This is a genomic window from Adlercreutzia shanghongiae, from assembly GCF_035830635.1.
GTDB classification, from domain to species: Bacteria; Actinomycetota; Coriobacteriia; order Coriobacteriales; family Eggerthellaceae; genus Adlercreutzia; species Adlercreutzia shanghongiae.
The window spans coordinates 1-57234 of sequence record NZ_JAYMFI010000028.1 but is presented as its reverse complement, the minus strand read 5'-3'; the positions used below and the strand labels follow the sequence as shown (position 1 = coordinate 57234).

Annotated in this window: 41 protein-coding genes, 3 tRNA genes, 2 pseudogenes and 1 CRISPR repeat array; of the genes and pseudogenes, 19 read left to right on the top strand and 27 right to left on the bottom strand. The window is 61.4% G+C overall.

All coding sequences use genetic code 11. The annotated features are described in order from the left end of the window. A pseudogene (locus tag VJ923_RS10900) lies at window positions 1–210 on the bottom strand (hypothetical protein); the annotation flags it as partial. Window positions 211–321: 111 nt separating this feature from the next. Next, on the bottom strand, window positions 322–1944 hold the full coding sequence (locus tag VJ923_RS10895) for an FAD-binding protein (RefSeq protein ID WP_326441389.1): 1623 nt from the start codon (window positions 1942–1944) through the stop codon (window positions 322–324). A gap of 221 nt (window positions 1945–2165) precedes the next feature. On the opposite strand from VJ923_RS10895, the gene VJ923_RS10890 reads away from it, so the two are divergent. From VJ923_RS10890 to VJ923_RS10865, 6 genes are all read left to right on the top strand, one after another. Next, entirely contained in the window at window positions 2166–3653 is a 1488-nt protein-coding gene (locus tag VJ923_RS10890; protein ID WP_326441387.1) for a response regulator transcription factor, read from the top strand. A gap of 433 nt (window positions 3654–4086) precedes the next feature. Beyond that, window positions 4087–4174 (top strand) — tRNA-Ser (locus VJ923_RS10885). Between the two features lie 569 nt (window positions 4175–4743). After that, entirely contained in the window at window positions 4744–4956 is a 213-nt protein-coding gene (locus VJ923_RS10880; RefSeq protein WP_326441385.1) for a type II toxin-antitoxin system Phd/YefM family antitoxin, read from the top strand. Between the two features lie 2 nt (window positions 4957–4958). Then, window positions 4959–5381, top strand: a complete 423-nt coding sequence (locus VJ923_RS10875) for a type II toxin-antitoxin system death-on-curing family toxin (RefSeq protein ID WP_326441382.1) — start codon at window positions 4959–4961, stop codon at window positions 5379–5381. 276 nt (window positions 5382–5657) lie between these two features. Then, a complete protein-coding gene (locus tag VJ923_RS10870; protein ID WP_326441380.1) occupies window positions 5658–5930 on the top strand; it encodes a hypothetical protein in 273 nt (90 codons plus the stop codon). Between the two features lie 11 nt (window positions 5931–5941). Further along, window positions 5942–6109, top strand: coding sequence for a hypothetical protein (locus tag VJ923_RS10865; RefSeq protein WP_326441378.1), 168 nt, complete (start codon window positions 5942–5944; stop codon window positions 6107–6109). A gap of 430 nt (window positions 6110–6539) precedes the next feature. Then, a CRISPR array of direct repeats spans window positions 6540–8552; the repeat unit is 36 nt; unit sequence GTTTGATTACCAGTCAGAATGTCACTGCTCCAAAAC. Window positions 8553–8625: 73 nt separating this feature from the next. Here the strand turns inward: VJ923_RS10865 and csn2 are convergent. The 5 genes and pseudogenes from csn2 to VJ923_RS10845 all read right to left on the bottom strand — a co-directional run. Further along, a pseudogene (gene csn2 / locus VJ923_RS12290) lies at window positions 8626–9288 on the bottom strand (type II-A CRISPR-associated protein Csn2); the annotation flags it as partial. Continuing rightward, complete coding sequence (gene cas2, locus VJ923_RS10860; protein WP_326441376.1) at window positions 9288–9596, bottom strand: CRISPR-associated endonuclease Cas2; 309 nt, start codon at window positions 9594–9596, stop codon at window positions 9288–9290. The gene cas2 and the pseudogene csn2, both read right to left, overlap by 1 nt. Before the next feature lie 32 nt (window positions 9597–9628). Further along, complete coding sequence (cas1, locus tag VJ923_RS10855) at window positions 9629–10507, bottom strand: type II CRISPR-associated endonuclease Cas1 (protein WP_326441374.1); 879 nt, start codon at window positions 10505–10507, stop codon at window positions 9629–9631. After that, window positions 10497–14666, bottom strand: coding sequence for a type II CRISPR RNA-guided endonuclease Cas9 (gene cas9 / locus VJ923_RS10850; RefSeq protein ID WP_326441372.1), 4170 nt, complete (start codon window positions 14664–14666; stop codon window positions 10497–10499). The genes cas1 and cas9 overlap by 11 nt, the downstream gene beginning before the upstream one ends. Before the next feature lie 478 nt (window positions 14667–15144). Continuing rightward, on the bottom strand, window positions 15145–16572 hold the full coding sequence (locus tag VJ923_RS10845) for a citrate/2-methylcitrate synthase (RefSeq protein ID WP_326441370.1): 1428 nt from the start codon (window positions 16570–16572) through the stop codon (window positions 15145–15147). A gap of 224 nt (window positions 16573–16796) precedes the next feature. Here VJ923_RS10845 and VJ923_RS10840 point away from each other — a divergent pair. The 4 genes from VJ923_RS10840 (at window position 16797) to VJ923_RS10825 (ending at window position 20621) form a co-directional block, all read left to right on the top strand. Then, window positions 16797–16873, top strand: a tRNA-Arg gene (locus VJ923_RS10840). Window positions 16874–17118: 245 nt separating this feature from the next. Beyond that, window positions 17119–18486, top strand: a complete 1368-nt coding sequence (locus VJ923_RS10835; protein ID WP_326441368.1) for a magnesium transporter — start codon at window positions 17119–17121, stop codon at window positions 18484–18486. A gap of 9 nt (window positions 18487–18495) precedes the next feature. Next, window positions 18496–19908, top strand: a complete 1413-nt coding sequence (locus VJ923_RS10830; protein ID WP_326441366.1) for an NRAMP family divalent metal transporter — start codon at window positions 18496–18498, stop codon at window positions 19906–19908. A 227-nt stretch (window positions 19909–20135) separates the two neighbouring features. After that, window positions 20136–20621: an Rrf2 family transcriptional regulator gene (locus VJ923_RS10825; protein WP_326441364.1), complete on the top strand. Its 486-nt coding sequence runs from the start codon at window positions 20136–20138 to the stop codon at window positions 20619–20621. Between the two features lie 166 nt (window positions 20622–20787). Here VJ923_RS10825 and VJ923_RS10820 read toward each other — a convergent pair whose 3' ends face one another. The 14 genes from VJ923_RS10820 to VJ923_RS10755 all read right to left on the bottom strand — a co-directional run bounded on the left by VJ923_RS10820 (window position 20788) and on the right by VJ923_RS10755 (window position 39885). Next, window positions 20788–22449 carry a Na+/H+ antiporter NhaC family protein gene (locus VJ923_RS10820; RefSeq protein WP_326441362.1) on the bottom strand — a complete coding sequence of 554 codons (1662 nt, stop codon included), beginning with the start codon at window positions 22447–22449 and terminating at the stop codon, window positions 20788–20790. Window positions 22450–22700: 251 nt separating this feature from the next. Then, the gene (locus VJ923_RS10815; RefSeq protein ID WP_326441360.1) at window positions 22701–24281 is read right to left on the bottom strand and encodes a sodium:solute symporter family protein; all 1581 of its coding nucleotides are present in this window, start codon (window positions 24279–24281) and stop codon (window positions 22701–22703) included. Between the two features lie 189 nt (window positions 24282–24470). Continuing rightward, a complete protein-coding gene (locus VJ923_RS10810) occupies window positions 24471–24749 on the bottom strand; it encodes a hypothetical protein (protein ID WP_326441358.1) in 279 nt (92 codons plus the stop codon). 575 nt (window positions 24750–25324) lie between these two features. Then, complete coding sequence (locus VJ923_RS10805) at window positions 25325–26188, bottom strand: alpha/beta fold hydrolase (RefSeq protein WP_326441357.1); 864 nt, start codon at window positions 26186–26188, stop codon at window positions 25325–25327. A gap of 127 nt (window positions 26189–26315) precedes the next feature. Beyond that, on the bottom strand, window positions 26316–28490 hold the full coding sequence (gene menD / locus VJ923_RS10800) for a 2-succinyl-5-enolpyruvyl-6-hydroxy-3-cyclohexene-1-carboxylate synthase (RefSeq protein ID WP_326441355.1): 2175 nt from the start codon (window positions 28488–28490) through the stop codon (window positions 26316–26318). 214 nt (window positions 28491–28704) lie between these two features. Beyond that, on the bottom strand, window positions 28705–30045 hold the full coding sequence (locus tag VJ923_RS10795; RefSeq protein WP_326441353.1) for an isochorismate synthase: 1341 nt from the start codon (window positions 30043–30045) through the stop codon (window positions 28705–28707). Between the two features lie 242 nt (window positions 30046–30287). Further along, on the bottom strand, window positions 30288–31382 hold the full coding sequence (locus tag VJ923_RS10790) for a 4Fe-4S binding protein (RefSeq protein WP_326441351.1): 1095 nt from the start codon (window positions 31380–31382) through the stop codon (window positions 30288–30290). Beyond that, window positions 31383–31721, bottom strand: a complete 339-nt coding sequence (locus tag VJ923_RS10785) for a hydrogenase maturation nickel metallochaperone HypA (RefSeq protein ID WP_326441393.1) — start codon at window positions 31719–31721, stop codon at window positions 31383–31385. Between the two features lie 160 nt (window positions 31722–31881). Further along, window positions 31882–33711: an FAD-binding protein gene (locus tag VJ923_RS10780; RefSeq protein ID WP_326441349.1), complete on the bottom strand. Its 1830-nt coding sequence runs from the start codon at window positions 33709–33711 to the stop codon at window positions 31882–31884. Window positions 33712–33875: 164 nt separating this feature from the next. Next, on the bottom strand, window positions 33876–35357 hold the full coding sequence (locus VJ923_RS10775) for a helix-turn-helix transcriptional regulator (RefSeq protein ID WP_326441347.1): 1482 nt from the start codon (window positions 35355–35357) through the stop codon (window positions 33876–33878). Window positions 35358–35446: 89 nt separating this feature from the next. Beyond that, window positions 35447–35926 carry a hypothetical protein gene (locus tag VJ923_RS10770; protein ID WP_326441345.1) on the bottom strand — a complete coding sequence of 160 codons (480 nt, stop codon included), beginning with the start codon at window positions 35924–35926 and terminating at the stop codon, window positions 35447–35449. Between the two features lie 13 nt (window positions 35927–35939). Then, entirely contained in the window at window positions 35940–37499 is a 1560-nt protein-coding gene (locus VJ923_RS10765; RefSeq protein WP_326441343.1) for a molybdopterin-dependent oxidoreductase, read from the bottom strand. 263 nt (window positions 37500–37762) lie between these two features. Then, a complete protein-coding gene (locus VJ923_RS10760) occupies window positions 37763–38251 on the bottom strand; it encodes a hypothetical protein (RefSeq protein ID WP_326441341.1) in 489 nt (162 codons plus the stop codon). Window positions 38252–38265: 14 nt separating this feature from the next. After that, a complete protein-coding gene (locus VJ923_RS10755) occupies window positions 38266–39885 on the bottom strand; it encodes a molybdopterin-dependent oxidoreductase (RefSeq protein ID WP_326441339.1) in 1620 nt (539 codons plus the stop codon). Between the two features lie 237 nt (window positions 39886–40122). Between VJ923_RS10755 and VJ923_RS10750 the strand changes: the two genes are divergently transcribed. Further along, a complete protein-coding gene (locus VJ923_RS10750) occupies window positions 40123–41577 on the top strand; it encodes a helix-turn-helix transcriptional regulator (protein ID WP_326441338.1) in 1455 nt (484 codons plus the stop codon). Window positions 41578–42068: 491 nt separating this feature from the next. Here VJ923_RS10750 and VJ923_RS10745 read toward each other — a convergent pair whose 3' ends face one another. Then, entirely contained in the window at window positions 42069–42629 is a 561-nt protein-coding gene (locus VJ923_RS10745; RefSeq protein ID WP_326441336.1) for a flavin reductase family protein, read from the bottom strand. Between the two features lie 116 nt (window positions 42630–42745). On the opposite strand from VJ923_RS10745, the gene VJ923_RS10740 reads away from it, so the two are divergent. Further along, window positions 42746–43081 carry a winged helix-turn-helix transcriptional regulator gene (locus VJ923_RS10740; RefSeq protein WP_326441334.1) on the top strand — a complete coding sequence of 112 codons (336 nt, stop codon included), beginning with the start codon at window positions 42746–42748 and terminating at the stop codon, window positions 43079–43081. A 132-nt stretch (window positions 43082–43213) separates the two neighbouring features. On the opposite strand, the gene VJ923_RS10735 is transcribed toward VJ923_RS10740, so the two are convergent. Both VJ923_RS10735 and folE read right to left on the bottom strand, forming a co-directional pair. Then, entirely contained in the window at window positions 43214–43489 is a 276-nt protein-coding gene (locus tag VJ923_RS10735; protein ID WP_326441333.1) for an ACT domain-containing protein, read from the bottom strand. Window positions 43490–43561: 72 nt separating this feature from the next. After that, window positions 43562–44125 (bottom strand): GTP cyclohydrolase I FolE, encoded by a 564-nt coding sequence (gene folE / locus VJ923_RS10730; RefSeq protein WP_326441331.1) that lies wholly within the window; start codon window positions 44123–44125, stop codon window positions 43562–43564. 114 nt (window positions 44126–44239) lie between these two features. Here folE and mscL point away from each other — a divergent pair, with 114 nt between their 5' ends. The 3 genes from mscL to rlmH all read left to right on the top strand — a co-directional run bounded on the left by mscL (window position 44240) and on the right by rlmH (window position 46254). Beyond that, window positions 44240–44713, top strand: coding sequence for a large conductance mechanosensitive channel protein MscL (mscL, locus tag VJ923_RS10725; RefSeq protein ID WP_326441329.1), 474 nt, complete (start codon window positions 44240–44242; stop codon window positions 44711–44713). A 286-nt stretch (window positions 44714–44999) separates the two neighbouring features. After that, complete coding sequence (locus VJ923_RS10720; RefSeq protein ID WP_326441326.1) at window positions 45000–45788, top strand: exodeoxyribonuclease III; 789 nt, start codon at window positions 45000–45002, stop codon at window positions 45786–45788. After that, window positions 45784–46254 (top strand): 23S rRNA (pseudouridine(1915)-N(3))-methyltransferase RlmH, encoded by a 471-nt coding sequence (gene rlmH / locus VJ923_RS10715; protein WP_326441391.1) that lies wholly within the window; start codon window positions 45784–45786, stop codon window positions 46252–46254. Before VJ923_RS10720 ends, rlmH begins: the two co-directional genes overlap by 5 nt. 117 nt (window positions 46255–46371) lie before the next feature. Here rlmH and VJ923_RS10710 read toward each other — a convergent pair whose 3' ends face one another. Together VJ923_RS10710 and VJ923_RS10705 are read right to left on the bottom strand one after the other, a co-directional pair. After that, window positions 46372–48090 carry an LCP family protein gene (locus VJ923_RS10710; protein WP_326441324.1) on the bottom strand — a complete coding sequence of 573 codons (1719 nt, stop codon included), beginning with the start codon at window positions 48088–48090 and terminating at the stop codon, window positions 46372–46374. A 193-nt stretch (window positions 48091–48283) separates the two neighbouring features. Continuing rightward, window positions 48284–50464: a MurT ligase domain-containing protein gene (locus VJ923_RS10705; protein ID WP_326441322.1), complete on the bottom strand. Its 2181-nt coding sequence runs from the start codon at window positions 50462–50464 to the stop codon at window positions 48284–48286. A 169-nt stretch (window positions 50465–50633) separates the two neighbouring features. Here VJ923_RS10705 and VJ923_RS10700 point away from each other — a divergent pair, with 169 nt between their 5' ends. From VJ923_RS10700 to VJ923_RS10690, 3 genes are all read left to right on the top strand, one after another. Beyond that, window positions 50634–51905 carry an ArsB/NhaD family transporter gene (locus tag VJ923_RS10700; protein WP_326441320.1) on the top strand — a complete coding sequence of 424 codons (1272 nt, stop codon included), beginning with the start codon at window positions 50634–50636 and terminating at the stop codon, window positions 51903–51905. Between the two features lie 89 nt (window positions 51906–51994). Next, window positions 51995–53167, top strand: coding sequence for a Fic family protein (locus tag VJ923_RS10695; protein WP_326441318.1), 1173 nt, complete (start codon window positions 51995–51997; stop codon window positions 53165–53167). Between the two features lie 97 nt (window positions 53168–53264). Next, a tRNA-Thr gene (locus VJ923_RS10690) sits at window positions 53265–53340 on the top strand. Between the two features lie 65 nt (window positions 53341–53405). On the opposite strand, the gene VJ923_RS10685 is transcribed toward VJ923_RS10690, so the two are convergent. Then, entirely contained in the window at window positions 53406–54344 is a 939-nt protein-coding gene (locus tag VJ923_RS10685; RefSeq protein WP_326441316.1) for a 3-hydroxyacyl-CoA dehydrogenase, read from the bottom strand. Window positions 54345–54554: 210 nt separating this feature from the next. Between VJ923_RS10685 and VJ923_RS10680 the strand changes: the two genes are divergently transcribed. Next, window positions 54555–57194 (top strand): excinuclease ABC subunit UvrA, encoded by a 2640-nt coding sequence (locus tag VJ923_RS10680; RefSeq protein WP_326441314.1) that lies wholly within the window; start codon window positions 54555–54557, stop codon window positions 57192–57194. Window positions 57195–57234 lie beyond the last annotated feature (40 nt).

The window sequence follows — 57234 nt, the reverse complement described above, 5'->3', positions numbered from 1 at the left end:
GCGGTCGGTCTCGCGCCGGTTGTGCGCCCGTGCAATGACGCGCGGCTCGGCGAGCGGACGCCGCGTGCCGCGGTCGATGGGCTCGTGCACCACCACCGCGCCGATGGGCACCTCGCCCATAGCGCCCGCGGCCCGGGCCTCTTCCAAGGCCAGGCCCATATACTGCTCGTCCAGCAGCCTCTGCTCTTCGGGTGCGCGGTGTTCGTTCATGAGGGGAATTATAGCGAACGCGAAGAGCGCGGCCGGGAGGGTCGGCCGCGCTCTTCCAAATCTCCGTCAGGCCGGGACCTGAGGACTATGAGCTGACAGGTCGCGCGAAGGTTACGCCCCCAAAATCTCGGCGGCCACGTAGGCGCCCGAGCCGATGGCCAGGCCCACCGAGGAGCCCTCGTTGGTGTAGTAGGGGACGCTGTAGACGGAGCCCTGGTCCACGCCGGCCACGTACAGGCCGGGGATAGCCTTGTTATCGGCATCCACGGCGCGCAGGTGGCTGTCCACCTTCACGCCGCCGTTGGTGGACCAGCAGCTGGGCACGTACTCGAACGCGTAGAACGGGGCGGTCTTCACGGCCTTCAGGAAGTGGGCCTCCTTGCCGTATTCCTCGTCGACGCCAGTCTCGCAGAAGCGGTTGTAGTTCTCCACCGTCTTCTCGAGCGCCGGCAGGTCGAAGGCCTCGGCGATTTCGGCGATGGAATCGGCCTTCACGGCCCAACCCTGCTCGATGGCCTCCTGCAAATGCGCCTCGGCGTTCTCGGGCGTTGTCTTGTAGTAGTCGGCAACGGGACCGGAAATCCACGCAGCCGGCTGGCCCAGATAGGCGAAGATGCCGTCGCCCTGCACCGCCTGGTAGTAATCGTCGTCCATGATGATGTAGGCCTTGCCCGCGCGCAGCAGTGCTTCGCCGCCTACGGCCAGCGGGAACTGGGCGATCTTCCCCTCGCTGATGAAGCGCTCGCCCACCGGATCGGTGTACAAGCCGCCGAACAGCCAGTAGCCCAAGTGCTCGTTGGTGTTGTGCCAGTCCTCCGTGAAGGGACTCACCGTGGCCTTCGACACGGCGCCGCACTCGTTGCCGAGCACCGCGAAGTTGCGGTCCCACGCGCCGCCCGCATCGAGCACCATGTTGATGCCGGTGCCGTCGGAAAGCGTGCTGCCCAGGGGGAACACCGTCGTGTTCAATTTCTCCAGCTGCATGTCCTCGTTGCCACCGAAGCCGCCGGTGCACACCACCACGGCCGGAGCCATGACATCGATGCCCGCGTCGGTCTGCACGCCGGCGACGGCGCCGTCTTCCATGATGATCTTCTCGGCCTTGGTGTTGAAGAGGAACTCACCGCCGTTGGCCTCGATATCGGCTACCAGCGGCCCCACGCGGTCTTCACCGCCGGCCTGGAACATGTGACGGCCGCGGAAGCCCACGCCGTAGGTATCGGGGATGAGGTCCATGCCAATGCCGAGATCAAGCATGGTGTCGATGGCCTCGCCGGTGTGCGCCAGGCAGTTGCGCAGAAGCGCGCTATTCACGCTGCCGCGCGAGAAGTCGTTCATGTAGGTGAAAATCTGGTCGAGGGTGACCGTAGCGTTCTCCTGCGCCTGCAGCTTCGTTTCGCAGGCAGTCGGGCCGCCGCACATGGCGAAGTTGGAGATAGCCGCCGACGGACCCACCTCGATAACGACGACTTTCTTGCCGCCGCGCGCCAGATTGAGTGCCGCCATGAGGCCGGCGGCGCCAGCGCCCACCACCGCGACGTCGCATTCCTTGGTCTCGTCGCCCTCCTTGCGCGGGATACCCGCCGGGGCCTCCTCGCCCGTTTCGCTCAGCGTATCGGTTGCGGCCGGCGCACCCGACGACTGCGGCGCACAGCCGGCGAGCCCAGCGCCCGCAGCGAGCGCGCCCAGCGCGCCGAGGCCGATAAACGAGCGACGATCCATTGCTTGAGTCATGAGTTTCCTCCTTTTGCTTCCTCCCCCGCAACCGATGCTCCTGAGACGAGCCGGTCGCGGCTTTACGAGACGCACCTTAGCGAAGACGTGCGCCCTTACGCATCGCCGCAAAGAGAGGTGAGTGCTCCGAACTGGCGTTTCTTTGCTAAAATCACCGCGTTGAGGTGATGGCCGCCCGCAGGCTTTCCCGTAAGGTAAGCGCCATCGGCGAAGGAGGGATCATGGGAGCGAGCGAAAAAAGGGCGCAGGCGACGTTTCTCGAGCGTCTCGATATCAACATGCCGGCGCGACTTTTGGGCTTCGGTCTCATCTACGCCTGGGGCATCTGCCTGTGGGATATTCCCCTTTCGGCGAGCGCCAGCGCCAGCGCCCTGCAAACCGACCCCGCGTGGCTGATATCGGCTATTCTCACCCCCGCAACCTGCATCGCCGTCGCACTGGCCGGCCGTAAACGCGAGCTGTCGGAGTTTCGCGGCCTTCCCCTGGCCGCCTCGCTGCTGTGCGCGTTCGGCACTGTGGCGCTCATCGCCTGCGGCCGAACGTCCGGCTGGGCCCACAGCCTCTGCACGGTTGTCGCCGGCGTGGGCACTGGCTGCGGACCGGCGCTTCTCGTTGTGCTCTGGGGCTGTCTTTTCGCCCGCATCGAGACGTCCGTCGTGGAGACCGTTGTTCCCGCCTCCTTTGTCGCGACCCTGCTGTGCGCCCTTATCATCCCCACTATGCCGCCGTTTCTGGCAGGACTGCTCGTCACCGTGCTCCCCCTGGCCTCCGGCCTGCTGCTGGCGCTCTCGCGCGCTGGCCTTGAGCGCGGAGCCATTCCCGCCGAAGATGCCGCGAACACCAAGCCTCTGACCGTCACCCCCTTCACCGTCATCCGCATGATGGCGACCGTGTTCGTGCTCTACACCCTGGGCTGCGCCGCGCCGGCCGAGTCGCCCGTGGCACTTCCTTCTTCCGCCGAGGCCTACGCGACCGTCGTTGGCATGTTCTTTGCCGTCGCACTTTCCGTCGGTATCGTGCTGTTTGCCCGCCGGGTGAACGTGGCCTCGCTGTACCGGTGGATCACCGTGCCCTTCGTGATCGGCATCGTGGTGACGCCCCTCGATAGCGTTGAGGCCGCCTTTATCACGCGCGTGCTCATGAACGCCGTGTTCACCGGCATCGAAATCATCACCATGCTCTACTTCCTCCGTCTGTCCCAACGCACGGCACTCTCGACCACCTTCTACGTGGGCCTCGGGGCCGGAGCCGCCTACGGAGGGGTGCTTGTCGGCTACGGCACGACCGATCTGCTGCAAAGCGCCGCGTCGGACGCCTTTGGCTCAGCGTTCGCCTGCCTCATTATGCTGGGCATCTTCTCGCTCACATCGCTTTTGGTGCCGCGTCGCGATGCCACGCTGGAGGCCGCAGACGGCGGAGCGGACAACGAAGACAGCCAAGCTGTTTCGGAGGACGCGAAGGCCGTTGCCACGTCTTACGCGGAAGAGGTGGACGCCGTACTCGAGCACCGCGCTTCCGTGGCGGCCGAGCACGGGCTCTCGGCGCGTGAGACGGAGATATTCCTGCTGCTCGCCCAAGGACGCAGCCGCCCTTACATTCGCGACTCGCTGTATCTGTCGAAGAACACCGTGGCCACGCACATTCGCCACATCTACGAGAAACTCGGCATCCATTCCCAGCAGGAGCTCATCGACATGGTGGAAGGGTAGCCGGTCGCTCATCGCGTTTGGCACGCGCTTTCATTCGCATCCATATCCGTTTGTCAGCGCCGTCGAAACCGAGTCGGACGATTCCGAGAGGGCGAGTCATGACGATGGGGGCATGCCGTCGGAAGGAAGCCAAATATTGGCGATATGGACACGCCGCCGAAAACAAGTCAAATAGCGGCGATGTGGACACTTCCGACGACAAATATTCGCGATATGGACAAGAAAATGTGCCCAAAGTGGCCCTCCGAGAGTCCATATCCCCGATATTTGGCATGTTTCATTTCGCGCCCGCCAAATAACTGCGGTATGGACAGCACAAGCGCAACCTTCGAACGCATCGCCGGATTGTGCACACGGTTGCACATGGGGTGTGGTATCCTTTTCAGCGCTCGAATGCAACAATGCGCAGGTCGCGTTGCATTTCATCTCATGCGGAGGCGTGTCCGAGTGGCTTAAGGAAGCAGTCTTGAAAACTGTCGTGCCGAAAGGTACCGTGGGTTCAAATCCTACCGCCTCCGCCAGCTAATTCAAGGCCCCGATTCGTCGGGGCCTTATTTGTCGCCACAGCCGAAGATGAGCAGCCACTTCGCACCCGAGGCGCAGCGATTATTCGAGGGCCGAAATGCAGCGGCCCCCGATTGCAGCTCGCATGCGCAAAAGCCTATTCAGTCATCCGTCAATCCACCGTCTAAAGCTTTTGCCGTCGGCCATATTGCAGAACTCGACGATTCGCTCGCCACCACCCTTCGACAGGTCGTAGAGCCTCGCGCGCGTGACGCGCTTGCGCTGGCCACCGCGAGCGAACAAGCTCCTTCAGATTCAACTGCCAGTCAGAATCCCACTGCTCGAAAGCTACAGAAGTCGAGCATCCGAACGACATTGCCAAGTTCTATGAGCGGCCGAAAAGATAAAAGAAGACAAAGATTGCCGAGGCCTATGGGAAATCAGGGGCGCAGGCGGAGCCTGACATTAAAACGTTTCCCGGGAAGAAGAGAAGCGATATCCATAAAGCCTCTTATTTACTTTTGAGATTAGCCCATAAATAGGCTATAATACAGGACAGTATAAAGGTCTGATCAAGGAGCTTGCTATGACGACGACAATGGGAATGGCCGAGGCGAAGAACAACTTCTCCAAGGTCATGGCGCAGGTGCAGACGACAGGCCGACCCGTCACTATTCTCAAGAACAACAAACCGTGCGCTGCCATCGTACCGATGGACATGCTCGTGGAGAAAGACCCCGTGTCTGCCGCGGTCGACTTCATGGACGAGTACGCCGACGTGTTCGAGAAGCTGTCCTAAGCGTGGGACCCCATGCATTGGGGCGTCCCGATGTCGAGACCATCCACAACACGACCGTGGAACGGTTCGGGGGTCTTCAGGGGATACGGGACGAGAACCTGCTGGAATCCGCCCTTGCGCAGCCCTTCCAGACGTTTGGCGGCGTGGAGTTCTACCCGGATATTGCGGCAAAGGCCGCTTGCTACGCTTGGGGCATCGCTCGGAATCATCCCTTCGCTGACGGCAACAAGCGCACTGCAGCGGCTTCGATGGCCGCTTTCCTGCGCATCAATGGGTGCCGGTTCAAGCCGCGGCACGATGAGCTCTACGACGCCATGACTGGAATCGCAGATGGAGCTTGGGATTTGGAGCGCCTAACCGCCTGGGTAGCCGAAAATACGGAAGCGACGGGCAGCGTCCTTAGCAAGAACAGCGAGAGTGATTGACCCGATTGCAAAGCGCTATTCGTGAGATTGCTGAAGCGGATCGTCGCCAGGGTTGCATTCAAGCAAATCGCCGGCTGGCACCTAAAGGCTTTGCGCATCTTTTCAATTGTCGAGAATCGAACTGCCTGCTTGATTACCAGTCAGAATGTCGCTGCTCCAAAACCGGTACGAGACATCGGTCGGACGCGTCAAGTTCGCCGACGTACCGAAGCTGCTCCGAATCGACGGGATGGAGTTCGACCGTGCTATAGTGGACGAGATACTGGAAGGAGCATGATGACGACGCTCGAAAAGGCCACGGCATTCGCGAAAGAGCACGGTTACCACCACGCCATAGAGAGCGGCGAGTGGGAGGGCTGCGAGGTGTACGAGCCCGTCATGTTCGCCGACGACGCCCCCGCCTACGTGGGGCCGCCCCTCGTCATCCTCGCCAAGGGGCGCAAGATCAGGATGTCCACGGTGCGCGAGGCGTTCGACTACATGCACTCCCAGCCCCCGTTCTGGAGCGAGGACGGCAGCGAGCTCTTGGACGAGCTGCCCGACGCATAGGAGAGGTAGCCATGGACGAAGAAGACCTGAAGGTCATGATGGACATAACGGGCATGAGCCGCGAGGAACTTCTCGAAGCGAGGAGATATTCCTCCATGAGCCCGGTCAACGACCTCGACGTGTCAGAGGACGAAGCAAGCCACATGAGGGAAGAGCTCTCTTCCGTAAGAGCGAAATAACGAACGACGCGAGCGTTCTCACCAGGCCCCGCCACACGGCGGGGCTTTTCTTTTGCCAGGAACCCCCTGGCGACACATCCCAGATACTCCCAACCATCGCGAGGGGCGGCGGCAACGGCCCCGTATCGCCCGCACGAGCGGCAATCGTGCGCCGAAGCGCGCAGGGAAGCGCGGCAAACAAACCCGGATAGAAAGGCACGCAGATGGAAGACGAGACCGAGCAGACGACCACCGAGGAGACGACCCCAGAGGCGGCCGACCAGAGCCCCGGCCCGAAAGAGGGCCAGGCGCCGAAGGGCGACACGGTGAACCGCCACAAGCACGAGCGAGAGGTCGCGAAGCTTGAGAAGGAGCGCGACGACGCCCGGGCCGAGGCCGAGGGCTACAAGGGGCTCAAGGCCGAGTTCGATGCTTACAAGGCCGAGCAGGCGTTTGATTACCAGCCAGAATGTCACTGCTCCAAAACAGTTGCCGGCACGGGGCATCGAATCACTTCGTTTGATTACCAGTCAGAATGTCACTGCTCCAAAACCTACAAGGTGCCCTACGTCACCTCCCAGGGGTTTGATTACCAGTCAGAATGTCACTGCTCCAAAACCGTATGTCCGCCCGACACGCGCGTTATGTGGTTTGATTACCAGTCAGAATGTCACTGCTCCAAAACCAACCCTTGGTTTCTTTATCCTCTGGGCCAGTTTGATTACCAGTCAGAATGTCACTGCTCCAAAACTGCGCCGCCCCTCGCGCCCGCTGAGGCCCGGTTTGATTACCAGTCAGAATGTCACTGCTCCAAAACACTCGCGCTACGCTCATACAGCTCGGGAAAGTTTGATTACCAGTCAGAATGTCACTGCTCCAAAACTTGAGTAAAGCGTTAACGAGGCCCTGGGCGGTTTGATTACCAGTCAGAATGTCACTGCTCCAAAACTCTGTGGCCAGCGTCGCCATTATAAATACGTTTGATTACCAGTCAGAATGTCACTGCTCCAAAACGCATGCTCGCCAACGTCAGCCTATCTGGCAGTTTGATTACCAGTCAGAATGTCACTGCTCCAAAACCCCTTGGCGCCCTTGCGCAGCGTGGGGCACGTTTGATTACCAGTCAGAATGTCACTGCTCCAAAACATGAGGCCGGTAAGCGCCGCGACGGCCCCGGTTTGATTACCAGTCAGAATGTCACTGCTCCAAAACGGGCGCCTTTTTTGTGCCGCCAACCAGTAGGTTTGATTACCAGTCAGAATGTCACTGCTCCAAAACGTTGTAGTGCGGGCCTTTGCCTGAACCGTGGTTTGATTACCAGTCAGAATGTCACTGCTCCAAAACCGTTTTGGAAGTCACCAGCTTGCAGGGCGCGTTTGATTACCAGTCAGAATGTCACTGCTCCAAAACGCGCCCCGTGCGGTTATCCGCACGGGGCATGTTTGATTACCAGTCAGAATGTCACTGCTCCAAAACGCCGAGGTGCCCGTGGGCAGCCTCGTGGCGGTTTGATTACCAGTCAGAATGTCACTGCTCCAAAACGGACGACGTCACCGAGCCGCTCAACCTCAAGTTTGATTACCAGTCAGAATGTCACTGCTCCAAAACGCGGTGCTACTACGAAAGCCAATAAGGGCAGTTTGATTACCAGTCAGAATGTCACTGCTCCAAAACACTCCCGGCATTGGTGCCCAAGGAATCGTTGTTTGATTACCAGTCAGAATGTCACTGCTCCAAAACGGGTCCGGCCACATGTTGGCCAGGGGGATCGTTTGATTACCAGTCAGAATGTCACTGCTCCAAAACGGTTCTCAAGGTTCCTTCCGCCATGCGGCGGTTTGATTACCAGTCAGAATGTCACTGCTCCAAAACTACCACATGACAAGGCGAGACAGAAGAGGCGTTTGATTACCAGTCAGAATGTCACTGCTCCAAAACTACCATACCGTCGATTAGCTTGCGGCGCTCGTTTGATTACCAGTCAGAATGTCACTGCTCCAAAACCCCTTTGTAGTCCCCCTTTGTAGTTATATGGTTTGATTACCAGTCAGAATGTCACTGCTCCAAAACCGATCTGGGCGAGGCCCACGGCGGTTGCTCGTTTGATTACCAGTCAGAATGTCACTGCTCCAAAACCCGTGTGCGGCCGGCACGAGCTTCGTGTTGGTTTGATTACCAGTCAGAATGTCACTGCTCCAAAACGGCAACCAGCGCGTCAGCAGCCTCATCGACGTTTGATTACCAGTCAGAATGTCACTGCTCCAAAACAGCCTGGTATCAAGTACATCAACTTTTACGTTTGATTACCAGTCAGAATGTCACTGCTCCAAAACGGGTCTACATGGAGCCACCCGTCAGAATCAGTTTGATTACCAGTCAGAATGTCACTGCTCCAAAACCCGACATAGACGCTTGATGGCGAGTTCTAGTTTGATTACCAGTCAGAATGTCACTGCTCCAAAACCGTTGAAGCAAATCCTCTTTTGCGGAAGAGGCGTACTTTCTGACCAATTTGTTGCTTCATACTCGATAAAGTGCTGGTCAACAATGACTTTTTTCTCGAAATCATTATAGAAGGGAGAATTCTGATTCTCGACCAGAATAGCCCTAATTCCGTGAAAAATCATTCGCTCGTAGAGCTCTAACAGGTCATTTTTTCCCAAAAAAGTTTTAAGATTTACGAACAGAAGCACCATATCGCAGGCAACATCAGCAGCCAAGTCAACAAACTGTATAAGGTTGTCAAGGAGCGAACTGGCCTCTCGGGAGCCAACTCCGTAGTCGAAAGCCTTCAGATAATGACGCAGCTCCCATTCTACGCCAAAGTCGTACTCTGCATTAAACTGAAAATCAATCTGATTGACGCAGGACATCATCCCCAGGTGCAACTCTTGCATCTTCAACCGTAAGTCTTCATCGATGAGCAGAGCTTCTTCAAAGCGAGAGTAAAGTGCCCCCAGTAAACGCTTGTGCTTCCAGGGAAGATCGAGCGGATTTACTATGGGAAGAAACACGTTGCTGGCTCGCAATTCTTTCCCATCGTCCCCCCAAAGGGTATACGGCTCAGGCGCTTGCTCGCCTCGGCCGGATAGCAACGCGGCGACTACGCGCGCGAAAAGCGTCTGATTCGCTATATGCAGCGCCAGCACACGTGAGTCGCGCATGTCGATAGAGCTCTCGAGGCCGGAGAACGATATCATCATAGGACGACGAACTCCTCCATCGTGTCAACCTCATCGTACGCGTCGCGATTTCCCACGATGTAATCCATAGTAGCGAATTGCCTCTCAGTTACTTTGAGAACCTGCACCAGCCCCTCCGGCGGTCGATGCTTTCTCAGTCGCATAACCGCTGCCCCTGCCGCGCCGTCGTTGACAACGAGCTTGGCATGCACCGACTCTTGCAACATAAGATACCCGTCCTTAATAAGAAACTTTCGAAACAGACGATATTCCTTTCTCTGCATTGCAGTCTCAACCGGAAGATCGAAGAAGACCATAAGCCTCATAAACCTATTCCTCGTATTTTGTCTCTCGCCATTCATAGAAGTCGGAATTCTTCGATCTCCTCTACGGCCGTTCGTTTGTTTAATGCATTCAAACATTGCTGCACGTATCGAGAGATCACCGACCCCAGACGGTAAGACCCCTCTTTGTAGGCCACATGAGTATTTGCCAAATCCCCCAGCACTCGCCTCGTATCGGCATCAAAGTCTGCTGCCAGATAGTCAACCACAAGCCGGTCAACAGCCGGGCGAAACGGTTCCATAAGATCGCAGGTCAAATTGAACTGGTTGTATTCATTCCGATGACATATACCCACTTGCGTTATGCACCCTCGCGCCGTTATCTCGCGATTAACGAGCGAGAGGAGAACCGCATACCCATAATTCAAAGCAGCGTTGGTAGGAATATCGTTCTCTCTGCTAAACTCCGGCCCAAAAAGTGCCGTAAAGTACAGCCGCGCAGCTTGAGCTTCGCGGTTGGTCGTGTCGCCAGAACGCACCTCGGGAACGATCTGACTCAACTGCTGGGCCTCCCTCTCGTAATCTCGTTCTTTCAAAAACCGTGCTTGCTCACGAATTTTGTCGCGAACCACCCGCTGCCAAACACGCTTCTTAATAGGCTCGCCCCATTCGAGCTGCTCCGCTATGCGCTTGCTGGTGTTATGGGCACCGTAAAGCGGCAGATACTGTCCCACAGGATTGCACTGAGAATCGCTTACGAGAAGCGATATCTTGTTCTTCGCAAGCTCCGCCATGAGGTAGGCGCTGATGTACACCTGCATGGTTTGCAGGACAATGGTCGATATCTCCGACAAATGCACTTTCGCCGTATCATCTTCCTTGCGTACGACGAGGTATCCACTCTTGTAGGAGAGCTTACTGGGACTTTCAATATAGACCGTCCTAAAGGCCAATGTGGGTCCGCCTCTCAAACATACCTGTCACTGATTGATCAATGAAGGTGATGCCGCCGCCCTTGGTCAAAATCGACCCATAAGATGGATGCATCTGCCCCGCAAACTTGCTTTTTCCGACAGCCCTCAAATCGGCGACATTCGCCTTGCCATTCCCTATTGCAACGAGCACTTTTATTACCGCCTTTTTCTCTTCGGGCAAGAGCTCTAAAAAAGTCTTCTCCCACTCGCTGACTCCCAAAGCACTCAATATTTTTGGAGAGTAGCAACGAAGCGATTTGAGCGTGCTCTCAAATAGTTCGTCCAGTTCTTTACTAGAAACCACACCAGCGTCGAAGACATCTTTCAAAAGCGCAGCTTCCTTTAGGCTAAAGGCGAATTGCACGGCATTACGAGCCTCTTGCCCCCCTGTAAGGTGCAATCTCGAACCATCGATTTCCATTAACTGATACTTGTAAACCTTCGGTCTAACCACTTCTACGAATACAAGCCCTTTGCCCTTCGCAAGCCCCCGCGCATGCTCGACTAAAGCTTCCGGTTTTTGTCCAACCGCCGATGCAACACTCACTGGCACAGGAGCGAATTCAAGAACCTCCTTTCCCTTCTTTTCCGCCTTGTAGATAAAGAAGTACGCAAACTGCTCGCGAGAATAACTGCCGTATTTCTCCGCGTCGAGTCCTTTCTTCAGGGGTAGCGTCATGTTTTTTCCAGTATCGCGAGGTGAATAGACCGTTGCATCCCAAAAAGCGCCGCTTGTTTCCTCCGGCATACGCGAAATGAAGCACTGCCGATAATTGAAATACCGCTTCAGTCGACCGATCTCACGCTCAGCAGACCAATCGTCTTGGAATAATTCCCCCGTCTCCTCGTCAAATCCCGATCTCATAAAGCTCGCCACCACAAATGAGGCCGACCCTGGCATCTTTCCGCGTTTCGCCTGGCTGCTCTCAGCCCTCACAAAATTGCGCACCACATGCGTATACCCAATGGGGTTCTCATACATGGCAGCATGGCGCTTCAAGATGAACCGACCCATTTCGGAGGCGAGCAACGCATCGTGCGCATGGTGAAAATCATTTGCCTCGCGGCACTTCACAAGCCCGATTTCATGACGCAATTCCGAAGATAGGGCAGCCTTTACCGGCATCACGCGAGTGTCGGGATACGCTTCCCTTAAAAGGTTCTGCACTACTTTCAGTATCTGAGAAGTCTCCACGAGCTGCCGCGCAATGAACCCCTTCATCTGCTGTTCCAAAATGCTATCTCGAAGCAAGTTACGATACTTCTTATCGCCGATGAGCTTCGCGTCATGCAGCGCACCCCAATAGGACCTCATTTTCCTGCGCACATCCTCGCTCAGCAAAAGCTGGTCGGACTTGCTTTGGTTCTCAGACGAAAGTACCAGCGCCTTGTTCTCAAAGCTATCGTCTTTGATATACGTCTGCGGAATAATATGATCCACTTGATATTCGGAAAGACGCTCAATTTCGAGGGGCTTTCCCGAGTAAAGAGATTTGCCGCCCTGCATAAAATACAACGTCAGCTTCTCGCTAAGATCCGCATTGGCTTTAGCGCAATCCGCCAGCTCTCGACTCACGTTTGAGCTCCACCATTCGGGCGCCTCCTGTTTAAGCGCTGCGAGTTTTTCTTTCAAATCATCGTAGCGTCGCTTCGTACGCGAACCTTTCTTTCGCGGGTCTTCGTCACGGGTAACCTCAATAAAAATGTTCGTCGGAGCATGTCCTGCAATACCCGCAATCTCATCCACGATGCTTAATGCTTGGTTCACGCTCCTGCGCAAAGCTGGCGAACCGGGAAGCTCCTCAAGCGACATTCCCACATCGGACATATGCTCCCTGTTTCGGGTATCGATGAGTTTTTCAAATCCCAAGTCATCATCATGGAGAATCTCCATGAGCACCATGGCGCGTGACGGCTTATCGCTGTTGGGGTTTCCCTCACGAAGCACATCCATTATCGAGCGCGGCCCGCAGTCCGTCTCTGCTTTCACTTCGCACAGCAATTTTTTCGAAAGCTTTCCCCATCCGGCAAAGCGCTTGCGCACGATCTTCTTAATCTGTTCATCGGTAAGACGGTCACCATAATTCCGCTTGAGTTTTTCGCGGAAAATGCTCCTATCCTCGAAGAGAGTGCTCCAGAGAATTATCTCCTCAATCATGGGGTAATCGGACACGGGAATCTCGTCAACGTTAAAAATGTCTTTCGCGAAAAAGATGTACGAGCTCATCTTCGACTCGAAGCCCGCCTCTCCCTGGCCGCCAAACACGTGGGGATTGCTTACGCCGCGCTTCCGGAGCCATTCTTCCATCTTTTTATAGGTCACACGGCCGCGCCTAAAGAGTTGTTCAACTGCTTCAGTGCGATCTTTGTAATCGAGCCGATGCTCTCGATCACCGTCCTGCGTTAACTTTGCCCCATTCAACTCGTTCAACACGCAGTACTCTTCATAGATTAACGAGCATTTGGGCAGCACCGGCTCGCCGTGCAGGTACGTGCAAGTGCTTGTCATTCGTTGGATGAAGGCCGTCGCACTACGATCTTTGTCGACAATCTCCTCCCAATTCCAGGGGTAGATTCGCTCGTCCTCCTTCCCTTCCTGCCGCTCAACCCAGGCGAAGCGAAGCTTACCATCTGCGGCCTTGCGCGCATTTTTCTTGGTAAGAGGACCCACGTAGTAAGGGATGCGGAACGAAACAAGCGACTCCAACTTCGCCCGCTCTTGCTTCAAGAACGGATAGAACTTCGCTTGGTTGTCGATTATGGCCCGCATTTCTTCCAGATGGAGTTGGAAGGGAATAGCGCCGTTATCGCTCGTTTTAAGCCTACGGAGAAACCTCTCCGAGCCAAACCGCTCCATCATGGCAAGATACCGAGGATCGTCTACTGCCGCAGTCCCCTTGAAAAGCGCCTCGACTTCCTTCTTGAAGTCCTCATACTTCGTCTTTCGAATCTCGTTGTAGCGTGTATAGCCCTTGATCTGGTCCTTCCCGTACTTGTCGTAAACATGCTTTTGGGGATGAAGGGACGTGGGAGCACAAAACGCTCCTCGGAAAAAGCCGTCATATTTCTCGGGGGCATATTGCTTGACGAGGGACTTCAGTAAGCGCAAATCCTCGCCATATCGATTGCAGTCTTCCACTTTGTTGGCCGAGATACCCTCACCGGGCTTACTGCTCAGGATTTCCTGCAGCACATACGAGGAATACACCGCCTGCATTGCCTCGAATAGCGCCCTTCCCTCGTCAGGCAGCACCATCTCAAAAGTTTCAACCTGCTCATCGTTCGATAGGTAAATGCCCGTTGCAACACCTTCAGGCGCCTCCTCGCCCACAAAGAAGATGTGAGCCATATCAGCCTTAAGGCCCACAAGCGCCGAGGCCAACGCCTTGGACAACCTCTTCGCCGCCGGTTTGTCGAGCAGGCCGCCCTCCTCAATACCTAGCTTGCCCGAAACCTTTTCTTGCAAGCCAGACTTCGATGATGCCGTGTCCCCCAAGATTGCGACTACATCATCAACTGCATTCTGCGCATCGCAAGGAACATCGAGGGCATCGCAGTAGCACTGTAACTCGTAGCAAAAACGATCGACCGAGTTTTTGACACTCGAATTTTGCGAGGTAAGCCCCTCGTTTTCTTGCTGCAAGAAATTGCCACGGTGCTTCACGATATTATGTAGGGCAAGATAGACGAGGCGAATATCTGCTCTCTCGTCAGTCTTCATCAGCCATTGGCGAAGATGGTAGACGGTCGGAAACTTCTTGTAATAATCCCTCTCGGACAATTCAGCCTGGGGAAAAATCATTCCAGCAAAATCAGCGAATTGTGGATCTCTGTCCTCCTTGAGTAAATGCGTTTGGCGCAACCGGGTAAAAAAATCGGGATCAACTGCGGAAACTTCTAGCTGGAACAGCGATTCAAGAAGATCCAGGCGCCAGCGGCGGCGAGCGTAGCGGCGACGTTGACCGCGATGCATGCGCGCCTCAGAAGCAGGCTCGGCACTGGGGAAAATGCGACTTCCCCACGTTGGCTTTCCCTTAAAATGAAGGAGGTTGCCGTCCTCGTCAGTTACCGACCATCCAACCGAACCGGTACCGATATCAAGCCCGATGTTGTATTCGCCCGCATTCCTCAAATTCATGGCTTTCCTTCCAAGCGCGTCTGTGCTAAAGTGCTTAGCGTCTTGATACCAGTCAAGATGTCACTGCGAGTCAAAATAAAGACTTAGTCTTAAATGCCTTCGGGCGCCGCGTAGGCGGCAATTTGACTCATCCAAGAGCCCTTCGGGGCTCTTTTTGTTTTCCTTGCACCTGGCGTTTCACAGTATAGGGGCTTTTATATGCAAGTCGATCAGTATTTCTCCAAGAACAGGTACGGCGCAATCGTATTACACTATGTGGGATAGTTTCGGTACACTTATCCATATTTTTTATTCCCGATTGCAGCCATCATCAACGCCAACCCGTGTTCGCTGGAATATCTATGCAGAGAAGCTGTAGCTGACGCAAAAAACGCCTGCCCGAAACGTTTGTCGCTTCAGGCGGGCGTCCTCCAGAAAAGAGCAGGTGAGCTAGCGCTCAGCTCGCAACCTCTTCACTTTCGCAGCGCAAACCCTTTCCCTACCGCCGCTCAATCGGCACATATGGTTTGGTACCGCGGACGGTGTTCTTGTAGGCGGGGCGGATGATGCGCTTGCCGGCGGCAATCTCCTCGAAGCGGTGCGCGGCCCAGCCGGCCATGCGGGCGCAGGCGAACAGCGGCGTGAACAAATCTTCCGGGATGCCCATCATGGAGTAGATGAAGCCCGAGTACATGTCCACGTTCGCGCACAGTTCCTTGGTGGAGCCCTTCTCGCGGGCGAACACCTCCGGCGTCAAACGCTCGATGGATTTCAGCAGGTTCAGCTCGGCCTCGTATTCGGTGCCAGCGGCCAGCTGCTCGGCGAAGCGCTTGCCGATAACCGCGCGCGGGTCGCTTAGCGTGTACACCGCGTGCCCCATGCCGTACACGAGCCCCGTGCCGTCGTAAGCCTGCTTGTTCACGATCTTCGCCAGATAGGCTGCCACCTCGTCGTCGTCTTCCCAGTTCTTCACGTTCTGCTTGATTTCCGCCTGCATGGCGCGCACCTGGTGGTTGGCGCCGCCGTGGCGATGGCCTTTCAGCGACCCGAAGGCCGCCGCATAGGTGGAATAGGGATCGGTGTCGGACGACGACAGCACGCGCGTGGTGAAGCTGGAGTTGTTGCCGCCGCCGTGCTCGGCGTGCAGGCACAGCATGATGTCCAGCATGCGCGCCTCCTCCGGCGTGAAAGCGCGGTCGGGGCGTAGCATGGAGAGGATGGTCTCGGCCGTGGACTGCCCCGGCACGAAGCGGTGCATGATCATGGAGTCGTGGTGGAACGCCGCGCGCTTGGCGTAGTAGGCCAGCACCATGATGCGCGGCAGGCGGCTGATGAGCGACAGCGCCGTGTGAATCTCGTGGCCGGGCGAGCGGTCCTCGGCGCACTCGTCGGCGGCGTACAGGCGCAGGATGGAGCGCGCCATCATGTTCATGAGGTCGGGCGAGGTGTCAACCATAAGGGTGCTGGCCGTGAATCCGTCGGGCAGCTCGCGCTGGGAATCGATCACTTCCACGAAGCGGTCGAGGCGCTCTCGGGTAGGCAGCTCGCCCATGAGCAGCAGGTAGGCCACCTCCTCGAAGGCGAAGCGGCGCGACGGGTCCAGGTCGCCCAGCAGGTCGTAGATGTCGTAACCGCGCAGGCGCAGCGAGCCCTCGGCCGGCATCTTCTCGCCGTCGGACACCACATAGCCGTGCACGTTAGACACGTTCGTCATGCCCGCCAGCACGCCCGTGCCGTCGGCATTGCGCAGGCCGCGCTTCACGTCGTGGGTGCGGTAATGCTCGGGGTCGATGGCGTTTACCTGGTAGAAGTTCTCATAGAGGCGCACGCGGAAGGCCTCGTCGTCGCTGATCTCAATGGGCTCGGTGCCGTCGATGTCGGCGTGGTTGTCCACGCGGATGACGGCCTCGTCAATTTCCATAGCCATAGGGGCTCCTCCCTCGAAAGCGGGCCTCTTGCGGTATTCGGCTATTGTACCGCGCCCCTGCCGCAGCCGCCGTGCCGCATCGGGGGCATCGCCACCCCCGCGGCGAACGGCGACGCTCGATTCGGGGCCATTCGCCCGCTCAGTCATGCACTTTCAAAAAAGTTGAAAATTGTCGTTGACAAGCCTTAGGGGTGATGGTTTAATAGTCGTTGCTGTTTTGAAGTGCGCCGTTACCTCAGCTGGATAGAGGGACTGACTACGAATCAGTACGTCGGGGGTTCGAATCCCTCACGGCGCACCACTTTTACCAGCAGAAACCGCTTCACGCGGTTATTTTTTTCTATAGGCCGGAATGAAAGGAACGCCGTGAAGGTTCGAAAATCGAAACCTCACAGTATGTAAGCTTCCGGCTTCTTCCTTCGTGGCAGTAGTCGGAAGAGACGACTGCTGTACGCGCATCTTCGCACGCTGACAAATCCGCTTCGCGCCCAAACCCGGCGCAGGCCCTGCCACCGCGATGCGCGCCCGCTGCACGGAGGAACAAGTATGCTCTATCTCTCTCAAATGATCGGCGAGCCGGTGGTTGATGCCACGGGCGAGCGCCTCGGCACCATATCTGACCTGGCTATTTCCACCGGCGAGGTCTTCCCGCGCATTACGAGCCTGGCCTTCCAAGGTCCCGGGCGCGTGCCCTTCATGATCTCGTGGCGCAAGTACGTGGACACCTTCGACGAGGACGGCATCACGCTGTCGGTGGACGCCCATGACATCCGCTTCAGCTACCTGCAGCCCGACGAGGTGCTGCTGGCCCGCGACCTCATGGATCGTCAGATCGTGGACACCCAGGGACTCAAGGTCGTGCGCGTGAACGACCTGAAGCTGTCGCAGTCGGGCACGCAGCTGCGCCTGCTCGGCGCCGAGGTGGGCGTGCGCGGCATTCTGCGCGGGCTGCACCCGCTGCTGGAGAAGGCCGTGGTGAACGTGGCGAAGCTCTTCCATAAGAAGGTGGACGAGCAGCTGATTGCCTGGAACTACATGGACCTTCTGGACCGCGACCTGTCCGAGGTGCAGCTATCGGTGACTCACCGCCGCCTGGACGAGCTGCATCCCGCCGACGTGGCCGACATCTTGGAGCAGCTGGACCCCCAGCAGCGCGCCAGCGTCTTCGCGCACCTGGACGACGCCCAGGCCACCGAGGCCATCTCCGAGATGGAGGACGAGTACCAGGCCGAGTTCATCGACGACTTGGATGATGCGCGGGCCGCCGAGCTCATCGGCAACATGGACCCAGACGACGCAGCCGACATCGTGCGTGACCTTCCCTACGAGAAGGCCGAGACGCTTCTGCGCCTCATGGGCGTGGAGGACGCCGCCGAGATTCGGCGCCTTCTGGGCTACAAGGACGGCACCGCCGGAGGCATGATGACAACCCAGTTCGTGGCCGTGCCGAGAACGGCCACCGTGGGCGATACCATCGAGGTACTGCGCGCGCTGCCCGAGGACCACCCCACCGTGCACTACGTGTACGTGACCGACGAGTACGGCAAGCTTTTAGGCGTGAACTCCCTGCGCACGCTGGTGCTCTTCAACGCCGACCGCCTCATGGGCGACATCATGTTCGACGACATCATCAGCTGCCTGCCCTCCGAGGAAGAGGAAGACGTGGCGGCCGACATCTTCAAGTACGATATTCCCGCCATGCCCGTGGTGGACGAGCACGGCACCCTGCTCGGCATCGTGACCACCGATGACGCCTGGGACGCCATCGAGGACGACGTGTCCAGCGACAAGACAAAGATGAGCGCGCTTTCCATCGCGGGCATCACCGTGGCGGTGCTCATAGGCCTGTTCCTGTACTCGATCATCTTGCTGCAGCTGGCCGGCACGCTGCATCTCGGCGGCCTGCACTACTAGGGGCTCGCCATGAACGCGAAGAAGACGAGCGGAAACCAGGGCATGCGCACCGTGCGCCCCAAGGCCTTCACCAAAGGCGAGGCCCACGACACCGTGCACCCCAGCGCCGAGCTGCGCGAGCGCAGCCTTGCCGCCGAGGAAATTGCCGAGACCGGCGTTCCCGAGGGCGAGCAGGTCGGCGTCAGCGCTGCGAAGAAGCCGTCGAAGCTGATGCTGCTTCTGGCCGCCATGGGCCCGGGCATTGTGACCGCCATGGCCGGCAACGACGCCGGCGGCATTTCCACCTACTCCACCGCCGGCGCCAACTTCGGCTTCGGCACCTTGTGGGTCATCCCCATCATGTGCGTGCTGCTGGCCGTGGTGGAGACTACGGCCGGGCGCATGGGCGCCGTTACGGGCAAGGGCTTCGCCGCGCTCATCCGCGAGCGCTTCGGCATCCGCATCGCTGCTTTCGCCATGTTGGCCCTGCTCGTGGGCAACGTGGCCACCACCTTCTCCGAGTTCGCCGGCATCGCCTCGGGCATGGAGATGTTTGGTGTGTCGAAGTACCTTTCCGTGCCTCTGGCGGCCCTGGGCGTGTGGCTTTTGGTGGTAGGCGGCTCCTACAAGCGGGTGCAGCGAGTGTTTCTCGGCCTGTCGCTCGTGTTTCTCACCTACGTGGTGGCGGCGTTTCTCGCCCAGCCGAACTGGGACGAGGCATTGCATGACACGGTGGTGCCCACGTTCGTCGGCGACGTGAGCTTCATCTCGCTGGTCATCGCCATGATCGGCACCACCATCGCCCCCTGGATGATGTTCTTTTCCCAGAGCAACGTCGTGGAGAAGGGCCTCACCCCCAAAGACTTGTTCTCCCAGAAGGCCGACGCCGTGTCTGGTACCATCGCCGCCTGCGTGGTGGCCTGGTTCATCATCGTCACCACCGGCGCGGTGCTCTTCCCCGCCGGCATCACCATTGACTCGGCCGCCGACGCCGCCGCGGCGCTCGCGCCCTTCGCGGGCCCCTATGCCGAGGCGCTCTTCGCCGTGGGCCTCATCGCCGCGTCGTTTCTGGCGGCCTGCGCTCTGCCGCTCACCACGGCCTTCGTCATCTGCGAGGCCTTCGGCTGGGAGGCGGGTGTCTCCTTCAAGTGGCGCGAGGCCCCCACGTTCAAGTCCATCTTCACCTTCGTTATCGCGTTTTCGGCGGTGGTCGTGCTCATCCCCGATGTCAACCTGCTCGGCATGATGCTCACGGCCCAGTTCGTCAACGGCGTGATCCTGCCCATTCTGCTGGCGCTTATGGCCATCATTTCCGCTGACAAGTACATCATGGGCGAATACCGTTCGGGACGCGTGTCGAAAGTGCTTTTGTGGGCCACCGTCGGCGTGGTGGCCGCCCTCACGGTGGCGCTGCTCGTAATGCAGGTAATGGGGCTGGCTTAAGCGCGCCGAATTCAACAGCGGGTTTACGTAAGCGAATCGGTGCGCTCATCGTTTGGTACATCCCTTGTATTTGGAGACCTAGGGGGACATACTGCAAGTGTCGGGAGGCAAAGAGAAGACCGCCCCCGGCACGCTTGCAGGTGACGCAACGTCGGCACGAGCCGTCCGTTCGCGTCGATGGAGCACCTGCTGCAGGCCTGCAGGCGTCGAAATGTAAGGAGGCTGCAGTGCAACTCAAAGCATCGACTGATTATGGACTGCGCGCCGTCTTGTACCTGGCCGCGCAGGGGCAAACCTGCTCGTCGAAAGATATCGCCCAGGACATGTCGATTCCCCGTGATTACCTCATTCAGCTCGCGCAGCTTTTGCGCAACGCCGGCATCATCGAGGCACGGCCCGGCAAGCATGGCGGATACCGTTTGGCCGACGAGCCCTCGAAGATCACGCTGTTGCAGGTTGTGAACGCCCTTGACGACGACGCCAAGGACACCACGCGCGCCCGCCGCAAGGACCGCGCCGGCGCTTCCATGGTTCAGGGCATCAAGCAAGCCTACGACCTGGTTCTTTCCGGCTACGACGCCTACTTCGACAGCATCACGCTGCAGATGCTGCTCGATGCCTCGCGCGATGGGAAGATGGGCAAGGAGTTTTTAGCCGGACGCCTTATCGCCGAGAGCCAGCGCTTGCTCGCCGAATCGGCGGCCGCGGCCTAAGAGGCGCATCCGCGCGCGGGCAGCTCAAGGCCGTCCCCGCGGCGGTTCACGCACGGGCGACGTCAGATCAGATCGCAAACGCAGAAGGGACCCCGAACAATCGGGGTCCCTTCGCTTGCTGATATCAGCAGGTTCGTTGTTGGCAGAACATGCCGAATCTGGCGCCTTATTCCGCAGCGGTCTTCGAAGCAGCCTTCTTCGCAGCCTCCATCTTCGCGAGCACCAGCACGGCCACCACGATGAGCACCACGCCGAGAGCCAAAGAGATCCAGGGGCTTTTCGTGAAGCCTGCGACGAGGTAGCCGATGAAGCACACGACCATGACCAGCGTGGCGTAGGGAATCTGCGTGGCCACGTGGCGCAGATGGTTGCACTTCGCACCCGCCGAGGACAGGATGGTGGTATCGGAGATGGGCGAGATGTGATCGCCGTACACTGCACCGGCCAGCGCCGAGCCCACGGCCACGAGGAACAGCGGGTCGGCCGCATCGAACACGCCGATGATGATGGGCAGGATGAGGGCGATGGTGCCCCAGCTGGTGCCCATGGAGAAGCCGATGAACGCCGCCACCAGGAAGATGACCGCCGGCAGGAAGTCGAGCCCTATGCCCAGGCCGTTCAGGAATCCGGACACGAACTCGCCGGTGCCGAGCAGGTAGCGGCAGCAGCCGCCGAGCGACCAGGCCAGCACCAGAATCATGATGGCGCCGATCATAGAGCGCACGCCCTCCGACATGGCCTCCACGAAACCGCCGAGGTTCATGAGCTTGCGCGGCAGGAACATAATGGCGGTGCATACCAGCGCCACGCACGCGCCGATGCACAGGCCCATGACCGGGTTCTCGCCCACAGCCGTGGCGAAGTCGACGCCGCTGAAGAAGCCGCCCATGTACATCATGCCCAGGATGGAGAACACGATGAGCACGAGAATGGGCACGACCAAATCCCAAATGGTGCCGCGCTCGGAGATGTTCAGGCCCTTATACTCCTCGATGGCGCCCGATGCGGCGTCGTCGATGTCGCCCTCCTCGGTGACCACCGTGGGGATGTTGGGCGCGCCTTCCAGATCGACCTGAGCCTTGTCGGCAATGCGCGCGAGAGACACGGCCTCAAGCGCCGAGCCCTCGGCGGGGATGCGGCCGTCGGCCTCGTCCTGGGCTGCCGCCATGGGGCCGAAGTCCTTGCCCAAGAACAGCATGAAGAAGACGAAGAAGATGGTGAGCAGGGCGTAGAAGTTATAGGGGATGGAGGCCACAAAGGTGTTGAAGCCGTCCTCGCCCATATAGCCGCCCACGGCCACGGCCCACGAGGACACCGGCGCGATGATGCAGACCGGGGCCGCCGTGGAGTCGATGATCCAGGCGAGCTTCTCGTGGCTGACGCGGAACTTGTCCGTCACGGGGCGCATGACCGCGCCCACGGTAAGGCAGTTGAAGTAGTCGTCCACGAAGATGATGATGCCGAGCATTGCCGTCAGGACGGACGCGGCGCGGGCGCTCTTCACGCGGGTGGTGACCCACTCGGCATAGGCACGGGAGCCACCGGCCGTGGCTATGACCACGGTGAGTGCCCCCAAGAGCGCAAGGAACAAGAGCAGCGCCCCGTTGCCGGCTATTTGCTCGGCCATCATTTGGGGCACCATGGTGAACGAGGCGATGAGCTGCTCGCCGCCGGCTCCATTCAGGGTGAACTGGTAAATAATCATGCCCGTGAACACGCCGATGGTCAGCGAGGAGTACACCTCCTTCGTGATGAGGGCGAGCGCCAGTGCCAGAATCGGCGGCACGATGGACCACAGCCCCGTGGCGATAAGTTCGAACCCTTCCATGACCTTCCTTCCTGAGGGGGCCGGGGGCATGACACGCGGAAAGCGCCTGTTCCCGCCTTCGGAGCGTAAAACTTGCAAGCGCTTCCAAGGTGCCCTGCTCCCGGCCTGCTGGTGTAAGACTCGTAAAGTATATCCGAGTTGGTCATGAAATCCCCTGCGAACGGGGATGTTTTGAGCGCATAAGCAAGAATGCCGAGCCCAAAGGCCCGGCATTCTTGCTTATGACAAGAGAAGTCCAGCGATGTGCCGCCCTACACGTCGGCAGCGGCTCCCGCGTTGGCGCTTTCCAGCATCTCCTGCTCCACCTCGCGATCGTACTCGCGGTCGATGGCGCTTTCGGGCGAAGGCGGCTTAATCTGGAAGGGCACCGCCGGGGTAAACAGGCTCACCGCCGGCACGATCACCAGCGAGATGATCATGCACAGCGCTCCGCAGTTGATGGGGCTCGCGATGAGCGGCACGCCGCCCGACAGCGCCAGGCCCATGTTCACAGCGGTGAGCCCCACGCCCACGGCGAACGAGCACCACACCGATGCCTTCGAGATGCGCCCGCTGTACAGACCCCACAGGAAGGGGCCGAGGAACGAGCCGGCCAGCGCGCCCCACGAGTAGCCCATGAGCTGGGCGATGAACACCACGCTGGAGTGGTACTGGAACAGCGCGATAACCGCCGAGATGGCGATGAACACCACGAGCAGGCCGCGCATCCACAACAGCTGCTTCTTCTCGGACATGTCCTTGATGAGGTTGCCCTTGATGAAGTCGATGGTCAGCGTGGACGACGAGGTCAGCACCAGCGACGACAGGGTGGACATGGAAGCGGACAGCACCAGCACGATAACCAGACCGATGAGCACATCGGGCAGGGTTGACAGCATGGTGGGGATGATGGAGTCGTATACCGGCGTGCCGTTGGCGGCGTACTCGATCTGGCCCTCGTAGAGGCGCCCGAAGCCGCCGAGGAAGTAGGAGCCGCCAGCCACCACGAAGGCGAAAATGGTGGAGATGATGGCGCCCTGCTTGATGGCCGGACCGGTCTTGATGGCGTAGAACTTCTGCACCATCTGCGGCAGGCCCCAGGTGCCCAGCGACGTAAGGATGACCACGCCGAGCAGGTTGAACAGGTCGGGGCCGAAGAAGCTGACGAAGGGCCCCTGCATAGCGCTTCCCTCGGCGGGAATCTGCGACAGCGACACGATGGCCTCGGAGAAGCCGCCGTTGTTCAGAATGACCGCCACGATGACGGCTATGATGCCCAAGAGCATAACGATGCCCTGGATGAAGTCGTTCATGACCGTGGCCATGTACCCGCCGAGCACCACGTAGATGCAGGTGACCACCGCCATACCGATGACGCACGCATCGTAGGGCAGCGCGAAGGCCATGCCGAACAGGCGCGACAGGCCGTTATACACGCTCGCGGTATACGGGATGAGGAACACGAAGATGATGGCCGCCGCCGCGATGCGCAGCGCGCGGGAATCGTAGCGCTTGCCGAAGAACTCGGGCATGGTGGAGGCCTTCAGGCGATGGGTCATCTCGCGGGTGCGCGGACCTAAGACCCACCAGGCGAGCAAGCTGCCCAGGATGGCGTTGCCGATACCAGCCCAGGTGGCCGAGATGCCGTACTTGAAGCCGAACTGGCCTGCGTAGCCAACGAACACCACGGCAGAGAAGTAGCTCGTGCCGTAGGCGAAGGCGCTCATCCACGGACCCACGCTGCGGCCACCCAGGATGAAGCCATCAACGGTGCCCGTGTGCCGGCGGCAGTAGATGCCCACGGCCACCGCCACGGCCACAAAGGCGATTACCAGGAGAATTTTCGCGATCATTTCCTTCTGCTTTCTCTCATCGTGCGGATACTTCCGACGGCTGCCCGGCCCTGCGGGTTCGCAGCCGTCTGGGAAGGGAAGCGCGCTCCCCTTCCGCCTTCGACCCTCGCCTCGAGAGCCGACACGCAAGGCGCACACGACTTTTCGCCTGCGGCTACAAAAAAATAGCCACGGGCGAAAACCCGTGTGCTATTGGTATCGAAACTCGAATTGGGGGAAGGTGACTCGCTGAGACTGCTGGGCCAAGTGCTGGCTGGCAACGGCACGGGCGGCCTCGGCGATACACTGCGCGGCCTTGTGGGCGCTCATGAGCGCGCAGGCCACGGCGTTGCAGAGAGACTGCTCGGCCCAGCGGGCGCTCATGACGGCACAAGCCGCCTCGCTGCGCGACTGCTGGGCGATATGCTGACTCGCCACGGCGAGCGCCGCGTCGTCCATCCCGCTTTTATGTCCCATAACGAACGTCATGGCGGACACTTTAGCACAATAAAGAGAGTTTGCGAGTCATATATTTGCCAAACTTGCGCCAGCCCGCCAGCCCAGCGGCAAGAAGGGGCGCGCTTTGCCGGGCCCACCATGCTTTCACGGTCGCACCCTCCGAGCCTGATCCGACGCGCTCTCTGCGCCACGGCCTCCGCCCTGCACTCCCCTCATTGCGCTCTCTGCGCTACGCTTTCCGCGCTGCGCTTCCCTCATTGCGCCCTCTGCGCTACGCTTTCTGCACTGCGCTTCCCAATCCTGAGATAGCTGCCATTGCGGGCCTCCAAGATTGGCGCGTTGCTATCGCAGCTTTGTCCAAATGCGAAATATTTGCCATCGCCTCCAGAATTCATGCCAAAAAGAAGGGGTATGGACACTGAGCGACTCTGAATCGTGTCCATACCCGCTTTATTTGGCAGAAACAAGGTTCCCGCATGTCCATATCCGCATTATTTGCCCAGTTTTCTCTGAGCTGCGGCAAATATGGCCGTTTTGGACTTCTCGCGACTCCAAGTCGCCGACTAGCGGTCCGCTCTGGCCTTCTCGCGACTCCATGCTACCGACTACCTGCTTGGGGCTTCGCGCGACTCCATGCATGATGCCAAAAGAGAAGCGAATGATTGCGGCTGTTCCATGTGCCCGTTATGTCCCGCGTTGGGGATGAGCGCCGTTTGGATAGCGTCAGAAATGAACGTTGTCCGAAGCCCGGCTTCCGATACCCTATGGGTGACGGCGGCATATTTCTCATCCAGGGAACCGGCGACATAGAGAACGGCGACGTCGCGCTCCTGAAGTCGGGCGAGAGCGGCGAGGGTCTCGGACTCAAGTGACTGGTGGTGTGCGCCCCAGGCCTCGAGGCTGTGGGCCAGTTCATCGGCGCTATAGGTCGTGCGTTCTGCGCGCAAAGCGGCACGAGCCTCCGGGGAAAGGGACTGCTGCGAGGCGAACAGCGGCAGGGTTTCCCACCAGTCCATGAAGGATTCCACGCCCTCATCGCGAAGGCGCTGCGCCCAGGCAGCATTGCGGTCGACCAGAGAGGCACGTTCCGCCTCGTCGCGGGGGCCAAGCCCGGCGCTTTCCAGAACGAGACCCGCCAGGGGCAGCGGGGCGGCGGGGCTTTGACGCTCGTCGCTCGTCGCCTCGCAGCCGTGGCGCACCAGCGTCTCAGCAGCAATGCGGCCGCCCATGGAGTAGCCGACGAGCACGGGCGCGCCCTCAACCTCGGCGACTTTTTCAACCGCCTCAGCTACATAGCTGCATAGCTCGGGAAGCGTTCGGTCCGCCTGGCGGTACAAGTCAATCGCATACGTGCGATGCCCGCGTTCCCGCAAAACACTCGCCACCGTGTCCCAGGTAGCGGGCGTCTGTGCGAAGCCATGCAGAAAGATGCAGGGGGCTAAGGCTTCGGCACGTCGTTTTGACTCCACAGCTCGCACCTCTTTCGAAACACTCCGTCCACTCTTAAGGCTCTCGCAGTCGGGCGAATCCCCGCTGTGGCGCAAAACGCCTCGCGGCACCCGCGGGACAATCCGCCACTTCCAAGCACGATCCCCATTAACGCTGGTAGGGCGCGTAGCGGTCGCGGACGCCGCGCAGGGGCAGGGCGATCTCGATGAGGCTGATGCCCGGCGTGCCGAGGAAGCGCTCGTAGGCGCTGCGGAAGGCGCCCACCGTGTGCACGCTGGCCGAGGGGATGCCGAAGGCGGCGGCGGCTTCCGTGAAGCGCACGTCCTGGGGCGCGAGGAACAGGCGATCGAAATAAGGGTCGTCGGACGCCTGAGGCAGCATGTCGAAGATGGCGCCGCCGTTGTTGTTCAGAAGCACAATGACGAGCGACGGAGCCTCGCCGTCGGCGTGCTGCAGCAGCATCTCGCGCTGCAGCGCCAGGCCATTCAGGTCGTGAAGCATGGTGAAGTCGCCCGTGAGGAACGTCGTTTGGGTGAAATGTTGGGAAACGCCGACCGCAGTAGAAACCACGCCGTCGATGCCGTTCTGGCCGCGGTTCGCCATAAGGGCCAGGGGTTTTCCGTCCTTCACGTAGAAAGTGTCCAGAGCGCGGATGCTCATGGAGTTCGCCGAGAACAGGCACGAGCCTTCCGGAGCGAGCTCGAGCAGCGAGCGCACGTAGGCGCCTTCGACGGCCTCGGAATCGTGAGCCGTGACGCCGTCCCATTCCACGGCGAGAATGCGCAGGCGCGCCTCGTCGTTGGCCGCCACCCAAGATTCGGCGAAACGGCGCTGGGCCTTGCGACCTTCAGCGTGCCAGCCGCTGCGGATGAACCCGAGAGGCGTGGTGCCCACGAACACGTCGGTAGCGGCATTGAAATCGCGGGTTTCGGCGGCATCCACGACAAGGGAAATCGGGCGCGTGCGCTCTAGCAGCGCGCAGGCGCTCTTCGAAATGGGATATCGGCCGAAGCGGATGACCACCTCGGGCACGGGGCAATCGAGCCGCGCGCAAAGGTTGTCGTAATTGTCGATGATGAGCGGGTCGTCGATGGAGCGCAGACCCGAAAGCGGGTCGGCGAGCACCGGCAGCGACAACTTGCGGGCCCAGGCGAGCACCTCTTCGGCCTCGGCCACCGTTTCGCAGGTGCCCTCGCCGGCCACCACCACGGTCGGACGCTTCCAAAGCAGGCGCTCGATGGCTTCCACATTGGCTGCGGAGATGGTGCCGTCGGGGCCGATCAGCGGACCGAGGTCCAGCGCAAGGCCGTCTTTGGCGGCGGCGCTCACGTTGCGCGCGCCCAAGGCGAAGCAATCGCGGGCGGCACGCTGCATAGCCTGCAGGTCGGCGCCCGCGAAATCGGGCTTGAGCGGGGCGTCGAAGGGGAAGTTCACGTGCACGGGGCCGGCCAGATGCATGCAGGCGCGAGACGCCACCTGCACGGTCGGGTCGTAGTTCACGATGTCGCCGGCCTCGTTGTAGAAGACGGGCTGGGAGGATGCGGCGCCCTTTCCTGCGGCGGCGTCCGCGAAATCGTCGGCACCATCGGAATCGTTCCGCGCAGAAGGCGCGGGCAACACCACCGTGGCTGAAGGGTCCATGGGCAGCGCAACGGTGGCATCGGGGTCGGCCGGAACGGCTGCGTGCTTGCCGATCGGGGCCGCGACGGCCGCGACTCCCGTCCCTTTCCGACCGCCGTTTCCGGCGCTTCCGCGGGCGCTTTCCTTCACGGAAGCTGGCTCCTCGTAGGGAGCCACCGAGGCTGTGGGGCCCATGGCAGCAAGCACCGCCTCGCGAGCAGCCTGGCGGACAAAGGCAATATCGCGATCGCGGCCGCGCGGCGTGGGCATGGCGCGGAAAGAACGCACATGATCGCCGTAGGCTTTCAGCTGGTCGGTGGTCTGCGGCGCGCCAAGGCCCTGCAGCTGCGGGGGACGGTCGCCGGACAGCACGATAAGCGGCACGCGTGAGGTTTCCGCTTCGATAACCGCCGGATAGTAATTCGCCAATGCCGTGCCCGAGGTGCATACAAGCGCCACCGGACGCCCGCTCGCCTTCGCCAGGCCCAGGCCGAGAAAGGCCGCGCCGCGCTCGTCGATATCCACATAAACGCGCAGATCTTGCGGGCGGCGTTGCTCAAGCTCGTAGGCCGCCATGGCCAGAGCCGTGGAACGAGAGCCGGGGCTCACCACCACCTCGCGCACGCCCCAGCGCACCAGTTCATCGAAAAAAGCCGCCACAAACAGCGCCGTATCCTGCTGATGAGTCGTCTTGAAGGGCATCGGAACTTCCTTTCACGAAGATATCGCATCCATGATAGCGCGACGGCATGGCGCAAACCGCACTTTTGCATACTCTGCTCCCCGAAAAACCGAAGTTGAGGGCACTTCTGCATGGTTTGGGAGCAGAAGACCATACTTTTGCATGGTTTTCGGAAAGCGGGCGAGGGCCGGCGACGCAAACCCTAGACCCGCGCCGGCAGGTCGAACGCGGGTATTACGCGCCGAAAGCAGAGAGAATGGTGCGCAGCTTCAGGTCGATCTCGTCGTATTCGGCTTGCACGTCGCTTTCGCCGACGATGCCGCAGCCGCCATAGACGTAGCCCATCTCGCCATCGAAGACGCCGGTGCGCAGGGCCACGGAGAATTCGCCATCGCCGGCACCGTCCACAAAGCCGCAGGCCCCCGCGTAAAAGCCCCGATTGTAGGTCTCGATGGAGCGCAGGAGCATCTTCGCCTCGCCCACGGGCGTTCCGGCCACGGCGGGCGTGGGATGCAGGTCCTCCATCAGCTCGGACAGCGTCACGCCGGCCAGCGCGCGGGCCCGGGCGGGCGTGTAGAGGTGCTGCACATGGGCAAGCGTCATGATGCCCGGCACCGCAGGCACATCCACGTCGTAGCAAACGCGGTCGAGCACGCCGCGGATGAGCTGCACCACGTAATCGTGCTCGGCGCGGTTCTTGCCGTCGGCCACGAGTTCCTCGGCCAACACCGTCGACGCTTCGGGCGTGGCGCCCGCCGGACACGTGCCAGCCAGGCACATGGATTCCACGACGTCGCCCCGCTTGCGTACTAGAAGCTCGGGCGTGCAGCCGCAGAAGAACACATCGGCGTAGCGATACAGGAGCACCGTGCCGCGCGCGTCGCCGTCGATGAGGTTCACGAGCAGGTCCTTCGAAGAGAAGGGGTGCTCCGCCACCAGGCGCTTGCGGCGCGACAGCACGACCTTGCTCACGCGCCCAGCCTCAATGGCGCCTAGAGCCGCCTCCATGGCCACGCCCCAAGCCTCGCGGGAATCGGGCTCGAGCGTAAACGGAATCGTCACCGCCTGGCGATGCGGGGCGGCGGCCACCATGCGCACGAAACGCTCCACGCGGCCGGGATACACCGGACCCAGCGAGTTCACCTGCAGAAAGCGTCCACGCTCGTTCTCGATGAGCACGATTTCCGGCAGCATGAAACGCAAGCGCGGAAACGACGCCATGAGTTCGTCAGCCGGGGCCGGGTTGGTGGCATCGAAACGATTGAACGAGAAAAACACCGGCGGCTGGTCGGCCTCGCCGGCAGCCGCCGTCGTCGCGCCGCAATCCACATCAGCGCTCGCGGCCGGCGCCTCTCCGCCCCCTGCCGCAACTTCATGCAGCGGGCTGCCTTCGCCGTACTCGTATTCCACATCGCGCAAGCTGGGCAGCGCAATGCAGCGGCCCAGGCCCAGATAGCGCGTCGGATGCTGCTTGTCGTAGTACACGAACTGGTCGGTGAACCCCTTCTGCAGCCAGCAGAACGCATCCACCACATCAGCCTCAATGGGCACATTGCACGTGTAAATTCGGGTCATGCTCCGCCTCGCTCGCCTCGCTTACTTTCGCGGAAGCATTTTACCATTCGGCCTAAGCGGGTTATCGGGAATGCCCGACGCGCGATCTGACGAGGGGGCAGACGTCAAAGCGCGTCGATGGCCCCGCCGGGGAGGCTGGCGGGGCCATCGACGCGCTTCGGCAGACAAGCGGTATCGCATCGGGGCGGATGGAAGGCGATGCCGGAGGCGAACTGCCCTCCGCCCCCACCGATAGGTTCGCCCTACTTGGCCGCGCGGCGCTCGACCTTCATCTCATGCCAGGCGTTGTGAGCGGCAATCAGGTCCTCTGGCGGCTCGTAGAGCTCCGACTCGGGCTTCTGGGCGAGCTTGATGGCGCCCGTCTTGCACTCGAACACGCATCGGCCGCAGCCCATGCACCCGAAAAGATCCTCGGGCACCGACACCTTTCCATCGGCCAGGCTGAGCACGTTGAACCCGCAGGCACCGACGCACTTCCCGCAGCCGACGCAAGCGTCCCCGTCCTTCACGACGACATGGTAGTTGCCCCAGTGCTTCCCCGCAGGCTGGGTGAAGCGACCGGCGATCTTCATCATGGCACAACCGCAGGCACAGCAGCTGCAGATGTTCTCCGCGTTCTTCGAATTGGTGATCTGGATAACGCGCCCGTCCTCCTCTCCCGACAAAAGAATCGACCGAGCCTCCTCCCGCGATATGGCACGCCCCATCTCGTTCTCAACGTAGAAATCAGCCATGTCGTCGGTAATGATGCAGGTCTCGCGGGGATGGTTGCATCCCTTGTCTCCGTGCATATCGCGGCAGACGCAAACGGCCACGGCGAAGCGGTCGTGGCGCGCCAGCACCTCCTCGATGTCGTCGTAGGGCAGCACCTTGTTGTCGATCACCATTTCCTTGCGGAAGGGGACGCTGCGGTACATGGGCATCGTGGCGCCGAGTCCCTCGCCGTACTTGGAAAGACCCGCGTAGGCACCCATGTAGGGCAGGTAGCTCTTGTCGGGATTACCCGCGCCCTGGAACTCGATGAGGCCGAACGCGAAGGGAAACTGGCAGTACTCGTAGCAGCCCTCGCCCGCCTCGGTGCGACGTCGGAATATGAGCCCCCGCTTGCTCATATCGTAGAGCTTTTCCGAAGCCCACTTCTCGTCGCTGCCGTTTTTGGCCGCGAACTGCGCCGGCGTCTGGTACTCGCGCGGGATCATGTCGGCGAACACCTTGGCATCTTCTTCGGTGAATATCTTCTTCAGCCCCATTCGCTCGATGCCGAGAAACGAGGGGAAGCCCGTGGACACGTTATCGAGCGCCTCGACGAGCCGTTTGTACTGGTTGACCCTTGCCATTCACATCACTCCTATCTTCTCGATGACCAGCTCGGTTCCTGAAACAACCGTCACACTCGCCCCGGGGTGCTCATCGCATGTGGGGGCGCCCTCGTCGAAGTCGTAGTCGTAGCGGCGGCCGCACACGTCGCACCGAAAGCGCAGGGGCACCATCTCCATCGTCACCTCGACTCCTTCGGCCAGGGTGCCGCGCGCGAAGAAGTCGAAGTACTTCTGCAGCAGGGACGCGTGGATGTCGCGCATCTCGCCGATGCGCAGGTCGATGGACACAACCCTGGCAGCCCCCTCTTCTCGCGCGCGCTCGCACACGGCGTCGAGGATGCTCGTCACAACCGCCATCTCATGCACAGGCTCTCCTTGCCTCGAACATCGGGTCGCCGCCTTCGGCAAGCGCAAGGCGGCATCTTGGGTCGCCGGCCCCGAGGGAGGGGAACCCGGGGCGGCGACCCGCTCTAGAAAGGCGGTGCGACCGCAGCCGCACCGCCACAGGGAATGGCGCTTAGCCGCAGATGGTCTTGGCGGCCTGGTAGGCCGTGCCGCAGCTCATGGCCACGCCGCCGCCCGGGTTGCGGCAATCGCCGTAGGTGGCGTCGCCACCGAGACCGCCGATGGTGCATCCGGCTGCGTACAGACCGGCAATGGGCTGGGCCCGCTCGTCGAGCACCTGCATGCCGGGGTTCACCGTCAGGCCGCACATGGTGCCCAGCACGGTGCCACCCACCTTCATGCCGTAGAACGGCGGGTCCTGCACCTTGTTCAGCCACTCCGGCGCATAGCTGTACAGCTCGTCCACGCCGGAGTCGCACATCGCGTTCCAGTTCTCCACCGCCTCGGCCAGCACGTCGGGCGCAAATCCCAGACCCTCGGCAAGCTCCTCGATGGTGTCGGCCTCGATGAGCCAGCCGCCGTCGATGGCCTCCTGCATGCCGATGGTATAGTCCTCGTCGGTCATGCCGCCGATGCGCTCCACGTTATCCCCGGCCTCGGCCCAACGCTCGCGCGTAATGGGGTTGCGGCAGATCAGCTGGTTGGTGCCTTCCTCGTTCCAGCGCTTGATGATCTCGTCGTAATGGGAGTCGGCCACCACGTAGCTGCACGCGCCGGGGTTCTGCATGTGAATGCCCGCCTGCTTCGTAAAGCCGAGGGTGGTCACCGGGTAGTAGGGCACGCGATCGCCCTTGATGTTCACCAGCATCCACGGCTGGCGGGCGAACTGCACGTCGCCCTTGTACAGGTACCGGCCCCAGCTGCCGCAATCCACGCCGCCATCGAAAATGAAGGCGGAGTCGTAACCCGAGATGACGCCGCCCGCGCCGAGGCCCATGCGGATGCCGTCGCCGGTATCCGAGGTGGCGGTGGTGGAATTCATGCAGCGATGCGCCACGTGCGGGCAGTACTCGCGCATAAGGTCCTCGTTGAAGGTCATGCCGCCCGTGGCGAGAATCACGCCATCGCCCGCGCGGACCGCTCCAACCTCGCCCTCGGCCTGAACGCCCACGATGGCGCCGTTATCGGCGATGAGCGCCGTGGCGGGGGTGTTGAAGTGGAAGATGACGCCCTTTTCGACGCAGTAGTCGTACACAGCCTCGAAGGCGTCGTAGTTGGCGCGGGCGACGATGCCGCCAGCCTCAGACCCCTCCGGGCACACGCCGGCCAGATAACCCGCCGGGCCCTCCTGGGTCACCGGACCCCACGGAACACCGATCTCGGCCATGAAGTCGACCGAATCGGGAATGCACTGCACGAGCGTGTCCAGCATGGGCTGCACGGCGGCGCAAGCGCGCGGGCCCTCCTCGCCGGTGGGCAGCTCCCCGGTATCGCCTCCGTTGGGCTTAGTGTAGAACGTGCTCTTCCACTGGGCGCGCAGCATCTGCGGGTCGAGGGACCCGAACTGGGCGAATTGAGCGGCGGCCTCAGTCTGGCCCGCAGCCTCCATCTGCTCGGCGAGGGCGTTGTAGATAGCCTGCTGGGTTTGGGTTCCCATAACCGAGAAGATGTCCGTTTCCTTGGAGCTGCCACCCCACGATGCCGACTTCTCCAGCACGACGACCTTCTTGCCGACGCTCGCCGCGTAGGCGGCGCCCACCAAGCCGCCGCCGGTGCCGACGACCACGACGTCCGCCTCCTCGTCCCACGCATCCGGAACTGCCGCCGGCTCGATGGGATCGGCCTCGCTCGTTGCCGTGGCGGCAAGCTCCGCATTCCCCGAAGCGGCCCCGTCGGCCGCCGGCGAGCACCCCGCCACGGTGACCAGGCCCGCTGCGCCCAGCGCGCCCGCGCCGGCGAGTCCCAAAAATCCGCGACGGCTCAATGATGTTGACTTTGACATGAGTTCTTTCCTCCTTTTTGCCTGTACCGAAGCTCCCTTCCCTCGGCAAGGAGCCGGAATGCCGGCGAGCGGCTCGCCGCCCGCCGGCACGGAGGATTGAACTGCACCGCCCGCTCTCGCGCCATACCTAGGAGGCGGGATTTGCCACGTTCGGGGCCCTCCCCCTAATGGGGGAGGCGCTGGTCGGCGGCCTCGTCCTCGGTGCGCTTTCCCGTTTCTATGAGTGTGGTCATCTCCCGCAGGCTGTGAACGCCCAGCTTCTCGTAGATGTGCTTGATGTGGGTCTTCACCGTCTCGCCGGACACCACCAGCTCCTCGGCAATGCGAGCCCGGCTCAGGCCCTGGGCCAAAAGGAGCATCACCTCGGCCTCGCGGTCGGTCAGGCCGCAGCGGCCGGCCACCTCTCGGCAGCGGCGCTGCAGGCGCTCCAAGGGAGTCTCGCGCTCCATGTACGAGTGGATGCCCAAGGCGCTCGCATCCATGGCCCGCGGCGGCATAAGCATGGCGGACAGAAGAAGCTGCAGGCACACGATGAGGGAGACTGCGGCAAGGGCGCGCGTCGTCGGCCCGAACGCCGCCACCACCGCTCCGCCCACGATAGACGCCACGACCACCCCGGCGCCAAGGGCCCGAGAGCCCGCGGCCATCAGGCTCATAGGCCCCACCGGCAGCTTCTCAATCATCTGAACGGGCATGAAGGCAAAGGCGAACACCTGCACGGCCCAAGCGCAGCCCATGACAAAGACAGCGGCATCGGGCCAGGAGGGCCACAGAACGGGAAGAGCGAGAAAAGCCGCCGCCGAGACAAACGTCGCGGTGCGCAAGAGCATACCGAAGGAGTACTCGCGACTTCGGGCCACCGTGCGCGTCACCACCATAAGCGCGGCGCTCGCCGCGAGAAAGCCCAGGCACGTGCAGAGTGCCGTCATGGAATTGGGAACGGCGAAGACGACCACCCACGTTCCGCCCAGGGACACGCCGAACGACCCGATGATAAGCAAGGTGGGAGCGGGCATGTTGACCCGCCCCTTGGGATACGAGCGCTCCTGCAGCTGAGCTGACAGCGGGGAGGCGCACCATCGCAGCAAGACCACATCGGCAACGGGGAGTACCGCCATCGCCGCTACAACCGCCCCACTCGATGCGACAGCGAGGGCGCCGAGGCAAAGCGCAAGCACGGCCGAGAAGCCCAACGCAGCTGTAAGAGAGGTGCCGAAATGGCGCACGTAAGGCGAGAGCAGGGCGAACAGCTCCATCCACGCGGCAAGGAGAATGCACACGCCCACCCCGCGCAGAGCCGCACCGAGCGTCAGAACGACATCCACTGCCAGCCGCTCGCCGCTGAAGAGCTCAGCTGCGCCGACAAGGACAATGCCACCCTCGATCAACAGGAGCGTCGCAATGGTGCCAGGACCGCTTTCAGCCGCCAAGCGAAGCCCCGACCGCCCGCGCGCTCCAAGGATCCCCATTGACGCGATGAAGAAGACCGCGAACACCGCCTGATCGACCCAGCCCCCAATACCCGTGGTCAGAAGCCCCAACGATACGAGCACCTCCACAGCGGAGGAAAGCGGCGAGCACGCCAGGACGATGCCGAAGCCCGCGCAGGCTGCGGCCATGATCTTCCGTACGTCGATATCCCCCACAAGCCCTCCTTTGCCCTGGAAATTATAGCAGGCAGGAAGCCGCCGCTTAAACGGTCGGCTTCCTGCCTGGACTTGAGGCGCGCCTGAAGCTAGGCCTGGGCCATAGCTGCCAACGCGGCCAGGGTCACACCGGACACGTCGGCGTTCATGACGGCGCCGCCGCCAGGGCCGTTCGACGCGCACGAGCAGCCGATGACGTAGTTGGAAGCGCCCTCTTCCCCAACCATATCCTCTACCGTGGCCGAGAAGGCCGCACCCGGCGACTTCACGCAAATGGCGCGGCCCTGGGCATCCACTTCGTACTGGGGCAAGCCCGCGCACAGAGCGGTGGCGGCCTTGTTGAACACCTCGGCTATAGCCTGGGTCGAAGTGGTGGCGTTCTGGTCGTAGCTGAAGGTGCCCTGCACGGGCACAGCAGCCGGGGCAGCGGTCTCCATGTCAGTCGCAGGCGCGACCACCGCAGACACATCGACGGCCTGGGCTTCCACGGGAAGAGCCGCGGCCACAGCCGGAGTCAGCAGGGCCATGGCGCCCACTGCCGAGCCGACTAACTTGATCTTCGAGTTCATGTGCCTTCCTCCTCTACTCTTCCACCACGATGAACAGACCCGCGGGGGTTTCCTGCTCGTAGCCGTCGGCATTGGTGGCCTTGAGCCACGCGACGTAGGTGCCCGGGGCCTGCGGCGTCCAGGTGGCGGCGAACGTGGACCACTGATACGGATCGGCATCGGCAGGGATGGACACGTCGGTCCAGGTGTCGCCATAGTCGAAGCTGATGCTCAGCGTGGCAAGAGGCGCGACGAAGTCGGTGCCGCTCCATGCGAAGCCATAGCCCGTCAGCTCCAGCGGCTGCCCCACCTTGGCCTGCACGCCGTCGTTCTGGAACCAGGCAGAGTTCACCTTATGGCTGGTGATGCCGTCAGAATTGGCCGCATAGGAGTTGATGAGCTTATCGGCCTCCCACTGCAAGCCCCCCAGAGACACAATGTGCTTCACCCACGGAGCGCCCGGCTCGCCGGGAATAACGAGGGTGGCAGGGTAGCCCTGGTCGGCCGTCAGCTCGTGGCCGAAGTACTCGAGGGCGATCATGGCGTTATTGTCGGTCATGAGGTTAATGGCATAGGCCGTGGCCCACCCGTCGGCACCGGCGAGCGCGAAGGCGTTCGTTCCGTCCGTCAAACCGCCACATGCCTCGATGATGTCGGAGAGCAGCACGCCCTTCACGGGGATGTTGCCGGCGAACGGCGAATTGATGGCCGACGTGAAGCAGACCTGGGTCACCGTCATCTCGGTCTGGGGCATGGCCTTCAGATCTTCCAGCGTGAAGCTGCGCTCATTCGCAACGCCCGTCACATTCAGGGCCCACTGGCTCGCGTCCACTTCGAAGGTGCCGTAGTTGTTCAGGACGAACAGATCCTCCTCGTCCTTCACCTCCTGGGAGAGCTCCACCTGCAGGTTCGGCTCGGAGTCGAGGGCGACGTTGCTCATGGTGCCCGTTGTGCTGGCACCGCGCTGCTTCAGCCAGTTCTGCACGCGCTCATCGTAGTAGTCGTCCGGGAAGCCACCCAGAGATGCAGTGTACTTGTACTCGTCCCACAGCTCCCACTGGTACTCGCCCACCTCTCCAGAGGAGTCCTGGGCATGGCAGCTCCAGCAGTTGCCGGTAAACGAATCGCTGGAGTAATGGCGCTCGTGGAGCATGTCGCCGTAGTAGGGGCCCGACCCGACCCAATGCTGACGATGGCACGGCAGGCAGTCGGCGATGGTGACGGGCTTTCCGTACTCGCCCTCGATCTTAATGTGATCGAGCCCGGAGTTTTCCATCAGGGCGCCCAAATCGCCATGGCACGTGTTGCAGCCGCGGCTCCCGGCGTTGATAAAGGCCTCGTTGTATTCGTTAGCCGGCAACAGTCCGGCACTGGTGCCCGTGGGGTTCATCGCCGCCACAGAGGACGCCGAGCCTTCCGTTTCGACCGCCGCGCTCTCAGGTGCGGAGCCGCCATCCGACGACGAGGTCGCAGACGGTTGGGGGCTGCATGCGCTCAGGGCCGCCAGTCCCAGGCAAGCTGCCAGGGCGACCGTCAGGGCGAGGGCGGCCTTCTTCGACAAGCGCCCTTTGCAAGATGAATAATGCTTCAACATTTCCACCCCTCTTTCTTCTCTCTCGATAGCATTTCAGACGCGCGGCCTCGCTTGCAAACCGAAAGCCACCTCCTCCCGTCTTCAGGGCCGCATATGGCCGCCATTGTGGGCAACGGGCCGAGAGAAAGGTATACCTAAAGAGGGGGATATAACGTTTACCCAGGTCATCTGCTTTTGACCAAGAAACAAAAAGGGACGGCCCCGCGGGGAGTGCGCGGGGCCGTCCAGGTTATCAGCCAGCGCCGAAGCGCTTGCCGACGGTGTTAGGCGACCATAGCCGCCAGCGAGGCCAAAGACACGCCCGACACCTCGGCGTTGGCGATGGCGCCGCCGCCGGGGACGTTCGAGGCGCACGAGCATCCGATGATGTACGAGTCGGTGCCCTCGTCTTCGGCCATCTCGGCCACGGTGGCCTCCATAGCCGGAACGCCGGCAACGGATACCTGAATAGCCTGGGCCGCGTAGACGCCGTAGCCGTCAGCCGTCGTCTGGCACAGGGTGGCCGCCGCCTTGGCGAACACCGACGCGATGGTCTCGTTGGAGGTCACCACGCCCTGGTCGTAGCTGAACTGGCCGACAACTTCCTGCACGCCAGCCGTTTCGGCCGCCTTGGCCTCCGCAGCCCGCTCAACGGCACCGGCCGGCGCCGCATCAGCCGTGATATCCATGACAGCCGGAGCTGCCGCCAGCGCCGCGGAGCTCAGAAGAAGCAAGCTGCTCGCCGCCGCACCGATAGTCTTCGTCTTAGTCACAATGCTCTCCTTTCCTACTCGCTCACCTGGATGATGATGCTGGCATCCACGCCCTGCTCGACACCGGTCTTGCTCACAGCCTTGGCCTTGGCAATGTAGGTGCCGGCCTTCTCGGGCGTCCACGTCATGGTGTAATGAGTCCACTGGTAGGGATCGAAATCGTCCGGAGAATCCACCTCCACCCAGTTCTGACCGTAGTCCAGGGAGAAGAGGATCTTGTCCACTTCGTAATTGCAATCATCTCCGAAGGTCCAGCCCCAGGCAGCGCCCTCCAGAGTCAGCGGCTGGCCCACCTTGCCCTGCACGCCGTCGTTGTCGAACCACGAGGTGTTCATATTGATAAGGGCACCGGCTTCGATGGAAGGCGTGGCGATGTCGCTGTAACGAGGCGGATTGTCAGTCTTGCTGAACTTAATGCCCACAAGGTTCTTGACCGTGGCCGTGCCACCGGTGCCGGGTACGAAGATCTCGACCGGACCGCCCTGGGCGATGTTGAGGTCGTGGCCGTAGCGCTCAAGCACGATCACGGCATCGTTGTCGATATAAGACTGCAGATCGGTGGCGCCCTCGGGGTAGATGGCCGTCCATCCGTCAACGGCAATCGGCGTGATGGTGTTCGCGCCCGCATCGACGCCGCCCACAGCCTCGATGAAGTCGGACAGCTTCACGCCCTTCATGGGCATGTTGTCGAACATCGCGGTGTTGTAGCCGGCCACATAGCAGTACTGAGCCGCCGTGAACTCCGTCTGGGGCATGGCCTTCAGATCGTCCAGCGTGTACTCGCCAGGCTTTCCGACGCCCTCAACGGTAAAGCGGTAACTGCCGTCGCTGACCGACTTCTCGATTTCCGCATACACGTCATTGCCGTCGATGCGCTCGAAGTTCAAAATGTTGAACTCGTCCTCCTCGGAGCTCGTCGCCTGATCGACCTGCACATCGAGCTTGGGCTCAGCCTCGCGGATCACGCCGGTGAAGGTGCCCTCATCCCAACCGTGACGCTCGAGCCAGTGGATGTCGGTCTCGTCCTCGTTGGGATAGCCGCCAAAGCGCATGTCGTACTTGATGTCCTCGAACAGCTTCATGACGATGTTGCCGTTCTCGTCGGTGTCGGTCACATGGCAGCTCCAGCAGTTGCCGTTGGCGTTCACGAACTCAGGGCTGCTGTAGTGGCGCACATGCAGGTTCTCGGACATGATGTTGCCCGCCGTACCCATTTTCTGGAAATGACAGACAGCGCAATCGCCGTTGTAGGTACCCTTCTTCATGCCCACCTGATTGGTGATGTGCACGAAGGTCCCGTTGTTCTTGTCCAGCGTGAACAGATCATCGTGGCAGGCCGCGCATCCGCGATTACCCGCATTCTGGAACTCGGCGTTCCGCTGAATGTCGGGGAACATGCCCGTGGACACGTCCGTGAAGTCTGCCGCCGTCGAGAACGACGTGCCCTCGTCGGCGTCATCGCCGGTGTCCGCCATGGGCGCGCTGCCCGCATCGGCGCCCTGTGGCGCCGGCGAAGGCGCACAGGCCACAAGACATACCGCAAGGGCAAGCAGGCATACGGCCATCGACAGCACAAATTTGCGACCGATGCGCTTCTCACCACCCTCGGTTTTCCCGCGTGTCGAAAATCTCATGATTTCCTCCTTCTCCAATGGGACGGAGGCCTTCCAAACCTCCGATCAGACGCGTTTCAGTATCGCGGGAAGCCGTGGGCGACGCGTCATCATTTGCGCATCAAAGCCCAGGTAGAGGCAGTGTCAGCGTACTCATTTGTTGAGTATTTTGCCTTCTAGGGTCTTTTGGACAGCTCCCGTGCAGCCCGCATGACGCGGCCCTTCGCTATAATGCGGAAATCGAGGGAGAGGATGCGCATGAGCAGAGAGACGGAAGAACGTTCGGCCCAAGGGGCAGCAGGCTCGCTCCTCGCCGCCCTGGGACGCACGCCGCTGATTGCCGCAGCTATCGGCACCTACTTCGCGTGGTGGAACCTCTACCACGATGAGGGATTCCTCTTCTTGCCTAATTACTTCAATCAGGTGGAGAGCTGCGTGGCCTGCTACCTCGGTGCCCTACTTGCCTGCGTGATTGTTGCGGTCCTGCGCGTTTCTTGGCGGCGAAACATACGGGGATGGATTACCGGACTCGCCATCGCCCAGGGCGTGCTGAGCCTTCTGTTTTATGGTGCGGTTTTCCTGCACGAGGCGGCGCTGGTCATCATCGCACAGCTGCTAATCAGTGCCTCCTTTTTCGTCATGCTCTTCTTCCTTGTGCGTGCCTTGGCTTCGCTGCCCCTGTCTCAAGCGGGCGTGCTTATCGCTCTTTCCGTCGGCCTCTACGGCCTGTTGGAAAGCCTTGTCTGGGCCATAACCATGGCTGCACCCTTCCTCAGCTTGCGTATGGCCCTGCACTTGCTGCTCCTCGGCGGAGGACTCCTTCTCGCCTGGAACGCCCCTGGTTGCGGTGACGCAGGACCTGTCGCCAAAACGCCCGACGACGCCGGCTGCTTCCGCATTCCCGCGCCGCTCGTGCTGCATGTGGGCGCCTACTGGTTCGTGTTTGGCATGACCCATGCGCTGGCTAGCGGGGTCATTCCCATTGGCCACGACAAGCTTCTACCCTGCTATCTGGGATCTGTCGCTGCGAGTTTGGTCTTCTACTTCGTATTCGCCCGGGGCGATCGGACGGAGAGGATTTGGCCCAGGGTGCGCGCCGCCATCTTTCCCCTCACTATGCTGAGTTTTTTGCTGCTGCCCTTCGCCAACAGTGGCTTCACTTTCATCTCCATCGGCTTCGCCCAATGCGCCATGGATACTTACCTGGCGTTTTACCTTCTGGCAACTTTGGCCGTAGCGCGCAAAATCGGCTGGGGCTTCATGCGAACAGCCATCGCCGCGGTGTTGCTGGCAGTGCCCTTTATTATGTGCGGTGTGGTAGCGGGCGATGTGCTGAAGGTGTCCCTGCCGTTGAATGCGCTGTTCTACAACGTGCTCACCGTTCTTGCCTTCGCCTTGCTTGTCGCGGGCACCTTCTGGGTCGGAGACGATCGCCGCGCCGGGCTTGTCTGGGGACTCGAGAAGAAACTCTCGCCCAAGCGCTTCGAAGACGAGGAAACCGCCAAACGCTGCGCTCAAGCCGCCGAGAAGTTCGACCTCACGAAGCGTGAGGGCGAGATTTTGCTCTTTCTCGCTCAGGGCATGAACGCTGCGGCCATTGCCGAAACCGAGGTCATCTCGCTCAACACGGCGCGCACCCATATCGCGCGCATTCATCGCAAGATGAACGTGCACAACCAGCAGGAGCTGCTGCGCCGCCTCAAGGAGCTGTAGCGCCGGATACAGGGATAGCGAGACCTCACGATGCACTGCCAGATGATGTAGCGGCATTTTTGCGGCCAACTTGCCGGAGCCTCAGTCCGACGCACCGAGACCCCAATCCAGCTTACCGGGACCTCAGTTATGGGCTCAATTTTGGAAATCGTGTAATAATGGTCAGAATGGGACGCTTCGAAAATCTGAGCGTGCGAAAAAGCACATTTTCCAAAAAACTACTTCCAAAAAAGCACATTTTCCATTCCAGCCAGCGAAGAGCGACTGAAATGAATTAGTGGGTACCTTACTGACCTGGTACTTTCTCAAGAACAAGCTATCAATCGTTCAATCCGCACGCACGATAGTTTGGAAAATGTGCTTTTTTGTTCGTACCCGCCCAAAAAAACGAGGAAGCCATCGCCGAAACGGGCACCTTCACGAGGCGATGCCGCACCACCGCATTGCCTCGCCGCCGCGCTACTGCGCTACCACATTGTCGCGGCAGTGCGCTACATTAGCGGCTTGCCGGCGTCCCAAGCGCCGCCCACTTCCTCGCCGACCACGCGGTAGATGCGGCGCGTGGAATCGTACACGATCGGGCGCATGCGGGCGAAGTCGACGCGGCCCTCCTCGTCGAGAATGGACTCGTCGACACGCGTGTTCACGATCTCGCCGATGAAGCGCTTCTCGCCGCCCCAGTCCTGCACGTCGCGCACGACGCACTCCATGGTCAGCGGGAACTCCTCGATCACCGGCGCATCCACATGAGCCGAGGGTACAAACGTCAGCCCCGACTTCTCGGCCTTGTTCACCGTGCGCCCGGTGGCCATGCCGAAGTAGTCGGCCTCCACCACATGGGCCACGTCGGCCGGAGCCACGGTGAAGGCGCCCTTGGCCAGGATGTTCTCGGTGGTCTTGTGGTCGCCGATGTTGATGGCGATCTCGTGGCGCGTGCACTCGCCGCCCCACGCCACGTTCATAGCATTGGGCACACCCGCCTCGTCATAGCTGGCCACGATGAACACCGACTGTGGGAAAAGCTCGCCGGCAGCACCCAAATCCTTCTTCATGTTCGCTTCCTTTCGACAGCACTTGCTTTTCTGCTCGCTTCGAGTATCGTATAGCGCCAAAGCGATTGCTAGTACTGGCTTATTTGCCAGGTACTATCTCTAAGGAAAGTGAAGCGATGGGGAATCTTCCAATTGCCGAGGCCGACTTCTCCCAAACGGGATACAGCTACACCCTCTCCCTCATCCAGGGAAAGCACAAGATGGTGATTCTCTACTGCCTGATGGAATACGAGCCCGTGCGCTTCAACGAAATGCGCCGCTACCTGGGACGTATCTCAGATAAAACGCTCTCGGTGAACCTGAAGGAGCTGGAACGCGACGGCCTTATCGCGCGCACCGAATACCCGCGGATTCCCCCGAAGGTGGAGTACTCGCTGACCGATCTGGGGGCGTCCCTCATGGAAGTGCTCGACCAGATGTGCACCTGGGGAGAGGCTCACCGCCCCCGCTAGAAACTACCGCGCAGCCGCACCGCAATCGCACGGTCCTCAGATGGAGAAAGGCGGGAAAGCCGACGCCTTCCCGCCTTTCCTGTCTTGGTTTTCAAGTTCCAGCCTGGGCTCACACGAGCACCAAAGCGTCGCCTAAATCTCGTACATGGCCTGGAAGACGTCCTCGCGCTGGATGATGACCTGCATGCCCAGGGTTTCGCCATCGGCGGCGAGGCGCTCCTGCACCGTGTTGAAATCGGCCACCTCAGGGGCGAGCGAGACCATCATGGTCATGGAGAACATGCGGCCCTCGCCGAGGATGGTCTGGGAGATGTCGTCGATGTTGGCGCCGCAATCGGCGAGCGTGGTGGCGATGGCAGCCACAACGCCGGAACGGTCCTTGCCGAGAACAGAGATGACGCACTTCATAGGATCCTTCTTTCTGGTCGTGAGCCGCTGCGGCGCGTTTCCGGCCGCCGTGCTCGCTTGAAATGGAACAGGTTACTTCCGGAAAATGAGGGACAGCGCCTCAGCGCGGGCAGCCGGGTCGGTCTCGAAGCAACCGCGCACCGCGCGGGTGGTCGTTTTCGAGCCAGGCTTTTTCACGCCCCGCATCGACATGCACATGTGCTCGGCTTCCAGCACGACGATGGCGCCGGCCGGCTGCAGTGCCTCCATAAGCGTGTCGGCGACCTGACCCGTCAGACGCTCCTGCACCTGGGGACGCTTGGCGAACCCGTCCACCAGACGTGCCAGCTTGGAAATGCCGCAGATGCGTCCATCGGCGCCGGGCACATAGGCCACGTGGGCCTTCCCGAAAAACGGCGCCAAGTGATGCTCGCACATACTGTAGAAGGGGATGTCGCCCACCAGCACGATTTCCTCGTGGCCCTCATCAAAAGTCACGTCGAAATGGCGCGCGGGGTCTTCTTCCAGACCGCCGAGCACTTCCTCGTACATGCGGGCCACGCGAGCCGGGGTTTCCAGCAGGCCCTCGCGGTTGGGGTCCTCGCCCACGCCCTCCAAAATCAGGCGTACGCCTTCTTCGATCTTGTTTCTATCCACAGTTTCGCAACTCCTTGCAAACGGTTTTCGCCATGTTATCACGACGCCTCTGGCACGTCGCCGCTTAGCGCGATAATAGCAAGACCAAAGGCAACCCACGGGAAGGGATCGACCATGAAGAACCTCGTCTCCGAATTCAAGGAGTTCATCAACCGCGGCAACGTGATCGATATGGCTGTCGGCATCATCATCGGCGGCGCGTTCACTGCCATCGTCACGTCGCTGACCGACAACATCATCAACCCCTTCATCAAGCTCATCACCGGCGGCAACGGCACCGATGTGGCGGGGCTCACCATTCCCGTGCCGGGCACCGAAAACGGCATCGACTTCGGGGCGTTCATCAGCGCCATCATCAACTTCCTTATTGTTGCGTGGGTCGTGTTCATGATGGTGAAGGCCTTCAACAAGATGAAGGACGGCGGCAAGAAGCACCTCAAGCGCAACAAGAACGGCGAAGAGCTCGTGGAGCAGCCGCCCATCTGCCCGTTCTGCCTGGAAGAAGTCAACGTGGGCGCCACCCGTTGCTCGCACTGCGCCGCCGAGCTGCCCGCCCCGGCCGAGGTCACCTACAAGCCCGCCGAATAGCGCGCCTTTCCGCACGCGCCTCCCTACAGGTTCGGCGCCCTCTTATGTCTGGCAGCCCATATAAAGCAGACGCGTGGTATTTCGAAGCGAAAAGCAAAAAGTGGCTTGGAATTGACGATTCTTTGACCTAGACGGAGCAATTAGACCGCAAACGTAATACACCACCTGGGAAAACGTCTATGTATGACGGGAAAATCGCAGAAATTCGTCTTCCGAGGTCAAAGAATCGCACTTTTTAAGCCAAACTATGCACATCAAGATGACCGAGGCAGCCCGAAGGAGACCCATGCGCTTTGTTTCGTGGAATGTGAACGGCATTCGCGCCGCGCTGAAGAAGAACTTCCTGGAAGTGTTCGACGCCTTCGGAGCGGACATTTTCGCCATACAGGAGACGAAATGCCAGGTGGGGCAAGTGGAGCTTGATCTGCCGGGCTATCACCAATACTGGAGCGCCGCCGAGAAGAAGGGCTATTCCGGCACGGCGGTGTTCACCCGCGAAGAGCCGCTGCACGTGCTGCACGGCCTGGGCAACGAGTATCTGGACGCCGAGGGACGCATCGTGGCCTGCGAGTTTCCCCAGTTCTGGTTCGTGAACGTGTATACGCCGAACTCTCAGATGGAGCTGGCGCGCATCGACCACCGCATGGAATGGGACGATGCCTTCCGCGAGTTTTGCAAGGGACTGGAAGAGGGCGTTTTGCCCAGCGGCGAGAAGACCGACCCGAAGCCGGTGGTCATGTGCGGCGACTTCAACGTGGCCCACGAGGATATCGACCTGAAGAACCCGGGCCCGAACCGAGGCGCCTCGGGCTTTTCCGACGAAGAGCGGGGCAAGCTGGACGAGCTGATTGACGCCGGGTTCGTGGACACCTTCCGTCTGCTGCATCCCGACGAGACGGGTCGCTACAGCTGGTGGAGCTATCGATACCGCGCCCGCTCAACCAACGCGGGGTGGCGCATCGACTACTTCTTCGTGAGCGAGGCGTTGGCCGACCACGTCGTGGCCGCCAGCATCTTCGACGACGTGGAGGGCTCCGACCACTGCCCCGTCGGACTGGAACTCGATCTTGATTAGGATAACGATCGTTGCGGTGGGGAAGCTGAAGGAGAAGTTCTGGACGGCCGCCTGCGACGAGTATCTGAAGCGACTGCGGCCCTATACAAAGGTAACCGTGGCCGAAATTCCCGATGTGGACCCTGCCCGCGCGGGCGGCATAGAAGCGGCGCGGGAACGCGAAGGCGAGGGGATTCTGGCCGCAGTGCCCGAAAGCGCCCGGGCCATCCTCATGGCCATCGAGGGCAAGCAGCGCTCCAGCGTGGACTTTTCCCAGCATCTGGACGACCTCGCCCTGTGCGGCGAGAGCGACCTTGCTTTCATCATCGGCGGCTCCGACGGCGTCAGCGATGCCGTGCGCGCCCGAGCCGACGAGACCTTCTCCTTCGGCCCCATCACCCTTCCCCATAACCTGGCCCGCGTCGTGCTGCTGGAGCAGATCTACCGTGCCTTCAAAATCTCTCGCGGGGAGCCCTACCATAAATGAACGGAGCCCCGTAGGGCTCCGCGTGAGGGTTGCGCGCTTGGGTACCGAGCGCTTGCGCTGGTCGGACGCGCTAGGCGCGTCGCATACAGGCTGAGCGCCCGCCTCCGCTCCGCTGGCCTAGCGCCAGTCGGAACCGATGAGGATGAGGAAGTCGCCGTCGTAGATGTACTCGCCGTCGGTGTTCTGCACGGCGCGACCGCAACCCAGAGCGTCGATGAGCTCCTCGGCATAGACGCGCTGGTCGGGCGTATCGAACACGACCACCGTTTCCTCGTAGCTGAAGCTGTTGGCGTTGGAGGCGTCGGCGGTGTAGCCCAGCGGCTTGATGCGCTCGAGAGCCTCGGCGCCCACGCCGTTGATGCCGTTGCCGTTCTTGATAGTGACGATGCCCGTGCGCGTCTCGCCGAAGGTCTGGCGCGGCGAAGTGCCGCTCTGGATACCCTCGCTGTCGCTGGCCGCACCGGCGCCGTCGCCCACGCTCGCGAGCACCGTGCCGTTCAGCTCGTCAATCTCGTCGGCCTCCGTAGGCGGCAAGCCCTCGCGCACGCGGCCCATCATGGCATTCCACGCAGTCACGTCCAGCTGCTCGTACCAGGTGTCGTTCTTGTACTCGCTGATGGTCGGCTCCATGGCGGAGTAAATGTCCTTGGCCGGGTCGATGCCCTGCATGGAGGTGGCCAGCGCCACAATGTCGCCCACCTTGAAGTCGGTGGTGATGTACTGGGAAAGCGTGCTGATGGTGTTGGCCATGGTGGCCGGGTCGGACGCGAGAATCTTCTTCGCGATGGCTCCCAGCACCAAACGCTGGTTGGCGGCGCGATAGCGGTCGCCGTCGCCGTACTCATCGTAGGAGTGGCGGGAACGGCACAAGATGAGCGCCTCTTTGCCCGTCAAGGTCTGCAGCCCCGCGTCCACATGGCCGCCGGCCTCCTTGTCGTTAATCTCCATGGGGACGTCCACTTCCACGCCACCGAGGGCATCCACGACGTCCTCGAAGCCGTCGAAGTTGATCTCCGCGTAATGGGAAATGGGCACGCCGGCCATTTGCGACACCGTCTTGATAGCCAAAGCCGGGCCGCCAATGGCGTAGGAGGCGTTCAGCTTCTGCAGGCCGTAGCCCTCAATTTCAATCTCGGTGTCGCGATGCATCGAGACCATAGTGACCTTTTTGTTCTGCGGGTCGACACGGGCGAGAATCATAGAGTCGGAACGGAACGTATCGCCCGCGTACTGGGCCGATTGCTCGCGCTTGGCCGACTTGTCGGTGCCCATGAGCAGCATGTAGAACGTGCCGCCGTCGTACTCGGCCGGGGCCTCCAGGGCCTCCACGACCTCGGGGGTGATATCTTCGTTCATCTCCCGATCGATGCCGGAGATATAAGCCCAAGCCGCACCGGTGGCGCCGAGAATGCCCACGAGCACGAAGGCCAGCACACCAAGCAGAATGTGCTTGCGCTTCTTGCGGCGGCGGTCCTTGGCGTAATCGTCGCCCGTAGCACCACGGGAGTAGGGATTGGGCTCGGCCAGAGGCGGCAGCATCGGCATCGCATCGGCCACCGTGCCCTCAAGGGCCGGCTGCTTGGGCAGCGGCTGGGAGTGGCGCGGGTTGTTGGTGCCCACCGGCTGCGAATGGCGCGGGTTGTTCGAGCCCACCGGCTGCGAATGGCGCGGGTTGTTGGACTTCTTCTCCACCGACTGGGAGTTGCGCGGATTGTTCGTGCCGACGGGCTGCGAATGCCTGGGATTGTTGGACTTCCCCACCGGCTGCGAAGCATGCTGGGCGCGGGGGTTGTTCTTGCCTGGGGTTTCGGCCATCCTGGACGGTCTCGCTTTCATGGTTCACCTTCCGCGACGCCTCGGCCACGGACTTCGATTCACAATTTGAAGTAACATTTTGTCAAACAACCGTTGAACGGCGCAACAAAAGAGCCCCTATTACCAGTGAAAAGCCACAGGGAAGCGGCAGATTGTCCACAACTTCGCCACGGATGCGCCAAGCGGGAATGTCAGGATTTGGAAACTCGTTTCTCTAGGACAGGCGCTTGACCATATGCGCGTTGGCGGCAAGCTCCTCGTCGTCGCGAAGCGGGGCGAGGGTTGCGGGCGCTTCCTGGCCCAGGCGGGCAGCGCGACGCTCGAGGGCGCGGGCCAGCAGCCAATCGGCCACCTCGGGATTCTTGGAAAGCAAAGGCCCGTGGGAATAGGTGCCCACGACATTTTTGTAGCGAGCGCCTTCCACGCGATCGTCGTCGTTGTTGCCGTGGCCGCAGGAAGACACGATGCGCCCGAAGCCTTCCACGCCCGCACCGAGATACGTGCGGCCGGCATGGTTCTCGTAGCCCACGACAGGATGGGTCGCCAGGGGCGACTGAAGCACCATGTTGTCGATGAGGCGATCGGCCGACGTGCCGGGACGACGGGTTTCCATGTCGATGATGCCGAGGCCCTCCACCAGCTCGTCGCCCCACAGCCACTGGTTGCCGAGAATTTGGTAGCCGCCGCAGATGGCGAGCAAGGGGCCGTCGGCCTCCACGTAGGCGGCCAGATCGTCGCGCATGGCAAGCAGCTGCTCGCTGGCGAGCTTCTGCTCGCGGTCGGGGCCTCCGCCCATGAAAACGAGGTCGGCCGCATTCAGGTCGGCCGCAGCGCCGTAGGGAATCGGGCGCACCTCCACGGGAATACCGCGCCAGCGCAGGCGCTGCTCGAGCACGCGCACGTTGCCGCCGTCGCCGTAGAGGTTCAGCAAGTCGGGCATGAGATGGGCGATGACCACCGGGGCTTCCCCATCCGCGCACAGCGGGTCGCCCGCACCCTGGGCACGGGGCGCGGCCGGCGCCTTGGGAGCCGCGTTGCTCACGCCTCCGGCCGCCTCCATGGCGTTCAGGGCCTCGTGAACCGGGGGCAGCGCCGTGTAGTTGGCGATGGCGTAGATGCCGCGGTCGCCCCACGCCGGGTCGTCGGCAGCCAGGCCCTGGGCCAAAGCGAAGGCGTCGGCTACATCGCCGATGGCCGCCTGGATGCCCGCGTACTTCAGGCGCACTTGCAAATCGTTTGCCCGCGAACCGCCGGCAATGACGTGCAGGTCGCGCTGGCCGGCGAGCTCTTCGAAATCGATATCCCAGATCCAGGAGATGTCGCGGCCATCGGCCACGTTGTCGTTGATGAAGAAAGCCACGACCTTCGGATCGGCGTCGGCCTCCACAATCTTGAGGTTCTGGTTGAAGCCCGTGGGATTCTTCGCCAGGTTCAGCAGCACCGGATGACCATCGATGGTGTAGCGCTGCAGACGTCCGTTGCGCGGGTTGAAGGCGCTCACGGCCCGCTGCAGGTCGGCCGCGGGAACCCCGGCCTGCTGGCAAAGCGCATAGGCGGCCAGCACGTTGTAGGCGGCATAGGGCGTGGCCTGGGGCGTGCTGAGCGCTTGGACGGCGCCATCGGGCCCTGTCACGTTCATGGCAACGCCAGCAGCGGAAAGACGCAGGTCGGCACCGGCGTAATCCAGCGTCGGGCGTGCGAAGTCGCACTGCTCGCAGTAGTAGTCGCCAAGCTGGCCGTACTGACGAAAGCGATAGCGAATCATGCCGTCGCACTTCTGGCACATCTGGGCATCGGCCACAGTGTTTTGGGGCAACCCCATGGATTCGGAGAGCCCGAAGGCGATCGCGCGGTTGGGCGCTTCGCCGGCAATGCGAGCGCACAGCGGATCGTCGGCGTTGTACACGAGCACCGTGTCCGGCGAGGAGGCCAAAGCGCCGATGATGGAGGTCTGAATGCGGTCGATTTCCCCGCAGCGGTCCAGCTGGTCACGGAACAAGTTCAGCAGCAACACGTAGTTCGAACGCAGATGGGGCAGCACGTGGGCGAGCCACAGCTCGTCGCATTCGAAAACACCCCACTGGGCCCGCGGCTGCTGCAGCAGTGCCGAGGCAATGCCCGCCGCCAAATTCGCACCGGTGCGGTTGCAGATAATGGTGCGCCCGGCCGCCTCGAAAGCGTCGGCCAGCAGGTTGTTCGTGGAGGTTTTCCCATTGGTGCCCACGGTGATGACCGAGCCGGCGGTGCACTTGCCGCGCAGCTCGTCCAGCAGCACGGGATCTATCGCGAGCGCGATCTTGCCCGGCAGATTGGCCGCAGGCCGATGGGCCACATGGCGCAGGCCCCACGTAGAAACGGCTCCGGCCGACTTCGCCAGCGTGTATCTCAGACCCATGATGCGCACCTCAACGTTTATCTGGAGAGTAACAGTTCCCTCTCCGCGGATTTTCCGATGACGACCAGTATACCGAAGGCCGCGCAGCCCCTCCTATAATCCATTCCAGATTCAAGTGCCACTTGCGTCCAACCGGTCGCAAGCGTTTCGTCAACAACGGAGGTGTTCGGTGACTGCTGCGCAGATCGTCGCCATCGTAGTGTTCCTGGGCGCCCTCGGACTCATTATTTCCGAGAAGGTGAACCGCGCCCTGGTGGCGCTGGCCGGCGCCGTGCTGCTGCTTGCCCTGCACATCGTGTCCTTCGACGTGGCCATGAGCCATGTGGACTACAACACCCTGGGCGTGCTTTTGGGCATGATGCTGTTCGTAGCCGTGGTGAAGCAGTCCGGCATCTTCGAGTACCTGGCCATCCGCTGCGCGCATCTCGCCAAAGGGCATCCCTGGCCCATTATGGTGCTGCTCATGGTGCTGACGGCCTGCCTGTCGGCGTTTCTGGACAACGTAACCACGGTGCTGCTTATGGGTCCGGTCACCCTTACCCTGTGCCGGCTGTTGAACCTCGATCCGGTGCCCTACTTCCTTGGCGAGATCATGGCATCGAACATCGGCGGCACCTCCACGCTCATCGGCGACCCACCCAACATCATGATCGGCTCGGCGGCGCACCTTTCGTTCTCGGACTTTCTTCTGAACGATGGCCCGGCGGCGGCTCTGGCCCTGATAGCCGTTCTCGTGATGTTCTACTTCCTGTACGGCCGGCGTCTGCGGAAAAACGACACCAACGCCGACGCCGTAATGGCGCTTGCCCCTGCGGACTACATAAAAGACCGCCGCCTTCTGCGCGTGAGCATCGTGCTGACGGGGCTCGTGGTAATCGGCTTCGTGCTCCACGACAACCTGGGTTTGGAATCGTGCGTCATCGCCCTGGGCGCAGCGGCGCTCATCCTGCTTATTTCGCGAACGAGCATTGAAGAGGCGCTCGGCCAGGTGGAATGGGTGACGCTCGCGTTCTTCGCCGGACTGTTCGTCATCGTAGGCGCGCTAACGGAAACGGGCGTTATCGCCCTTTTGGCCGAGGGACTCATCGGGCTGACCGGCGGCAGCGTGTTCGCCACCATGCTCGTGCTGCTGTTCGGCTCGGCGCTCGTGTCGGCGTTTCTGGACAACATCCCGTTTGTGGCCACGATGATTCCCATTCTGCTGGCTTTAGGCGCCTCGGGCATGGACACGACGCCTCTGTGGTGGGCCGTGTCGCTGGGCGCGTGCTTGGGTGGCAACGGATCGATCATCGGCGCAAGCGCGAACGTCGTGCTTTCCGACATCAGCGCCCAAAACGGCCACGAGATCACCTTCGCCCAGTTCTTCCGCGTCGGCTTCCCCTGCATGCTGCTGACCGTTGCGGTTGCCGCCGTCTACCTCATGGTGCGCTTCCCGATGTAGTGCCGCATACTCGCTTTTATTTCAATAACTATGGACTTTCTGAAATAGTGGCCTTAAGATTGAGTTCTTATTTCAGAAAGGAGGGCATCGTGGGTCGTTCTGGCACCTTGGTTGAAAACCTATCGGGCGAAGCTACGTACCGCTCTTTCCGTCCAGCGGCGCTGCCTCCTTCTCCTCCCTTGCAGATGGGCGACGAGATGGCGACGCTCCTCGTCTCGGCTAGTCGAGCCCTCCAGCGCTTAGATGACCTGTCCCAATATGTTCCCAACGCAGACCTCTTCATATCCATGTATGTGCGCAAGGAGGCATTGCTCTCATCTCAAATTGAGGGAACCCAGTGCACGTTGGAAGACATATTAGACCCAGAGGCGAACGCCAGCGCAGACGCGGACATCTCCGACGTCATCAACTATGTGAAGGCCACCCGGTTCGCCTTGACACGCCTCCAGGAGATACCGCTGTGCGGACGCCTTCTTAAAGAAGTTCACGAGGTACTTATGGGCGGCGTACGCGGACAAGAAAAGAATCCTGGCGAGTTCCGGCGCTCCCAGAACTGGATCGGACCCGGAGGAGGCTCGCTGCGCGATGCACGATACATCCCTCCCAACGTCGAGGACATGCATGAGGCCATCGCCAATTTGGAGCGCTTCATGAATGAGCCGTGCGAGCTCGACCCGCTGGTTTGCGCCGCGCTGGCTCACTATCAATTCGAGACCATACACCCCTTTTTGGACGGCAACGGGCGCGTGGGGCGCCTGCTCATCCTCCTCTATTTGATAGAGTGCGGACTCATCGGTGAGCCGACCATCTACATCTCGTACTTCCTCAAGAAGAACCAGGTGGAGTATTACGACCGGATGATGGAGGTACGGTGCAGCGGAAATTACGAGCAATGGGTGCGTTTCTTTCTTGAGGCTGTGAGAGTCGCTGCCTTAGACGCCTCCCAATCAATCGAGAGGCTGAGCAATCTCCACGAACACAACGAGGCGTTACTGCCGGCTTCCCGCAGAGCGAAAGATAACCTGCGCACCCTGTTCTCCTACATCGAGCAGCATCCCATTTTCACCATCAAAGGGGCAGCGCGGGCCCTGGGCTTGAGCTACAACGGAGCGGCAACCCTCACCAAGAAGCTCGAGGAGCTTGGAATAATCGAGGAAACCACCAACGCCTCCCGCAACCGCGTCTTCGCTTACACGGACTACTTGGAAATTCTGAAAGAAGGCACCGCCCCTTTGACGGGAGGCGAAGCCAAGGCACGCTGACCTACGCATTACGAGAACGTAGGTCAGTTGTGGTTTCTCCTTGCGTGCTGCGCGCGCATTCGCTATACTTAGCAGCCGCTTCTTAAAGAAGCGCTTCGCCAACGTGGCTCAGCTGGTAGAGCAACGCACTCGTAATGCGTAGGTCAGCGGTTCGAATCCGCTCGTTGGCTCCAGAACTTCAAAAGCCCCGCCTGAAAGCGGGGCTTTTTCGTTTCCGGGATTCGGACGAACGCGGATTCTAGCGGTACTTATAGAAGCCCTCGCCTGCGTTCACGCCGGTTTTGCCGGCGTCGATGTAGCTCTTCAGCTTCGCGGCGATCTTGCCGGCGGTGGTGTCGGGATTCGCCGCATCAGGGCTGGCGGCCACGATGTTGTAGGCGGTGCTCAGGCCCACGATGTCCAGGATGCGGAAGGGACCGAGCGGCGCGCCCGTGCCCAGCATCCAGGCCTTGTCGATGGTCTCCACGTCGGCCACATCGTTGGCAAGCAGTGCCTCGGCAGCATTGAGAAACGGCACGAGCATGGAGTTCAGCAAATAGCCCGGCTGCTCCTTTTTCAGCTCAAGCGGAATCATGCCGATGGCGCGGGCGAACGCGACCACCGCCTGGTAGGCGCTCGCGCTCGTCGCCGGCTGGCCCATCACCTCGGCCGTGTTGTTCTTCCAGATGTTGTTCGCGAAATGCAGCGCCAGAAACTTATCCGGGCGATCGGTGTAGCCCACGATGGCGCTCGGCAGCAACGTGGAGGAATTCGTGCACACGATGGCACGCTCGGCCATGTGCGGGCACGCCTCGGCGTAGAAGGCCTCCTTCTCGGAAAGCACTTCGGCGATGGCCTCAATCACCAAGTCGGCCTCGCCGAACGCCTCGTCGTAGCTGCAGGTCAGCTTGATAGAATCGGCGGCGGCATCCACCCGAGCGATGAGCTCGTCGATCTTTTCCGCAGGCACATCGGCCGAATCGGTCAGACCGCGGCACCACGCGCTCGGATCCGTTTTCAAGGCCTCAAGCGTGCTTTTGTAAATCCCGCGCAGCCGCTCGAGCTTCGGCTTCGCACGCTCAATGGAGCCCTCGCTGCGCAGCCAAATAGTTACGTCGAAGCCCTTGTAGGCGCTCTGCAGGGCAATCTGACTGCCGAGCACACCGCCGCCGGCCACGGTCACCTTCTGAATATCCATACCTGCTCCTTCCCAAAGAAGACGTGAAAACTGCCTGGTTCCCAGCTTAGGGGAACGCCATAGAGCCTCCGTGGCGGCCAGGTTACGTCTGGGAAAAGAAACCGAACGGGGCCTTCGGGAAACCGCAACGAACTTGGCGCCTCCTTTTGACGGCGAAGGGCTACACTGTAAGGAAACGCGTTCGCAAGCCGTACGTTCCCAGGAGCCATCATGACCAAGCACAGCAACACCGAGCCAGCGCATTTCACCGAGCCCGACGCCATCGAGGTGCGCGGGGCGCGGGTGCACAACTTGAAGAACCTCTCGCTTGACGTGCCGCTGCGCCAGCTGGTAGGCATCGCGGGCGTGTCGGGGTCGGGCAAGAGCTCGCTGGCGCTGGGCGTGCTGTACGCCGAGGGAAGCCGTCGCTACCTGGAGGCGCTCTCCACTTACACCCGTCGCCGCATCTCGCAGAGCGGTCGCGCCGCCGTGGACGAGGTGCTGCACGTGCCGGCGGCCCTGGCCCTGCGCCAACGGCCCGGCGTGCCCGGCGTGCATTCCACCTTCGGCACCTCCACCGAGCTTTTGAATCACCTGAGGCTCATGTTCTCGCGCCTGGCCTCGCACCGCTGCCCCCACGGGCACGCGAACCCGCCCACCCTGAACGTGGCCCTGGAGCAGCCCATCACCTGCTGCGTGTGCGGCGAGGAGTTCTACGGCCCCGGTGCCGAGGAGATGGCCTTCAACAGCGGCGGCGCCTGCCAGACATGCGGCGGCACCGGCGTGGTGCGCACCATCGACGAATCCACGCTCATCCCCGACCCCACGCTCACCCTGGACGAGGGCGCCGTGGCCCCGTGGCGCCAGCTCATGTGGTCGCTCATGGCCCAGGTGGCCGGCGAGATGGGCGTGCGCACCGATGTGCCCTACCAGGACCTCACCGACGAGGAGAAGGAGATCGTGCTGCACGGGCCCATGGAGAAGCGGCACATCCTGTACGTGCCGAAGAACAAGGACAGCGCCACTGAGCTGGACTTCACTTACTACAGCGCCGTGAACACCGTGAAGAACGCCCTTTCGAAGGTAAAGGATGAGAAGGGCATGGCCCGCGTGGCGAAGTTCCTCTGCGAGTCCCCATGCCCCGCCTGCCACGGCACGCGCCTGTCCGAGAAGGTGCGCGGCAGCGAGATAGACGGCCTGAACCTGGCCCAGGTCACCGCCTTCACCTTGGACGAGCTGCGCGACTGGCTGCCCACCGTGGCCCCGTGGCTGCCCGCCGACATGCGGCCAATGTGCGATTCCATCACCGCCGAGATGACCGAGCCCATCCAACGCTTGGAACAGCTGGGGCTGGGGTATCTGGCCCTCGACCGCGCAAGCGATACGCTCTCCAACGGCGAGCGCCAGCGCGTGGCCCTCACGCGCGCGGTGCGCAGCCGCACCACCGGCGTGCTCTACGTGCTGGACGAGCCCTCCATCGGACTGCACCCCGCCAACGTAGAGGGGCTTCTGGGCGTGATGGACGACCTGCTTTCCGACGGGAACTCTGTGGTGATGGTGGACCACGACGTGGCCGTGCTGCGCCACGCGAACCATCTTATCGAGATCGGCCCCGGGTCGGGCGCCAACGGCGGGCGCGTGATCGCCCAAGGATCGGTGGCCGACGTGGAGGCAAACCCCGCAAGCCGCATCGGGCCGTTTCTGGCGGGCGCGGCGAAGGTGCGCGTGCGCACGCCCGTGGCGGCGGAGCACCTGTTCGACGAGGGGGCCATCCGCATCGAGACCGGCGCTATCCACACCGTGCATCCGCTGGAGGTGGGCATTCCCAAGGGGCGCCTCACCGTGGTGACCGGCGTGTCCGGCTCGGGAAAGACGACCCTTGTGCTGGAAAGCCTGGTGGCGGGGCTGAAGGCCTCCACCGCGGGAACGCACCTGCCCGCCCATGTGCACGACCTGGATGCCCCGGGCATCGCGCGAGTCGACCTGGTGGACGCCACGCCCATCGGCGTGAACGTGCGCTCCACCGTGGGCACCTACTCCGGCGTGCTGGACGATCTGCGCCGCGAGTTCGCCAAGCTGCCCGAGGCGAAAGAGCGCGGCCTGAAAGCGGGCGCGTTCTCCTACAACACGGGAAGCCTGCGCTGCCCCACCTGCGACGGCACGGGCCAGATCTCGCTGGACGTGCAGTTCCTGCCCGACGTGGACATCCCCTGCCCCGACTGCCGCGGCTCCCGCTACAGCAAGGACGCCTACGCCATCCAAATGGCCATCGACGGCGAGGTGACCCTTTCCGCCGATGCCGAAAGGGAGCGCACCGCGTCCCACGAGACTTCGCACAAATCGGGCACAGCGCGACATCAGCACGCCGACGACTTCGAAAGCGTGCACACGCTCTCACTGCCGGAAGTGCTTACGCTTACGGTTGACCAGGCACTTGTGGCTCTCGCCCATCTGAAGAAAGTGCGCGGGAAGCTGGAGATTCTCAGCAACTTAGGGCTCGGATACCTCACGCTCGGCGAGGCCACGCCGGCGCTTTCCGGCGGCGAGGCCCAGCGCCTGAAGCTCGCCAGCGAGATGCGCCGCAATCAGGACGACACCCTCTTCGTCTTCGACGAGCCCACCATCGGCCTGCACCCGCTGGACGTGGAGACCCTCATCGGCGTGCTGCAGAACCTCATCGAGCACGGCGCCACCGTGGTGGTCATCGAGCACGACCTGGACATGATCGCCAACGCCGACTACCTCATCGACATGGGCCCCGGCGGCGGCGAGCAGGGCGGCCGCATCGTTGTGGAGGGAACCCCCGCCCAGGTGGCCGCCTGCCCCGAGAGCATCACCGGCCGCTACCTGGCCCGCGAGCTGGAAGACTAGCGCGAAGAGTCGCAGGATCGCAAACGCCGGCCTGCGACTC

Coding starts and splice junctions, on each gene's coding strand:
- VJ923_RS10815 (WP_326441360.1), bottom strand. CDS start 24,281: ATGATCGCGAAAATTCTCCTGGTAATCGCCTTTGTGGCCGTGGCGGTG.
- VJ923_RS10755 (WP_326441339.1), bottom strand. CDS start 39,885: ATGAGATTTTCGACACGCGGGAAAACCGAGGGTGGTGAGAAGCGCATC.
- VJ923_RS10705 (WP_326441322.1), bottom strand. CDS start 50,464: ATGGGTCTGAGATACACGCTGGCGAAGTCGGCCGGAGCCGTTTCTACG.
- VJ923_RS10765 (WP_326441343.1), bottom strand. CDS start 37,499: ATGTTGAAGCATTATTCATCTTGCAAAGGGCGCTTGTCGAAGAAGGCC.
- VJ923_RS10680 (WP_326441314.1), top strand. CDS start 54,555: ATGACCAAGCACAGCAACACCGAGCCAGCGCATTTCACCGAGCCCGAC.
- VJ923_RS10865 (WP_326441378.1), top strand. CDS start 5,942: ATGGACGAAGAAGACCTGAAGGTCATGATGGACATAACGGGCATGAGC.
- VJ923_RS10685 (WP_326441316.1), bottom strand. CDS start 54,344: ATGGATATTCAGAAGGTGACCGTGGCCGGCGGCGGTGTGCTCGGCAGT.
- VJ923_RS10750 (WP_326441338.1), top strand. CDS start 40,123: ATGAGCAGAGAGACGGAAGAACGTTCGGCCCAAGGGGCAGCAGGCTCG.
- VJ923_RS10745 (WP_326441336.1), bottom strand. CDS start 42,629: ATGAAGAAGGATTTGGGTGCTGCCGGCGAGCTTTTCCCACAGTCGGTG.
- VJ923_RS10790 (WP_326441351.1), bottom strand. CDS start 31,382: ATGGCAAGGGTCAACCAGTACAAACGGCTCGTCGAGGCGCTCGATAAC.
- cas9 (WP_326441372.1), bottom strand. CDS start 14,666: ATGAATTTGAGGAATGCGGGCGAATACAACATCGGGCTTGATATCGGT.
- VJ923_RS10770 (WP_326441345.1), bottom strand. CDS start 35,926: ATGAACTCGAAGATCAAGTTAGTCGGCTCGGCAGTGGGCGCCATGGCC.
- VJ923_RS10720 (WP_326441326.1), top strand. CDS start 45,000: ATGCGCTTTGTTTCGTGGAATGTGAACGGCATTCGCGCCGCGCTGAAG.
- mscL (WP_326441329.1), top strand. CDS start 44,240: ATGAAGAACCTCGTCTCCGAATTCAAGGAGTTCATCAACCGCGGCAAC.
- VJ923_RS10820 (WP_326441362.1), bottom strand. CDS start 22,449: ATGGAAGGGTTCGAACTTATCGCCACGGGGCTGTGGTCCATCGTGCCG.
- cas2 (WP_326441376.1), bottom strand. CDS start 9,596: ATGAGGCTTATGGTCTTCTTCGATCTTCCGGTTGAGACTGCAATGCAG.
- VJ923_RS10810 (WP_326441358.1), bottom strand. CDS start 24,749: ATGACGTTCGTTATGGGACATAAAAGCGGGATGGACGACGCGGCGCTC.
- VJ923_RS10870 (WP_326441380.1), top strand. CDS start 5,658: ATGACGACGCTCGAAAAGGCCACGGCATTCGCGAAAGAGCACGGTTAC.
- VJ923_RS10845 (WP_326441370.1), bottom strand. CDS start 16,572: ATGGCTATGGAAATTGACGAGGCCGTCATCCGCGTGGACAACCACGCC.
- VJ923_RS10890 (WP_326441387.1), top strand. CDS start 2,166: ATGGGAGCGAGCGAAAAAAGGGCGCAGGCGACGTTTCTCGAGCGTCTC.
- VJ923_RS10785 (WP_326441393.1), bottom strand. CDS start 31,721: ATGGCGGTTGTGACGAGCATCCTCGACGCCGTGTGCGAGCGCGCGCGA.
- menD (WP_326441355.1), bottom strand. CDS start 28,490: ATGCCCTTCAAGACGACTCATCAGCAGGATACGGCGCTGTTTGTGGCG.
- VJ923_RS10880 (WP_326441385.1), top strand. CDS start 4,744: ATGACGACGACAATGGGAATGGCCGAGGCGAAGAACAACTTCTCCAAG.
- VJ923_RS10780 (WP_326441349.1), bottom strand. CDS start 33,711: ATGTCAAAGTCAACATCATTGAGCCGTCGCGGATTTTTGGGACTCGCC.
- VJ923_RS10795 (WP_326441353.1), bottom strand. CDS start 30,045: ATGACCCGAATTTACACGTGCAATGTGCCCATTGAGGCTGATGTGGTG.
- VJ923_RS10740 (WP_326441334.1), top strand. CDS start 42,746: ATGGGGAATCTTCCAATTGCCGAGGCCGACTTCTCCCAAACGGGATAC.
- VJ923_RS10710 (WP_326441324.1), bottom strand. CDS start 48,090: ATGAAAGCGAGACCGTCCAGGATGGCCGAAACCCCAGGCAAGAACAAC.
- VJ923_RS10735 (WP_326441333.1), bottom strand. CDS start 43,489: ATGAAGTGCGTCATCTCTGTTCTCGGCAAGGACCGTTCCGGCGTTGTG.
- VJ923_RS10895 (WP_326441389.1), bottom strand. CDS start 1,944: ATGACTCAAGCAATGGATCGTCGCTCGTTTATCGGCCTCGGCGCGCTG.
- VJ923_RS10830 (WP_326441366.1), top strand. CDS start 18,496: ATGAACGCGAAGAAGACGAGCGGAAACCAGGGCATGCGCACCGTGCGC.
- VJ923_RS10835 (WP_326441368.1), top strand. CDS start 17,119: ATGCTCTATCTCTCTCAAATGATCGGCGAGCCGGTGGTTGATGCCACG.